This window comes from Neptunicoccus cionae, from assembly GCF_002860325.1.
GTDB classification, from domain to species: domain Bacteria; phylum Pseudomonadota; class Alphaproteobacteria; order Rhodobacterales; family Rhodobacteraceae; genus Amylibacter; species Amylibacter lutimaris.
Window position 1 is genome coordinate 172181 of record NZ_PKOJ01000004.1, and the last position, 56934, is coordinate 229114.

Below are 56934 nucleotides of genomic sequence, written 5' to 3' on the forward strand. Positions count from 1 at the left end.
CGATGTTTGTGTAATGCTTCAGGAATTCTGTGTGGCGGAATATCAGCGCGACAACCGGCGGATTGAAGTAGCCGTCCACGATACCCTGCTGCACCGCACCGGCAAATTCCGGCATGTCGACCACGACGCCCTGCACGCCCCATTCCTTGAACAGTTCGATCTGTGTGGAATCAATCGCCCGCAACCGCAGATCGGCCATATCCTCGACTTTGGTGATTGGTGTTTTGGCATTAAATACACCCATCGTACCGCCAAGCCCCGGCAAACCGGCTATCTTGATGCCCTGCGCTTCCATAGAGGCTTTGACCCCGTTCAGAAGTTCACTTTCGGTATCTTGGGTCGCTCTGAAAAAGTGCTCCATATCATCGAACATGTAAGGCGCAAGGAAGCCGAGGATGTTCTGATCCACCTCGTTAATCATAACGAAGTTCGTCAGACCGAATTGCAAAAGCCCCTGACTAAGTTGGTCCACCACTTCGGGATCTTTCCCAAGGGCGCCACCGGTAAAGACATTGGCTTCCAGCCCCTGTTCCTTCAGGCTTGCAGCCAGATCTTCTGCGTAAACATAATCGGAACAGGCCGCTACGGGCGGACATCCAACCGCAATTTTAATTTCCTGCGCAAAGGCGGGCGCGCTGGTCAGCAGCAGGGTTGCTGCAGCAATAAGGGTTCTTTTCATAGTACTCTCCTGTTGTTTGTTTTGTTTGAATTAACGGATAAGACCCAAGGCCCGCGGAAGTGCGAGCGTCAGGTCGGGGACAAGAATAAGCAGGACCAGCAGTGCGATCTGCACCAGCAGGAATGGCAGGATCGCAAGGCTGAGCCGCAGGTAATTCACACCACTGGCCGAAGAAATCACCATCAGGCACCCTCCGAACGGAGGCGAAATCAGCCCAAGCGTCAGGTTCAGGCAGCTTACCACCCCGACATGCACAGGATCGGCGCCACCTGCGATTGCTGCGGGGATCAGAACCGGCACAAGCAGAACCAGTGCCATGGACACATCCATCACCATTCCGGCAGCAAACATGATGCCGCTGGCCAGCAGGAAATAGGATGTGCTGGTCAGCCCCGCGCTTTGCACCAGAGAGGCGATCTGATCCGGCACCCGCAGGATGCCCATCAGATAACCAAAGACAGCGGCAGCGAAGAGGATCATGAAGATGGAGCCGGTCAGCATGGCTGTGCGTTCAACCGATTCCGACGTCAGCCGTGCAGTGTCGATCAGGGCACGGCGGGGGCCGTGACGGTTCAGCAATGCGTAGAAAAACACAAGAACGAGCGTGATAGCGACAGCAATGGCTGCGGCTTCAGTCGGGGTGACTACGCCGAACACAATCCCTGCGACTATGGTGACAGGGATAAGAAGTGCCGGCAGCGCGCGCAATAGTGTGGGCAAGACAGGAGGCAGTGATTCTCCTGTTCCACCGGGGTGGTTTTCCCGCCGTGCGATCCAGAAGTTGTAAGCGAACAGAAACAATGCCATCAGCAGACCGGGCACGATCCCGCCGGCAAACAGGGCTGCGACAGAGACATTCATCAACGCGCCGTAAAAGATGAATACAATGCTTGGCGGGATGATCGGCCCGATCACGCAGCTTGCCGCTGTCAGCGCCGCAGCGAAATCCGCCTTATAGCCTTTTTCCACCATCGCAGGCACCAGCGTGTTGGTTGTAGCCGCTGCATCCGCGACCGCCGAGCCGGAAATACCGGCAAGGAAAACACTGGAAGCGATGTTCACATAACCGAGCCCGCCTTTCAGCCGCCCGACCCCCAGCATTGCAAGATCGATCAGCACCCGCGTGACACCACCCTTGGTCATCGCTTCACCCGCAAGGATGAACAGAGGCATCGCCAGAAAGGTGAACACATCTATCTGGCTAAAAATTCTCTGGGGCAGAATCCCCAAATATGCGCTATGATCCGTCAGCACAAAGGCCAGCACAGCAGCGGCGCCAGCGATATAGCTTATCGCCACGCCCGAAAATACTGCGGCAAGCGCAAATATCAGTAAAATTATCCAGCCCATATCATCTCCTTGATTGCAGAATGATTTTACGATAGGAAAAAAGTCAAGGAATTTTCTTATCGGAAAAAACAATGGCGACTGGCAAACCTGAAATCCCTCTGGAAAACAAGCGCGCTGCTTTTGGTGCAATGGTACAGACCCTGCGGCGCAGTCAGAACCTGACGCTCCAGCAAGTGTCCGATGCCAGTGGACTGGCCGTTTCAACGATTTCCAAAATCGAAAACTCCCACCTCTCGCCCACCTACGATGTGATGCTCAAGCTGGCTCAGGGACTGGGGACCGATATCGTTTCCATTCTGGACGGGGCGTCGGCAATGGAACCGAAACCATCCCCGTTGGGACGGCTTGCCGTTTGTCGCAAGGACGACCTGCCCGATCTGGACGCAGGGCATTACCTGTTCAACCCGATTGCCACGCAGTTGAAGAACCGCCTGATAGACGCCACTTATGCGACAGTCCGCGCGCGGGAGTTCTCCGAATTCAAGGCGCCAATCCGCCATGCCGGTGAAGAACTGGTCATCGTTCTGAGCGGCGCTGTCGATCTTTACACCGATCTTTATGAGCCGATTCGACTGAATGCAGGGGACAGCGTCTATTACGATGCGGTCATGGCCCATTGCTATGTTTCGGTCAGCGAGGAAGACGCGGTGATCCTCAATATTGTTTCCGGTGCTTCAATGGATAAGGAATATTTGAATGCTAAATCGTGAAGAATGGGTCTCTCAGGATCTGGTTGGGTTAAGCGAACTTGCTGCGAAAGGCGATGTGTCCCGCCGCGAGATCCTGCAAACTGCAATCCGCGAAATTGAATCCCGAAATGAAGCTGTGAACGCGGTGGTTCTGACGCGGTTTGAAGAAGCGCTCGACCATTTGGATAAAACCGACAAGGCAGACCGCTTTACAGGGATGCCCTATCTGATCAAGGACTTACACGCACCGGTCAAAGGGATGCCCCTGTCGAATGGCAGCGAAAAATTTGTCGGAACTGACATGGGGTTTGATTCCACCACGGTTTCAAGGCTGCGAAACGCGGGTATCGCCCTTTTAGGCCGTACAGCCTCTCCCGAATTCGGACTGACCATTACGACCGAAAGCCGCGCATGGAGGGCGACCCGCAATCCGTGGAACCTTGACCGCAGCGCGGGCGGTTCGTCGGGCGGTGCAGGGGCTGCAGTCGCCAGCGGCATGGTCCCCGCTGCCCATGCCACAGACAGTGCCGGATCGATCCGCATTCCCGCTGCCTTTAACGGATTGGTCGGGTTGAAGCCGACACGGGGCGTCAACGCAATCGGCCCCCACCGCGGCGATCCGAACTTCGGGATGAGCCATGAACATGCGGTCAGCCGCACCGTCCGCGATACCGCTGTCCTTTTGGACATAACAGCCGGGCCGGATGCCGGATGCCCCTATTTCACACCAGCACCCGCAGGAGGCTTTGAAGCCCTTTGCAAGTCCGCCCCTGCCCCGTTGCGCATCGGTTTTCTGACCGACAGGTTCGACGGAAAATCTATTGATCCGGACAGTGCTGCTGCAGTTACACATACCGCGAAACTTCTGACCGACCTTGGACACTCGGTTGAAGAGGCAAGGCCAGATTTTGATTTTGAAACCCTGACCTCCAATGCCTTCCGATTGCTTGTCAGTTCGCTTGCCGGATTCTTCCCGCCGGAATTCTGTGAAGGTCCGATGGAAGGGTTTGAACCGATGACTCGCAAGTCCATGCGTTATGCTGCGCAAGTCGGGCTGCACGACTACCTGCAACGGGCGGCTGTCGTGAATACCGAAGTGCGCAAGATGTCAGCATTTTTCAACACATATGACATCCTGTTAACCGCATCGACCAACGGCGCTGCGCAACCCCTTGGTGTGGCGCATTTGGATCAGGATATTGAATTCGACGCCTTTGTTGATCTGGTTTTGGACAAAAGCCCGTTCTCGGTGCCGTTCAATGCCTCCGGCCAACCGGCCATATCGCTGCCCGTGCACCAAACCGCTGAAGGTATGCCTATCGGTGTACAACTGGTCAGCGGCTTCGGGCAGGATGGGAAACTACTACAACTTGCAGCACAAATTGAAGCCGCTTCCGACTGGAAGACTGTCGCCAATTGAACGACGGTCACGCCATTCTATGAAACTGCAACAACGAAATAAGAAAGGATTGGGTCATGCCAATTGAAACCATCGGCGGAACTGTAAAACTGCCGGACGGAACACCTGTTCCCCTGTCAAAAGCTGTAAAGGTTGGTGATTTGTTGATGCTGTCGGGCCAACTTGGTTTCGGTCCGGACGGACGGATCGTTGAGGGAGGGATCGAGGCCCAGACGAAACAGTGTATCGAGAACGCGAAAGCGGTGCTGGCAGAGGCCGGTTCGGATCTGTCACAGGTCGTTAAGGCCTCCATCTGGCTAACGGACACGGCAGACTTCGCAGCGTTTAATCGCGCCTATGCGGAATATTTCCCGTCCCATCCGCCCGCGCGCTCGGCGGTTTGTTCGGGCCTGATGGTTCCCGGTGCCGTGGTCGAAATCGAATTTATCGCCCATCAACCGGCCTGATCGGGCTCCGCTGGTTCGCCAGTCTGCAAGCGCTGGGGTTCTGTACAAATGCAGAAAACCTCGGCGTCCTGCGGACCCGCACTCAGATAGGCGTGCCCCATGGTGCTGTCGAGATAGATACTCTCACCCGCTTTCAGTGTAACCGGCGCATAAAACTCGGTATGGACCTCAACTTCGCCATTGATCACAACAAGGAACTCCTCGCCTCCATGCTTCTCCAGCGCGCCGAAATCCGCCAGAGAAGACGCTTTGATCTTTGCGTGGATCGGGACCATCCGCTTGTTGGTCAGATCGGAACAAAGATAGCGGTAGACGTAATTGGGCGTGTCTATCACAACGCCATCGCCCGCGCGTGACGGTGAAAAACGGCTGTTGGGCACCTGTACCGCACCAGCGCTGTCGTCCTCGCCGATCAACTGCCCGACGGTCAGCTCCAGCCCGTCGGCAAGGCGCAGCACTTTATCAAGCGTCGGGGACAAAGCCCCGTTTTCGATCTTGGAGATGGTCGAAACCGAAACGCCGGAAAGCTGTGCAAGACCGTTCAGTGTCAACTGGTGGGCCTTGCGCAAATGTCTGAGGCGGGCCCCCAAATCATTTGGTGTGGTCATCGGATTGGTCCCTCTGAACAGGCGGAGTGGATGGTCGTAGAACAATAACGGAGTTCCACTAAAAGGGAAACTATTTTCGTATACGATAATTTTTTGTTGCTTTTTGAAAATCCACCGATAGCCTGAAATCCAAGGGAATCGCCGCGAAGGGGCAAGTTTTTATGTCAGAACCTACCATGACAGCTGATGTGATTGTTATCGGCGCCGGTATCGCCGGAGCATCGGTTGCAGCCAATCTGTCGGAAAGCTGCACTGTCATTCTGGCCGAAATGGAATCCCAACCGGGTTATCACACCACCGGACGGTCTGCCGCAGTCTTCGCACCAAGCTACGGCCCCGCCGGGGTTCGCGCGCTGACACGGGCCTCCCGTGCATTTTTCGATACGCCACCAGAGGGATTTTGCGATGCCCCGCTGCTCACCCCTCGGGAAATCCTGATGATTGCCCGAGACGATCAGGGTGCAGCACTTGATGCGCTGATTGAAACCGCATCCCGTGATACGGCTGTGGAACGGCTTGATGCGTCGGGCCTTCAAGATCACCAACCCTTGCTGCGTTCGGGTTATGCCAGTGCGGGTATGCTGGATCGGGGCGGACAGGATATTGATGTGGCAGCCTTGCACCAAGGCTATCTCCGCCTGTTCAAAAAACGCGGAGGCACCCTGCTGCGCAATGCCGAGGTATTGTCGCTTCAGCCCGACAGCACAGGCTGGACGGCTGACACCAAGGCCGGCACGCTGAAAGCACCAGTTGTGGTAAATGCCGCCGGTGCTTGGGCAGACCGGATCGGTGAACTGGCGGGCGCAGAGACCATCGGGCTGAAACCCAAACGCCGCACCGCGATGATGGTGCCGGAACCGGCAGGATTTACCCGCCGCGACGCGCCAATCACAATCGACATCGAAGAACAGTTCTACCTGAAGCCCGATGCCGGACGGTTGCTGCTGTCCCCCGCCGATGAAACACCGAGCGATCCCTGCGATGCGCAACCCGATGAAATGGACGTGGCGATCTGTGCGGACCGCATCATGACGGCGTTTGAACTCGATATCCGCAGGATTGAAAACAAATGGGCAGGATTACGGAGTTTTGTGGCGGATAAGGAACCCGTCATTGGATTTTCCACACAGGCAGAAGGATTTTTCTGGATGGCCGGACAGGGCGGATATGGCATTCAAACTGCGCCCGCCGCCGGTAGGCTGGCAAGTGCGCTTGTTCAGGGAAAACCGGTGCCAGACGACCTGATAGATCACGGGTTTGATCAGACACTTGTCGCTTCCGGACGCAAGGGATTGGCCGCATGATCTGGATCGTCCCCTTCATCGCCGCCGCCTTGCTGGCCTCCGGTCTGGCACTGGCTTATGTGATCGGGGGGGCTGCTGCGCTGACGTTTATCCTGTCGGACAATTCCCGCTATCTGGCGGTGCTGCCCCAGAAGGTTTTCTCCCAGATCAGCATCTTCTCCCTGCTGGCCATGCCATTGTTTATACTCGCCGGCGAATTGATGAACCGTGGTGGTGTCACCAAATCCCTGATCGATTTGTCTATGGCTCTGATCGGGCGGCTGCGCGGAGGGCTGGGTCACGTGAACATCATGACATCGGTGTTTTTCGCAGGGATTTCAGGATCAGCCGTGGCGGATGCGGCTGCCCTGTCAAACACGCTTGTACCAGCCATGCGGGAACGGGGGTACAGTGCGGAATACGCCGGTGCAATTACCGCGGCATCTTCGATCATTGGCCCGATTGTACCACCTTCGATCATTCTCATCTTTTATGGCGCGTTGATGCAGACATCTGTGGCCGCGCTTTTCGTGGCAGGGATCCTGCCCGGCCTGCTGCTGGCCGCCGTACTTTTCGCAGTAAACGCTTGGTTCGCGTGGCGCGAGGATCACCCCCGCGTGGAAAAAGGCGACGCCCCTGCCCTGCTGCCCGCAATTTTCAAGGCGCTGCCGGCATTGTGCCTGCCAATCATCATCGTCGGGGGCATTGTGCTCGGGTGGATGACCCCGACAGAAGCTGCTGCCGTTGCCGTCTTTGCGGCCGTAATTGCCGCCTTCTTTTATTCCCCGCTCTCTTTGAAAGATATGTGGGAAAGCTTCACCCGCACCGCCATTCTGACCGGATCAATCTTCATGATCCTTTGCGCCGTCGCAGCGTTCGGCCATCTGGCCGCTCTGGAACGCATTCCACAGGCCATAGCCGGTCTGGTGGAACAAATGGGTCTGGGACCGGTCGGCTTTTTGCTGGTGATGAACCTGATTTTCATTATCGCAGGCATGGTGATGGATGTGCCCGTTGCACTGGCACTGCTGGTCCCGTTGCTGGCGCCTGTCGCGCTCGCCAACGGGGCGGACCCCGTCCATCTGGGGATAGTCATCTGTTTCAATCTGTGCATCGGGCTGGTGTCGCCACCTTTAGGGGGATGCTTGCTGATCGTCTCTACCGTCACGGGCGTGGATTACTGGAAGCTCGCCCGCGCTGTGCTGCCCTTCGTCGTCGCCGAAATCATCGCACTGGGAATACTCGTCTTTACGCCGGAAATCAGCCTCTGGCTGCCCCGGACGCTGGGACTGTGGAAATAAGACCAACCAACTTAACAGGGAAGGAAACTATCATGAAACTGACAAAGATCCTGACGGCCTCTGCCGTTGCACTGAGCTTTGCACTGCCCTCTGCGGCAGAAGTCAAAATCGCGCTGGACAGCCCGCCCGATCTGGAAAAATCCGGCACTTACGTCTGGGCCCATACTTTTGGCAACTACCTGAACGCCAACGGCATCGAGGCTGCGGAATACGAACGCAATTCACTGGGTGAGGAAGCCGAGCGGCTGGATCAGGTCAGCCAGGGGCTGCTGGAAGTATCCATGTCGGATGCAAAATCCGCTGGCACGCTGGACTCGACGATTTTTGGTTCCATGATGCCTTACTTCTTCGATGATATGGCGCAACTGGACACCGCCCTTGATGAAGGCGGAATGCTGGCAAAGATCAACGAAGGCACAACGCCAAAGGGCGTGCGAGTGCTTGATCTGGTGATGACTGGTACACCCACCGGCATTTTCACCACCGAAGTTCCGATCCGCAAGTTCGAGGATATGCAAGGCGTTCGGATGCGTGCGCTGGACGAAGTGCAAATCAACACGTTTGAACAATGGGGATCCAAGGGCACAATCGTCTCATGGTCCGAAGTGCCAAACGCGCTGCAAACCGGCGTGGCTGGCGGCTACATCAATCCGGCGTTTGTGCCACTGACTTACGGGCATACGGCTTTCATCAAGTATTTCACCAACGCCCAGATGAGCCCTTCCGTCCGCGTCGCGATTGCTTCTGAGGATTGGTACCAGTCCCTTTCCGACGCCGAACGCGAAATCGTGCAACAGGCTGTGGATGCGGCCCACAAAGCCAACCGTGAACTGGTATCCGACGATTCCGAAGTGCTCAAGCAACTGGAAGAAGCGGGTATAGAAGTGATCGAACTGACACCCGAAGAACGCGCCAAATTCCGCGAGGCAAGCCAACCGCTGTATGAGTCCACCAAAATGCCAGAAGGTGGTCTTGAGGCTTGGAACAAAGCGGTCGGGCGCTAAACCATGCGGGCGATCTCTGATATTCTGAACCGGCTGTCATGGGGGCTGAACCGTGTGGCCCTGATCGGCGCAGCGCTGGCGGTTGCCGTGATGCTGGCCGCAGCCGGTTGGCAGGTGATCGCCCGATACCTCTTGCATCAGCCGCCTGTGTGGACCGAAGAACTGGCAAGGTTCTCTATGGTCTGGGGCGGTTTGCTTGGCGCATCCTGCGCCTATCGGTACCGGCTGGACCCGACGTTGTTTCCCAATGCGCTCAAGGCGGCCGGGGCAAAGGGTCTGGCATTTACTCTGGCACGGTCCTTCGGGGTCATGTGCTTTGTACTGCCTATCTTGTGGTTCAGCTTTTTCGGCCCGAATACCAATCCCGCGCGGGGCTATATCGCGCGGCTGGCAGGGCGGCAGACCGAAACTATGGACCTGCCAATGGTGGTCTTTGGTATCGCGATACCGCTCGCCTTTACGCTTATTCTAATTCACGTGCTGGCCGATCTGGTCCGTGCCATCGCTGATCTGAGGACTGCGAAATGAAACTGTTTATGGCTTCTTTGGCTACTGAAACCAATTCCTTCTCCCCGATCCCGACAGGGTGGAGCGGTTTTAAGGAACATCTTTATACCAAAGAGGCTTCTCGCGGGGATGCAGGGCTTTATGCAGCGGCTGCAACGCTTTGGCGCAAGAGGGCTGAAGCTTTGGGATGGCAGGTGGCCGAGGGTCTGTCCACATACGCCCAGCCCGCAGGTCCGACCGTGCGTTCAGTCTATGAAACCATGCGGGACGACATACTGGACGACCTGCGCGCAGCCATGCCAGTGGACGTGGTCCTGATGTCCATGCACGGTGCGATGATCGCGCAAGGATACGACGATTGCGAAGGCGATATGATGCTGCGCGTCCGTGATATTGTGGGGCCAGATGCGGTAATCGGACTGGAACTTGACCCCCATTGCCACCTGACGGAACTGATGCTCGACAATGCCACAGCGATCATCTGCTACAAGGAATACCCCCATATCGACGTGGTGGAGCGGGCCGAAGAACTCTTCACCCTGTGCGCCGATGCGGCAACGGGTAAAACCCGTCCGGTGATGCGGGATTATGATTGCCGGATGATGGCGATGTACCATACCCCGTTCGAACCGGTCCGCAGCTACGTGGACCGGATGTCAGAAATGGAAGGACAGGACGGCATCCTGTCCGTTTCATTGGTCCACGGCTTCCCTTGGGGCGACAACCCACGCTGTGGAACCCGCACACTGGTGATTACAGACGGAGATGAATCGCTGGCAGGGAAACGGGCCAAAGCGCTCGGTCAGGAACTCTGGGAGATGCGCGATGAACTGCGCCGGTTCCCAAGCATGGCAGACGGGATAGACAAGGCGGTTGCCCTGAATGCAGCGCCTGTGGTTCTGGCAGATTTTGCCGATAACGCAGGGGGTGGCGCACCATCAGATTCAACCTTTGTGCTTGTCGAAGCCATAAAGCGTGGACTGAAAGATATTGCCTTTGCCACCTTCTGGGATCCGGTTCTGGTGGGCATGTGTATCGACGCCGGAGAAGGCGCGGAAATGGACGTTCGGATCGGCGGCAAGATCGGCCCCATGTCCGGCGATCCGGTAGACCTGAAAGTTGTGGTGCGCGGGATCAAGCGGGACTCGGTCCAGCATCTGGGCAGCGCCGAAATGAATATGGGCGATTGTGTCTGGCTGGAATCCGACGGCATCCATATCGTTGTGAACACAAGGCGCACACAGACTTTCCACCCCGAAGCATTTACCAACCTTGGAATTGATCTGGCGGCACTGAAATACATTGTCGTAAAATCCTCGCAGCATTTCTATGACGGCTTTGCCCCGATTGCAGCCGAGGTGATCCACCTCGGCACACCGGGGGCAATCACCCCTGATTTCACTATAGTGCCTTTCACCAAACGGGACGGGAACTACTGGCCCAAAGTGGAAAACCCCTTCACCTAGAAAGAGACTCTCATGGCGCACAGCTTTGATATCATCCTGCGAAATGGCCGTGTCATGGACCCTGAAACCGGCTTTGATCAGGTCTGCGACCTTGCCGTCAAAGGGGGCTCCATCGCGGCTGTGGGCCATCTCGATGGCAGCGCAGAACAGGAAATCGACGCCACCGGTCTTGTTGTTGCGCCCGGATTTCTCGACCTGCACGCCCACGGACAATCCGTTGCCGCCGACCGGATGCAGGCCTTTGACGGGGTGACAACAACACTAGAGCTGGAAGTGGGCGCCTTGCCTGTAGCCGACTGGTACGCACGGCAGGCCAAACAGCCCCGCGCCCTGAATTATGGCACGGCAGCGGCGTGGTTGTTCGGGCGCAAGGCCACATTCGGGGCAATCGAACTGGACGCATCCGTACACCCGATTGACCAGATGGGTGCAGGATCGGAAAATATGGACTGGTCCACCGAAGCAGCCTCCCCCGAACAAACCAAAGACATTGTAGCGCATGTCCGACAGGGGCTGGAAGACGGCGCAATCGGGATCGGTCTGCCCAACGGCTATGCGCCGGGGGCTGGAGTGAAGGAAATGGCCGATATTTGCGATCTGGCATATGAGTATAACGCTCCGACCTTCACCCATATTGCCTATCTCAGCAACATCGACCCGCAAAGTTCGGTTGACAGTTATGTGCGGCTGATCGGGCTGGCAGGGGCGACCGGTGCGCATATGCACATCTGCCATCTGAACTCGACTTCGCTGATGGATATCGAGCGGGTCGTGGAACTGGTGAAAAAAGCACAGGATCAGGGGCTTCCCGTCACCACCGAAGCCTATCCTTATGGTACGGGCGCAACAGTGGTCAGCGCAGGGTTCTTCATGGACCCGGATTTCACAAACCGCACCGGCAGCGACTATTCCAACATCGAACTGATCCGCAACCACCACCGCTTTTCAGGGCGCGAAGACATGCGCAACGCGCGGGAGGAAGACCCGACCGATCTGGTAATGTGGCATTTTCTTGATGTGGAAGCCAATGACGAACACCGCCGCCTGCTGGACCTTTCGGTAACCTACCCGGGCGGCTCTATCGCATCGGATGCAATGCCTTGGATCAACGAGGACGGCAGCATTTACGAAGGGCTGGACTGGCCCCTGCCTGAAAACCTGTCGGCGCACCCCCGCTCCTCCGGTACGTTCACGCGCTTTCTGCGCGAACATGTCCGCGAACGCAGCACCATGCCGCTGATGGAGGCACTGGCCAAATGCACGATCCTGCCGGCCAAGGTTATCGAAAGCTGTGCTCCTGCAATTCGCAAAAAGGTGCGCTTGCAAGAGGGCTGTGATGCAGACATTGTTGTGTTTGATCTGGAAACCCTGACCGACAAGGCGGATTTCACCGCCATGAACCGTCCCTCCGAAGGGGTGCGGTATTTGCTGGTGAACGGCGAAATGGTGATCCATGAAGGCAAGCTGGAAACCGGTGCCGCTCCGGGCAAACCGATAAAACGCGGCGCAGCGTGAGCGTTCCTGTCCTACTGGTCACAGGCTTTCTGGGGTCCGGTAAAACCACGTTTATCAACCGCCTCTTACAACAGGATCACGGGCGGCGGATTGCTGCGATTGTGAACGACTTCGGTTCGATTAACATCGACGCCGCCTTGCTGGACAGTGCGGCAGACGGGGTGATCGGGTTAAAAAACGGCTGCATCTGCTGTTCGCTTCAGGGCGATCTGATGCGCACGCTCAAGCTGGTTCTTTCCCGACGCCCTGCGCCTGAACTGATCGTGATCGAAGCCAGCGGCGTAGCTGATCCGGCAGGCATCACCCAATCCCTGATGGACCCCGTGATCTGGGCGCAGGCGCGGCTGGAAACCGTGATCGGCATTATTGATGCCACCGATCCTGCGCGGCAGAACGATCCCTTGTGGCTGGCGCAATTGCGCGGGTCCGATGTGTTGTGCCTGTCCAAAACCGCAATGGCAGATCCGTCGGACATAGACCGGCTGAAGGTGGCTTTGTCCGTTCATGGACGAAAACTGATGCTCGATATGGATGAACCGGTCCCTTTAGGCACTCTATTTATCGGCGATGCTCTGGCGCGCGCGCACTCCGATGTCCCCTTACACCCCGATGACCGTTTCTGCCATCTGGAGTGGCGCAGTGAACAAGCGCTAGACCTGCAACAGTTTCAAACGGTAGTCACCCGCCTGACGCCGAATTTGCTGCGGGCAAAAGGGTTTGTACAATTTATCGGGCAACCCGAAGCAACCCTGTTCCAACTGGCTGGGAATCGCGTAGCATTGTCCCGTGCACCGGAACGCACCGAGACCGGAAACGCCCTTGTCCTTATAGGCGAGAGCGGGATTTTCGTCCCTGAAGCCGCACGCTCCGCATTGGATCAACTGCTCCGCTCGGATCCATAGCCGATCACGCAACACGACGATTTCCTGCCCATCCGACTGTAACGGCATGAAGCTTCTGGCCTTATCCGGAAAAACGTTAGAGAATGGGACGGTAATTCGAGAACCGGTTTTTCCATGACGTCAAAAATTCCCTCTACTTCCCGCTCTCTGCCGATTGCCCTGATGCGCGCCCGTGAAGGTGTGATGATCCCGATCCGCGAGATGCTTTCGGATTCTGGGATCACCGAACAACAATGGCGGGTCCTTCGCGTGTTGTCGGAATATGGCGCGCTTGATTCCTCGACGCTGGCGGATCGTGCCAGTCTGCTGTTTCCAAGTCTGACACGGATCGCTGCTACCATGCGGGACAAGGGCCTGATCACCCAGACACGGGGCGAACACGACCGCCGCAAACAGATCATTGCCATCACACCGGAAGGGCAGAAAATCATTGACGACCGCTCTGGCGAGGCGGTGAAGATCGTGGCAGGTTTCAAGGCAAAACTCGGCCCCGATAAATATGAGCAGCTTCTTGATCTACTTGGCCAACTGGATCCCGGACAGCACACAGATTAAGGCGGAATTATCGTGCGCATTGTTGATATTGTAGAAGTCACAAAACCGATCGCCTCGCCGATCCGGAACGCCTATATAGACTTTTCAAAAATGACTGCCAGTCTGGTGGCTGTCGTCACGGATGTTGTACGGGACGGTCGGCGCGTTGTTGGATACGGCTTCAACTCCAACGGGCGATACGGACAGGGCGGGCTGATCCGCGAACGCTTCAGAGACCGTATTCTGGAAGCGGACCCTCAGACCTTGCTGGATCAAAGCGGCACCAATCTGGACGGCCACAAAATCTGGGCGGCCATGATGCAGAACGAAAAGCCGGGGGGGCACGGTGAACGATCTGTCGCGGTCGGAACGCTTGATATGGCGGTTTGGGATGCGATTGCCAAGATCGCGGAAAAACCGCTGTTTCACCTGTTGGCGGAACGCAAGGGGATCACAGCCGATCCCCGCGTCTTTGTCTATGCGGCGGGGGGATATTACTATCCGGGCAAGGACGACAGCGCCTTGCGACGCGAAATGCGCAGTTATCTGGATCGCGGCTATACTGTCGTAAAGATGAAAATCGGCGGTGCGACACTGGCAGAGGACCAGCGCAGGATCGAAGCTGTGCTGGACGAAATCGGTACAGAGGCACAGCTGGCGGTGGATGCCAACGGCCGCTTCGATCTGGAGACAGCCATCAGTTATGCCAAGATGCTGCGGACCTATCCGCTGTTCTGGTACGAGGAAATCGGCGATCCGCTGGACTATGCCCTACAAGCCGCCATGTCGGAATTCTATCCCGCCCCTATGGCCACAGGGGAGAACCTGTTTTCCCATCAGGACGCCCGCAACCTGCTGCGCTATGGCGGGATGCGGCCGGATCGGGACTGGCTGCAATTCGACTGCGCCCTGTCTTATGGCTTGGTTGAATACGAACGCACGCTGGATGTTCTGGAACAGTTCGGCTGGTCCCCGAAACGCTGCATTCCCCACGGCGGGCACCAGATGTCTCTGAACATTGCGGCAGGGCTGGGGCTTGGCGGAAACGAAAGCTATCCCGACCTGTTCCAACCTTATGGCGGTTTCCCTGACGGGGTGGAGGTGATCGACGGTCATATCACAATGCCGGAACTGGTTGGCATCGGGTTTGAGGGCAAGGCCGATCTGATCAAGGTGATGCGGGAACTGGCCGAATAGCCCGGCTTACTTGCGGTTTCCCGACACCACATGTTCACTGTCGATACCGCCAAGGGAATGGAACAACCCGCCGGTATTGCTGACTCCGAATTTCTTGAGCAGCTTGGCGCGGTAGACCTCTACAGTGCGGTAAGAAATATCCAGCTTCAGCGCGATCTCCTTACTGGTCAGACCGTCGGAAAGATGGCTCAGGATTTCCCGTTCCCGCCGTGTCAGCGGCAGATAGGGACGCACGGCGGACAGGTCGGCAAAGCTCCAGACCGCCCGTTCCAGCGGATTTTCCGGCGTGAAGGTATGGCCCCGCACGCGGCACCAGAACAGGGTCGCATCCTTACGCGCCATGATACGTTCGTCCCAATAGGTGTTGGTGGCCCGCAACTGCTGCACCCCGCGGTCACGGATGTTCACAAACTCCTCTTGTGACGGATAGAGGATCGAAAACAACTGGTCGCGAAGTTCATCGCGGGAATACCCAAACATCTGCGCAAAAGCTGCGTTACATTCGCGAATAACGCGGTTCTGCGTCACGACAAGACCCACAGGAGCATGGACAAAAGCCAACTCTGCCAATGAGTTATCGCCAAAATCAGAACACATACGTATTTCCACCATCTTGCCCAAACGGATCCAATGCTGGACCTTTGAAGTTCAAGTTAAACAACGGGTCTGCGATGGGCAACCACCGTAGCGCGCGTTATGGGAGGATATTATGAAGACATTCACACGTCTGGCCGCTGCACTGGCCGGCGCGGCCACTTTTGCGAGCGCCGCATGGGCTGAAGACCCGATTAAAATTGCCCTGATCCACGGTTTGTCCGGCAGCAGCTTTGAAGCTTTTTCCAAACAGGCCCAAACCGGATTTGAACTGGGTCTGGAATATGCCACCGACGGAACCAACACCGTCAAGGGCCACCCGATTGAAGTGATTATTAAGGATACGCAGTTCAAACCGGATGTAGCCCGCGCCGTTCTGGCGGAAGCCTACGGTGATGACGAAGTGCTGTTGGCTGTGGGTGCCACGTCTTCCGGCGTGACCAAAGGTATGTTGCCGATTGCCGAGGAATACGAGAAAATCCTGATCGTTGAACCGGCCGTTGCGGACAGCCTGACAGGACCGGACAGCAACCGCTATATTTTTAAAACCTCGCGCAACTCCAGCATGGATATGCAGGCACAGGCGCTGGCGCTGAAGCCTGATGAGAACCTCTATGTGGCCACGATTGCCGAGGATTATGCCTTTGGTCAGGACGGTATCGCCGCCTTCAAAACAGCCCTTGAAGGCACGGGCGCAACTGTGGTGACAGAAGAATACGTCCCCCAAGGCACCGCCGATTTCACCGCCGCAGCAGAACGGATGTTCAACGCGCTGAAAGACAAGGAAGGCCGTAAGGTGATCCTCGTTTACATCGCGGGTGGTGGCGATGCGCCGGGTAAAATTCAGGCACTGGACCCGAGCCGTTACGGAATCGAGATTTCCATGGGCGGGCATATCCTGCCGGTTCTGCCAACCTACAAACGTTTTCCGGGCATGGAAGGCGCGGTTTATTACTATTATGAAGCCTACGACAATCCGGTGAACAACTGGCTGGTCAAGGAACATCAGGCCCGTTTCGACGGCCCGCCGGATTTCTTTACCGCAGGTGGTATGGCAGCAGCGCTGGCTGTAGTAAAAGCGATCGAGACAGCCGACAGCCTTGAAACCGAGGATCTGATCAAGGCGATGGAAGGCATGTCATGGGACACCCCGAAAGGCGAAATGACCTTCCGCCCCGAAGACCATCAGGCGCTGCAATCTATGGTGCATTTCAAAATCCGCGTGGATGAAAACGTAGACTGGGCGATCCCCGATCTGGTGCGCATCATCGAACCTTCAGAGATGAACATCCCTATCGGCCGTACCAACGACTGATTGCCAAAGGACCGGCGCGCAAGCCGCTGCGCCGGTCCAGACAACAGGAATTCCTTTCATGTCCGAACCATCCCTCGTCACGCGGGATCTGACCATTCGTTTTGGTGGTCATGTCGCCGTCAATCAGGTGTCCTGCGCCTTTCATCCGGGAGAACTGACCGTCATTGTCGGCCCGAACGGAGCGGGCAAAACCACCTATTTCAACCTGATCTCGGGCCAGTTAACCGCAACTTCCGGTCAGGTTCTTAAAGGCGGGCAGAATTTGGTCGGCCTTTCCCCGTCTGCCCGTGCACGTCTCGGGGTCGGGCGGGCGTTTCAACTGACCAACCTGTTTCCGCAACTCAGCGTGCTGGAAAACATCCGCCTTGCCGTGCAGGCCCGTTCCGGCCACGGCTGGCGCGTGTTGCGCCGCGCCGACAGTTTTACCGAACTGACCCGCAAGGCGGAACATTATCTGGAAGCGACCCGTCTGTCAGGCGTGGCTCATACCACAGCCGCCGCCCTGCCCCACGGGGACCAACGGAAACTGGAGGTCGCTCTTTTGATGGCGATGGAGCCGGATATTTACATGTTTGACGAACCCACTGCCGGCATGTCTTTGGATCATGCGCCGGATGTGCTGGACCTGATTTTCCAGATCAAGGCCGACCCGACCAAAACAGTGCTGCTGGTGGAACACAAGATGGACGTGGTGCGCAAACTGGCGGACCGGATCATCGTGCTTCACAACGGAGAACTGCTGGCGGACGGCCCCCCCGAAGAGGTGATGTCGAGCCAGATCGTGCGGGATGTTTATCTTGGCACCGCTACGGAGGAAACCGCGTGACCCTTCTGAGCCTGAACAATATGAAAACCGACATCGGCCAATACGCCGTACTGCACGGTGTGACGCTGGATATTCCCGAAGGCGGCGTTTTTGTCCTACTGGGGCGCAATGGCGCGGGCAAGACGACAACATTGCGGTCGATCATGGGGCTGTGGAGCCCGACCCCCGGTTCCGTCACCTTCCGAGGTGCAGATATCACCGGATTGCACACGGCCGAAATAGCCCGCAAGGGCATCGCTTATGTGCCGGAAAACATGGGTATCTTTGGAAGTCTTACGGTTGAGGAAAACCTGATCCTCGCCACCGAAAAGGGACGGTTTGACCAGCCCCGCCTTAAACGGATTTACGCGCTGTTTCCCGCACTGGAGCAGTTCTGGACCAAACAGGCGTGGAGCCTGTCGGGCGGGCAGAAACAGATGCTCGCCGTAGCCCGTGCCATAATCGAACCCCGTGCGCTGATCCTGATTGACGAACCGACCAAGGGACTCGCCCCGTCAATTGTTGCGGCGATGGCCGAAGCCTTTCGCGAGATTTCCCAAAGCGCCACGATCCTGCTGGTGGAGCAGAACTTTCATTTTGCCAAAAGCATCGGGCGCGACATGGCGGTGATTGACGACGGGCTGGTGGCCCATGCGGGAACAATGGCGGATTTCGCCGCTGACACGGAATTGCAAGAGCGGCTGCTAAGCCTGTCTGCCTGAGGAGTATCATGGAAAATCTTTCACAGTTTTTTGGGCGTTTTGGCGGGGTTTACCTGCTACCGGTCGGACTCGCGCTCGGGGCGTTTGTGCTGATCGGCGCTCCGTCGTCTTGGGCCACACTGACCATCGCTGGGCTTTCAATGGGGATGATGGTGTTCCTGATGGCTTCCGGTCTGAGCCTGATTTTCGGGCTGATGGACGTGCTGAACTTCGGCCATTCCGCCTTTATCAGCTTTGGTGCCTTCGTTGCCGCCACAGTGCTTTCCGCCCTCAGCGGCTGGGTCGGGGCTGACAGCGTGTTTCTCAATTCAATGGCGCTGGTGTTTGCCCTGCTTGCGGCAATCTCTTTCGGGCTGGCGGCGGGGTGGTTTTTTGAATCCGTGATTATCCGCCCTGTCTACCATGACCACCTGCGCCAGATCCTGATCACCATGGGCGCCCTGATCGTATCCGAACAGATCATTCTGGCCCTTTGGGGTGGAACGCCAATCACCGTTTTGCGGCCGCATTTTCTGGAAGGCGCGATCATTCTTGGCAATGTCAGCGTAGAAATTTACCGCCTGTTTGCCTTCGGCTTGGGCCTTGTCGCCTTTATCGGGCTTTATCTGGTGCTGAACCGCTCCCGGATCGGGCTGCTGGTGCGTGCGGGCGTAGAGAACCGCGAGATGGTTGAGGCACTCGGCTTTCGCATCGACCGCCTTTTTATTGGCGTCTTTATGGTCGGATCGGCACTGGCCGCAGTGGGCGGAGCAATGTGGGCAGGATATGAAACCCTGATCACCCCCGCCCTTGGCGGCGAGATGATGATCGTTGTCTTTATCGTTGTGATCATTGGCGGGTTGGGGTCAATCGAAGGCACGTTATTGGGCGCTATCATGGTGGGACTGACTGCAAATTATGTTGGCTTTCTTGCACCGAAACTGGCGCTTGCGTCCAACATGATCCTGATGACCATTATCCTTTTGTGGCGGCCAAACGGCCTGCGTCCGGCGGTGAAATAGATGTCTGCTTCTCTCTCCAAACCAAGCTTCGGTGATATTGCTGTCAAATCCACGGTATTGCTGATCGCAGCCCTGCTGTGTTTCGCCCCCTTCCTGTTTCAGGACGTGCGGGCATTGGAAGTTGCCGCGCGCATCTGTGTCTTTATCGTGCTGGTAGCGAGTTATGACCTTTTGATCGGCTACACCGGTATCGTCAGTTTTGCCCACACCATGTTCTTTGGCTTCGGGGCTTATGGTGCGGCGATCCTGCTGCGCCAGATGGGGCCGGGATGGGATGCGGTGATCCTTGGCGGGCTGGCGGGCGTGCTGGTGTCCCTTGTGGTGGCCACCGCAATCGGCCTGTTAAGCCTGCGTGTGAAGGCAATCTTCTTTGCCATGATCACACTGGCGGCAGCCTCTGTCGCATTGGTTCTGGCCTCGCAACTGTCCCATTTCACTGGCGGCGAGGACGGGATCACATACCGCACGCCGGACCTGTTCAAACCGGCCTTTAAACTGATGGTCGATGAGGACGGCAAGGTGTTACGCCTCTTCGGTGTGAAAATGAATGGCAAGCTCGCAGCCTATTACTTTGTCTTTGTGACCTGCCTGTTGTTGTTCTTCGTCATGTTACGACTGGTGGGATCGCCGCTTGGCACTGTGCTGAAAGCCATCCGCGAGAACGAGGCCCGCGCCGAGGCAATCGGCTACCGCGTTGTTGCCTACCGCACCTTTGTCTTTTGCCTGTCTGCCGCCATCGCGAGCCTTGCCGGCACGGTCTACGCAGTCTGGTTGAAATACACCGGACCTGACACCGCGCTGTCCTTTGCCATTATGATCGACATCCTGTTGATGGTGGTAATCGGGGGCATGGGCACCATGTGGGGTGCTGTCATCGGGGCAGTGTTGATGGTCATCGCACAATATTACCTGCGGGACCTGATGGGTGTTGCCGCCGAAGCCACAGCCAAACTTCCGCTTCTGCCGGAACTTCTGAATCCCGATCGTTGGCTGTTCTGGCTCGGCATAATATTCATCCTGCTGGTGTATTTCTTTCCCAAGGGCATCGTTGGAACCATCACGCAAAAAGGGGCGCGCGGATGACCGGCCCGCGTTCTGTAATGGTTCCGGTGATGGATCACGAAATCCACGTCACTGAATGGGGAAACTCCACCAATCCGCCGCTGGTCCTTTCCCACGCAATGGCACGGACCGGACGGGATTTTGACGAATTGGCCCGCGCCCTGTCTGACGGTTATTTTGTGCTTTGCCCCGACATGATCGGGCGGGGTCTGTCCAGTTGGTCTGCCAATCCCGAAGCGGAATATTCGATCGAATACTACGCAGGCATCAGCGCAGATCTTATGGATGTCTACGGCCTGGACGCTGTGTCGTGGCTTGGAACGTCGATGGGCGGTTTGATCGGAATGCGGCTGGCCTCGGGGCGGGATGCGGACCGGATTAAACAACTGGTCGTTAATGATATTGGTCCTGAAGTGCCAAAAACCTCGATAGATCGCATTCTGTCCTACGTCGGCGACCTACCGCGATTTGCCGGATTTAATGCGGGCGAAAAATGGCTGCGTGGCGCCTATCACCCTTTCGGTCCGGCAGACGATGAATTCTGGCAGCGCATGGCGCGCACTTCCCTGCGCCGGACCTCCAGCGGCGCGCTGACGCTACATTATGATCCCGCGATCACCATCCAGTTCTCTGCCTCGGCAGACGAGCTGCAAAGCTGGTCCAGATGGGAACAGATCACATCACCAACCCATGTACTGCGCGGTGTTTCATCCGATATGCTGACCGCAGAGATTGCGGCGCGTATGTGTGTCAGCGGACCTGAACCGAAACTGACAGAGTTTGCCGGTTGCGGCCACGCGCCCAGCCTGTCGCGACCCGAAGACATCCGCATAATCCGCGAAATACTGTCGGGCCGCCAATCCTAAATCACGGCTTATAGCGCACAGCCTGAAACAGGGCTGCCTTCTTCGGCTGTGCCTGATGCTGCGTGATCAGCTGTCACTCGCGAACTCCTCAACGTCGATCACGGTTAGGGTCCGACGTTCGTCATCTCTGGTATCCCAGAAGAAACTGGCCCCTTTGGCAAGCCCCAGAAGCGCCACGCCGATCGGCGTCATCACAGAAATGCGTTGCCGGTCAATATCCGCTTCCTCGGGATAGACCAGCGTGACCGATTTTACCTGCCCTGTCGTCTCGTCCCTGTATGTGACCTTGCGCCCGATCGATACGACATCAGCTGGCAGCTTGGCCGGTTTCACGATCCGCGCCCGGCCCAGTTCCCCCAACAGGCGATCGGCAAGATCGGGATTTCGCTCCAGCGCACCCTCTGCCAGCGCTTCAATATGGCCGAGTTCGTCTTCGTTAATTACAATCTTTGGCGCGCGGGGGGTCCGTGTTTTGCGGCTCGCCGCAGGGGATAGGGTCATCGTGTGATCTCCTTGAATTCGCATTTGGATGCAGTCGACAAAATCCGGCGCAGCCAAGCCGCGCCGGATGGGTGTTTTTCAAATTAGGGGAGTCGCGTCAGGCGGTGGCGCTGAGGTGTTCCACCCGCAAGGTGGCGGTTGTTCCATCCTCGCAAAGTAAGGGGGCTTCTTCGCCCGCGCGCATTCCGATCAGCGTCGCCCCGAGAACGGAAGACACAGGAATAACGCCGCCCCCGACACCGGGCCTAGCGCGATGCACAAGGAGGCCGGACCGTTCCGGACCGCCGTCTATGCTGTAGCTTACCACACTACCACCCGTGACCGCGTCACAGGGCTGCACGGTATCAAGCACCCGCGCACCAAAAATCTTGCGCTTCAACAGGGCCGTGATCAGTGGCGTAGACGGACGCCGGCCTGTTTCACACTGGCGCAAATGACGCTGGAGCTGTTGATGCTCCTGATCGCTGATCGCACCGGAAAAAGGCGGCACTTTGGCGGGCAGACGGTTTGTGTGACCGCGCGTATCAACGCTGGTTTCTAATGGACGGCGGATATTGCTCATGTTTACTCCTCGGACGCGATGGCATCCTGTTTCACAGCTGACTGTTTGAAAACGCCCCAGGAAGCTTTGCAAGCGCACGTGCGCTCATGCCGCCCGGGGTTAAGAGCGGTTGAGTAAAGGAAATCGCGAAAGTTCAGCTTTGTTCAACATATCAAAAAGCTAGGCACTCACCTGCTGATAGTCAATCACCCGTCCTACTTCCCAAGGAAAACAGGCAGGAATCTACCGAGACAATTCAGGCCCCTTAAACTGCGCCCACGACAGCGTCAAAAATTGCTTTGGGGCGATCCACGCTTATATAACAAATGAATAAAGGATAAATCGTCTCGCACCACCGGCAGCGGGGCCAAGCCGAAAAGGTCGAAATAACCACCCATGCAGAAACGAACACAATTACGTGTGGCCAGCTACAATATCCGCAAGGCGGTCGGTCTGGACTGGCGGCGGGATGCCGAACGGATTGTACAAGTTCTGCATGAAATTGACGCTGATGTGGTGGTGTTACAGGAATCCGATAAAAGGGTCGGCCAGCGGTCCGGCGTTTTGCCCGCCACGCGGCTTCAAAGCGATCTCGGGTATGTCTTGGTCGATCTCTCAATCCGGCCTCGGAGTCACGGCTGGCACGGCAATGCCATTCTTTACCGGCAAGGCGGGCTCAATCTGGAGCGAAGCAACCGCATACACCTGCCCGCACTCGAACCGCGCGGCGCAGTGGCGGCACGGTTTGCAGAGCCCGGACTGGAAATCATAGGCGTGCATCTTGGACTGACGCGCCGGATCCGCGCGCGCCAGCTCTCTGCCTTACGCGCCTATATGGAGCGGGCCGATCATCCGGTTCTAATGGCGGGTGACTTTAACATTTGGGCGCGGGGAGGACAAACCGGCGATCTGCTGGGGCGAGAGGCCGAAATGGTTCTTCCCGGCAACAGCTTTCATGCAGCCCGTCCGACAGCCCCGCTTGACCGCTTTGTATTGCGGGGCGGCATCCGTCAGGTGTCAAGCCACGTCCATTACTCTGCTCTGGCAGCAAAAGCTTCCGATCATTTGCCTGTGGTAATCGACGCCGAGGTTTCACACCCGTGCATGTAAACATTCTCCTCGGTCTTCACGGCGTTATCGTATTAACCTTTACGCTTCGCATTCTTCTGCGGGACGACCTGTCTCCCCCTGCCCGACTGGCGTGGTTTGTGGTGTTGAATGTGGTCCCCTTCGGGGGCAGTGCAATTTATTTCCTGTTCGGGGAAATCGATCTAGGCAAGAAGGCGAAACAGGCGCGAAGGCTGGTCTCGCGCAATATCTATGACCATGCCGGTGATCTGAAAGGCAGGGAAGAGGACGTCAGCACCGACATTTCGCGGCAGTACCGATCAGTTTTCCGCTACGGTGCTTCGATAAACGGTTTTTATCCGGTAAACGGCAACCGCGCCGCCCTTATGGCGGACGGGGAGGAAACGCTGGAACGCATGGTTGCGGACATCGATGCTGCGAAACATCACGTGCATATGCTCTGCTATATCTGGCTGGAAGATCACACCGGCACCGATCTTGCCGAGGCATTGATCCGTGCCACGAAGAGAGGCGTGATCTGCCGCGCGGTGGCGGACGGTCTGGGGTCCCGGCGCTTGATCAAATCCGCGCTCTGGCAGCGGATGAAGGATGCCGGTGTGAAACTGGCGGTGGCGCTTCCGCTTGACCGGCCCTTGCACACGATCCTCACCAGCCGTCTTGATCTTCGCAATCACCGCAAGATTACAGTTATTGACGGCAAAATCACCTATTGCGGCAGTCGGAACTACGCTGATCCGGAATTTCTGGTCAAAGCCAGATACGCCCCGTGGGTAGATATAATGGTACGGTTTGAAGGCCCGATAGTGGCACAAAACCAGCTGTTGTTCGTAAGTGACTGGGCGCAGGCCACAGGCGAAACGCTGGAGGATCTGGTGGAGCCGGTTGAACCGTTCAAGGATGGTTTTCCGGCGCAGGCACTCGGCTTTGGACCTGTAGAGCGGCGCGGCGCCACCCCGCAACTGTTTTCAACCGCGATTGCCTGCGCACAAGAACAGATAATTCTCTCAACGCCGTATTTCGTGCCGGATGGCACCGTACTCGACGCATTGTGCACCGCGGCCTTGCGCGGCGTGCGCGTGACACTGGTCTTTCCCAAACGCAACGACAGCAAGATCGTCGCGGCTGCCAGTAAGAGTTACTATCTTAAACTGCTGGAGGCAGGCTGCGAGATATACGAGTATAAGGGCGGGCTGCTTCACGCCAAAACCCTGACAGTGGATGGCCGGTTGGGGCTGGTCGGCTCCTCCAACCTTGATATTCGCAGTTTCGATTTGAACTTTGAAAACAACATCCTGTTTCAGGATGAATCTCTGGCGGGCGAGATTTACGAGCGCCAGCAGGTTTATATTTCCGGCGCTGATCCGGTGACACTGATCCATGTGTCAAACTGGCCCTATCACCGGCGGATCTGGAACAATATCATCGCCACCATCGGTCCGATCCTGTGAATCAGCCGCTGACTAACTGCCACCGGCGTCCCGCATTTTTCCGCGCCGCCCGTAAGGGGTTTCGTTGAAACGGGCCTTATAGTGGCGCGTGAACAAACCGTTAGAGCTGAACCCCGCCGCCATTGCGATTTCTGTCACGTTGAGATTGGTTTCAGTCAACAAGGTGCGGGCGCGATCCAGCCGCATGTTGCGATAGACGGTAGCGGGCGTTTCATCGAACAGCTTTTTGAACTGGCGTTCCATTTGACGGCGGGAAAACTCCCCCTCCTCTGCCAGTTCCTCCAGTGTCAGCGGGTCTTCGATATTGGCCTGCATCGCCTGCAACACCGCCAGCACCTTGGGGTCACGGGAATTGATTGCCTTGGCAATCGAACTGCGTTGTTCCCGCGCCGGTGACAGATCACCGCCGCTCAGACACATATCCGATACCGCAGTGGCAAAAGCCTCGCCGTAGTCTTCCAGAATAATCGACAGCATCATTTCAGTGGCAGCCGCGCCACCGCCGCAAGTGTAAATCCCGCGATCTGCTTCGAAACGGCGGCTGGTGGGCTGCAGATCCGGAAAGGTCTCGACAAAGCCGGGCTGGTTTTCCCAATGCAGCGTAAATCGGCGGTCCTGCAAAAGACCGGCCCGAGCCAGCGTGGCCGCGCCGGTACAGATCCCCCCCATGTTGCCACCGAACCGCGCATGTTTGCGCAATGCCTGCAACACGGCGTCTGACGCAACTTCCGTACCCCGGTTTCCCGAACACACCCAAAGGTGCATATCCGGCGTCAATCCGTGAAGATCCCCGTGGGCGCCCACGTCCACGCCGGAGGAAGAGCACACCGCATCACCGGTTTCCGACAGCACGACCCAACCATAGAGCGGCTTTTGCGCCAGCTGGTTCGCAATGCGCAGCGGATCGAGCGCGGAACTGAAGGCCAGAAGTGTGAATTCCGGCAAAAGAAGAAAGCCGAAACGGCGGGTTTCCCTGACCTGCGCAACCGGAAAACTGAACGCCCCCGCAGGAACAACGTCCACGGGCGCTTTAATAGGCGGGGTATCAGAAGCAGGGCACATGACGTGGCGAAAACCTTGCAAGAAACATCAGACCGGAACTGGCCTGACGTTAACTACACCACTTCTCCCCTGCAACAAAAGCACTGTTCTCCTGTCCTTGGCTTCCGGTCGCTCAGACCGCGGCTTTAACGGGTTCTGCCGCTGCCGTATCCTGCGTTACAAAACACGCTGCCTTGCCATGCCGGGACGTGGAACAAAGTTCAGGCGCGCTCTGGCTGCATTTGGGCAGAGCCACCGGACAGCGGGGATGAAAGGCGCAGCCGCTTGGCGGGTTGAGCGGGCTTGGCGGCTCTCCGGCCTGCGCCTCGACACGGCGTTTGGGATTTTCGATGTCCGGAATCGTTGCCAGCAGCAATTTGGAATAAGGATGCTTTGGATTGGTAAACAACTCTTCTACGGGGGCCTGTTCAACGATCCGTCCCAGATACATCACTGCGATGTGGTTGGACATATGCCGTACCACGCTCAGGTCGTGGCTGATGAACAGATAGGTCAGCCCCAGTTCGTCCTGCAAGCGGCGCATCAGGTTCAGGATTTGCGCTTGCACCGAAACATCCAGCGCCGAAGTCGGCTCGTCACAGACGAGCAGTTCCGGTTCGGAAGCCAGCGCACGGGCGATGGAGATCCGCTGGCGCTGGCCGCCGGAAAATTCGTGCGGGTATTTCAGTGCGTCATCCGCGCCAAGCCCCACGGTTTCAAGCAATTCACGCACCCGATCCAGTGTTTCCTTTTCCGTGTCGCGCAGCTTCATTTCGCGGATCGGTTCCGCGATGATATCCCCGACGCGCCAGCGGGGGTTCAGACTGGAATGGGGGTCTTGAAAAATCATCTGAACCTTGATCGGGCGACCCTTGGCCCCAGTCCCGAAACGGATGTCACCGTTGGTGGTGGCGTAAAGCCCTGTCACCAGCCGCGCCACAGTGGATTTACCGCAACCGGATTCGCCGACGATGCTGAAACAGGTGCCTTTTTCCACGGTGAACGAGATATCCGAAACCGCTTCTACATAGAGTTTCGGGCGACGTTCAAGCACACGGTTCAGCCACGGGGCCGATACATCAAACACTTTGCTGACATGATTTACCGTTAAAGCGGGTGCGGTATCCTCTAGAACTACGCTCATTCTGTTCCTCCTTGTTGCAACCAGCAGGCTGCGCTGGTTGTGCCAACCTGTTGCAGCGACGGTTTCTGCGCACTGCATTTTGGCCCCGCATAGGGGCAGCGGGGATGAAAGGCACAGCCCGAAGGCCGTGCATTCAGTCGGGGCATGGACCCGTCAATCTGAGAGAGAACCTCTACACGGTCATGCAGGCTCGGGATCGCGGACATAAGGCCCTTGGTATAAGGATGCTGCGGGTTGTGGATCACATCGCTGACCGGACCACTTTCCACCACGCGCCCGGAATACATCACGCAGACCCGATCCGCCGTTTCCGCAATCACGCCCATATCGTGGGTCACAAGCATGATACCCACGCCGGTTTCATCGCAAAGCTTGCGCAGCAGCGCGGTGATCTGCGCCTGAATGGACACATCCAGCGCGGTGGTCGGTTCATCAGCGATAATCAGGCGCGGCCCCGCCGCCAGTGCAAGTGCGATCACAACCCGCTGCCGCATCCCGCCGGAAAACTGGTGGGGATACTGGCGCAGTCGTTCTTCGGGGGCGGGAATACCAACACTACGCAACAGTTCCAGCGCGCGGGCTTCGGCCTCCGTTTTGGAAAGCGGGGTGTGCAGGCGGATGGTTTCCACCAGCTGCTTGCCTACCGTGAACAGCGGGTTCAGCGCGGTCAGCGGGTCCTGAAAGATCGCGCCCATCTCGCGGCCGCGCACCTTGGTCAGTTCGGCTTCGGTCAAAGTATCAACGCGGCGCCCCCCAACGTGGATGGCGCCCTGTGCGATGCGGCCGGGATGTTCGAGCAGGCCAAGCACCGCCAGCCCTGTAATGGATTTACCCGCACCGCTTTCGCCCACCACCCCGAGGATCTCTCCCGGTGCGATCTGCATGGATACGTCGTCTATTGCTGTCAGAACCCCGCGTCTGGTGGGAAACTCGACGCTTAGCCCCTGCACATCCAGCGCAGGGGTCGCGTTGATCGAGTCTTCGGGCACGGGAATGGGCTGAACCATCATGCTAGTCTCCATTCATCAGGGGAAAGGTGGGTGGGAAAATCTGCTCTACAGGCGGATGCCCGAGGGTGCGTTCGGGATATTTTTCAACCAGTCCGTCGAACTGGTCCTGCATTGCGGCACGGGCCGCCTTCATGTCGATACCGGCCACGTCGCCGTTGCGCATGGACAAACGTCCGTCCACGATTGTCGCCCGGGTCACACGGCCCGTTGCGCCAAGGATCAGGGTTTGCACCGGATCAATGCGCGGCGCCATATGGGGATCAGCCATGTCGAACACGGCAATATCTGCTTTGGCTCCTGCCCGCAGCACGCCGATGTCGTCACGGCGCAGGGCCTTGGCCCCGTTCAGGGTTGCCGCATCGAACATCTCTGCCGAGGTGATCGAGGTATGTCCGTCCTGCATCCGGCAGGCCATCATCCCCACCGCCATATTCAGCACCATGTCGGGCGGTGCCGTATCGGTGCCCATAGCAAGGTTAATGCCCATGTCCCGCAGCTTTGCAAAAGAGCGCAGCGCACCGCCATGACGGGCTGCAACCAGCGGGCAATGGATCACGGACACGCCGTGATCACGGTAGAGCGCAAGATCGGTATCATCCGCTACAGTCGCATGAGGGGCGAGCAGTCTGGGTGACAGCGCTTCAAAGCTGTTCAACCACTGCGGCGCGGTTTTACCATGCAGCGACTGTACGGTTTGTAGTTCCATCATGCCCTGCGCCATGTGCAGACGCACCGGACAATCCAGATCCTCCGCTGCGGACATAGTGCGTTCCAGCAGGGTTTGCGTGCAGGTTTCCACACGGTCCGGTGCAAGCATCGGAGACACAAGATCACGCCCCTGCACGGATTGCGCAAAACCGACCGCATCGTCCAGCCCTTGCAATCCGCGGTCTTCGTCAAATCGGGCGTGCATGGCGCCGGTTTCATCAACCACCATCCCGCCCGCACGATACGCCGGACCAAGCCAGACCCGCAGGCCCATGTCCTGCGCTGCATCGGCGGCGGCAGAAAACTCTGCGACGGTCTCGCCCCATTCGCGGTAAAACAGGGACGCAATCGGCGCGGCTGATGTAATGCCGTTCAACAGCAACTGCCCGAAGGCAAACCGTTTCTGCGCCACCAGTTCTTCGGGCGAATACATCTCATAAGGGCCGCGATCCACATAGGCTTGCGGCCAGACGCGGCCCTTTTTCTCGCTCGGCCAGTTGTCATGGGCCAGCAGCGTGGTGTCGAGATCGGACAGGGCGTCCAGATCGACGAAACCGGGGGCGACCAGTGCCGCGCCCATGTCAAAACGGGCGCTGACCTCTCCGTCAAAACGTTTTCCGGCAAAGAGGATCCGGTCGTTTTCAATCACAACCTCACCCCCGCGCAGCAGACGGCGGCCCTGTTCCGTGTCCACCACGATCCAGTCGGCTGTCAGGCTCCAGCGGCCTGCGGGACGTTGCCCGAGGGGAAGATCGTCAAAGCGCATTACGGGGCCTCGATCAGCGTGGCACCGTCACGGGCCGTTACTTTGCCCGCCTTCACCACCAGTTTGCGCGGTGCGTGGGACACGATGGCATGGGCCACGGCAACGCCTTCGACCAGAACCAGATCCCCCGGCGCGCCTACTTCCAGCGCACGGCGTTCCATGCCCATGGCAACCGCGCCGCCACCTGCGCAAATATCCAGCGCCTGATACATTTCCTTGTCAGAGCGCAGGTTATTGCGCAGACCGACGAATTTCGCCCGCTCCAGCATGTCGCCGTTGCCATAAGGCCCCCAAGTGTCCTGAATACCGTCATTCCCTGCCCCGATGCGGATGCCGTGGGCCTGCAACTGTTTGACCAGAGGCGCAGGGCTGCTGGCGGGGGCAGTGGTCATAATTGCGACATCCAGCGCGGCGAGCCGTTCCAGCAAGCCTTCGACCCGCGCCTGATCCGGCATCCCGAGACAGAAGGCATGGGAAATACTGATCTTGCCTTTCATGCCCAAAGCTTCGGCCCGATCAAGGGTCTGTTCCATGGAAAACGCGCCCAATTCGCCCCGTTCGTGCAGATGGATGTCGATGCCTTTGCCATGTTTGTCGGCCAGTGCAAAGATCGTATCCAGATGCCCCTTCGGATCGCGATCAACGCCACAAGGGTCCAGCCCGCCCATCAGATCCGCACCCATTTTCAGCGCCTCGTCCAGCAGTTCGGCGGTGCCGGGGCTGATCATCAGACCGGATTGGGGAAAGGCGACAGTCTGTATTTCCACCACATCGGCCAGTTTTTCTGCGGTTTCCATCACACCTTCCAGCGCGCGCAGCCCGCCTGTGGTATCAATATCAACATGGCTGCGGATCAGGGTCGCACCATATCCGGCGGTCTTCAAAGCATGCCGCATGGATTGCACGTGGGGGTCCATACCAAGACGGGTTTTCATCTGGCGTTCGTTATCGATCATCGCCATCAGATTGCCGCCGCCCACATCGTTGTGATACCACGGATAGCCCAGCAGGGATTTATCCAGATGTGTATGCGCCTCGGTCAATGCAGGGATCGCGATCCGCCCGCCGGCATCCTCTACCGGTGTGGTGCCTGCCTCCTGATCCGGAGCAATTTTCGCAATCCGCCCGTTTTCGATCAACAGGTCGGTCGGCTCTCCGTCAAGGATACGCAGGTTTTTTATCAACAGATTATTCATGGTCTTTTTCCTTAGAACGCTTGCGCTTAGCGCAGTTTGGGGTTCAGCGCGTCGCGCAGCCAGTCACCCAGCATGTTTACAGCCACCACAAGAATGCAAAGCTGGATGGAGGGGAACAACACGATCCACCAAGACCCCGAGAACAGATACTGGTTGCCCACGCGGATCAATGTGCCAAGCGAAGGTTGGTTCGGTGGCATCCCGACACCCAAGAATGAAAGGGTCGCTTCGATCAGAATGGCCAGACCGAAGTTCAGCGTCGCCGCCACAAAGATTGGCGTCAGCGTGTTGGGCAGGATATGTTTTAGCATCAGACGGCGCGCAGGGGTGCCCACCAGCCGCGAAGCCATGACATATTCCTTGCGCCGCTCCACCATAGTCTGGGCACGGACCACACGGGCGTATTGCACCCATGAATACATCGCAATTGCCAGCACCAATACCGCGGCCACACCGACTTCTCGGAAGGCGGGCGGCAGGAACTGCTGCGCGACCGAACTGACAAGGATTGCCACCAGAACAATCGGGATCGACAGCAGCACATCGCCAATCCGCATCAGCACATTGTCAATCCAGCCGCCATAATAGCCGGCCATCAGGCCAAGCCCGATACCCACCACCAAAGACACGGCAACCGAGGCAATGCCGATGATGATCGAGATCCGCGTACCATAGAGAATACCCGACAGAATATCGCGGCCCTGCACGTCTGTTCCCAGAAGGAACGGCATCTGACCACCCTCCATCCAGATCGGCGGCAGCTCGGCGTTCCACAGCTCAAGCGCCGCCAGATCATAGGGGTTCTGGGGCGACAGAACAGGCGCAAGAAAGGCCGTGATGATCACCAGCAACAGGACAATCGCGGCCCCGACTGCGGATTTGTGGGATTTGAAGGACCACCACAGATCACTGTCCCAGAAACGTTCCATACGGGACGGCACAGCTTTGACAGAGGTTTGATCGCTCATTTTTCGGCTCCTCTCAGGCGGGGATCAATCACCGCATAGGTCATGTCTACGATGGCATTCAGCACCACAAAGATCAGCGCGACGATACACAGGTATGCGGCCATAATCGGCACATCCACAAAGGTTACGGCCTGAATGAACAGCAACCCCATGCCCGGCCACTGAAAGACGGTTTCCGTAACCAGAGCGAAGGCGATCAGCCCGCCGATCTGCATGGCCGTCATGGTCACAACCGGCATCAGACAGTTGCGCAGCGCGTGGCGAAAGTGGATGGAACGCGCCGGAATACCCCGTGCCCGTGCGAATTTGATAAAGTCTGATCGCAGCACCTCCAGCATTTCGGCGCGCACCAGACGCATCACCAAAGTGATCTGGAACAACGACAGGGATAGTGCAGGTAAGACAATGGACATCCTCCCCGAGGAAGACAGCAGCCCAGTTGTCCACCAGCCGAGATCCACCGTGTCGCCACGCCCGAAGGCAGGGAACCAGCCGAGCCAGACGGAAAACACAAGGATCAAACCGATCCCGACAACGAAACTGGGTAAGGATATGCCTATAATAGACGTAAACTGCATGGTTTCGGCGTACCAGCTTTGCCGTTTGATGGCGGTAATTACCCCCATCGGCACACCGACAATCAGCGATATGAATGTCGCCACCAGCACCAGTTCAAAGGTTGCTGGAAAACGTTCGGCGATCATGTCCAGCACGTCACGCTGGTTGCGGAAGGAAATTCCGAAGTCTCCTGTCGCGGCGCGTCCGACGAAAGAGGTGAATTGCACAAGAAAGGGTTTGTCGAGCCCGAGCCGTTCGCGCAGATCGTCGCGTTGCTCTTGGGTGGCTTGCTCGTTCAGCATCTGATCCACAGGATCACCGACGAAGCGGAAGATTACAAAGGCCAGAAACGTCACGGAGAGCATGACAAAAACGGCATTGGCGAGGCGCTTTATGATGAAAGCCAGCATTGCAAGGGTCTCCGTTGCGAGAGAAAAAGAGGGGCGACGGCAGAACGACGCCGCCCCAGTCCGGGAGAATTACTTGGTTACATACCACATACGCGGCTTGTTATCCGGGAACTGCGGGAAATCGCTGAACGCGTTGGACACGGCCCATGCCATCGGCTGCTGGTGCAGCGGCATCATGATGACTTCGTCTTTGGCGATTTTAAGCGCGTCGGTTTCCATCTGCAAACGTGTGTCGCGATCCAGTTCCACAGCGGCGGATTGGGTCAGCTTGTCCAGTTCGGGATAGGACCAGTCGCCCCAGTTAAACACGCCGGAATTGCCGGTTTTGGAATGCAGCACCTGAACCAGAATGGAATAGGTGTCGAGCATTGGTAGAGTTGCCCAGCCGAGCGTGTAAACATCCGCCTTGCCGTTGGCGCGTTTGGGTGTTTGCTTGGCAGTTGGCCCGATGTCGAGTTTCGGGCTCAGGCCCACACGGGACCACATGGATGCGATCGCCTGACAGAACTGCTCTTCGTTGACATAGCTTTCATTGGTGCAAACGAAATCAAACTCGAAACCGTCCTCGTATCCGGCCTCGGCCAGCAGGGCCTTGGCTTTTTCGGGATCATATCCGGCTGGTGTGTCCAGTTCTTCGGAATGACCTGGAATGGATGGCGCAACCAGCAGGCCTGCATTGCGGGACTTTCCGCGCATCACTTTTTGCTGGATCAGATCCATATCAACGGCCAGCTGCATGGCCTGACGGACACGCAAATCATTCAGGGGGTTTTCACCACCGGCCACCAGTTCGTCGCGACGGTTGAATCCGAGCATCACAGTCCGCAGGTCGGTCCGTTCCAGCACTTTGAGATTGCTTGCCGCTTCAAGACGGGGAAGATCCTGCACGGGTGCAGAGTCTACGAAATCCACCTCGCCTGACAACAAGGCAGCAACGCGCGTAGCCGCAGAAGAAATCGGCTGGAATTCAATGCGTGTCAGGTTGTGCTGCGGCTCGTCCCACCAGCTTTCGTTTACATTCAGGATGGTTTGCGCTTCGGGCGTGCGAGATTCCAGAACGAAAGGTCCGGTGCCGTTGGTATTGAACGTTGCGTACCCCTCTATACCTGCGCTTACGTCTGTCGGCTTTTCGGCATTGTTGGCAACCAGCCAGCCCTTGTCGAAAATATGGATGTTGGTCAGATCGTTCAACAACAGCGGATAGGCACCGTTCAATTCGATATCGATAGTGTAGTCATCAACCACTGTCGCGCTTTTATAGGCAGGGAGGTTGCCCTTCAGCGGCGAGGTTTCGTCGGTCACACGGTGCAGGCTGGCCAGAACATCTTCGGCTGTGAAATCCGCACCATCATGGAACTTTACACCCTCACGCAGGGTAAAGCGCCATGTGGTCGGAGACACCACTTCCCAGCTTGTCGCCAGCGCCGGTTCGATCTGTAGATCACGGTTATAACGCACCAGCCCTTCGTAAATGTTGTTCAGGAAGTTGATCGTGTAGCTGTCACCATAGGAGTAGGGGTCGAGCGAGACGATATCGCGGGGCGCGCCCCAGCGAACTGTCTCTGCATAGCTGGTGGTTGCAAGAAGAACAGCGGCGAGACCCCCGAGGGTGACGCTCTGCAGTTTTCTGGAAAATTTCATTTTTTTCTTTCCCTGTTATTGCACACAAACCGAAATCGGATCGTATACATGGTTATCACAATAAAACCGCTTCCAAAATTATCAGCCCCTTATTCTTAGGGCTTTGAAACCATGAAATGGCCTTATGTCGAGCGACGTTAGTGTCAAAAAATCAATTTGGCTACAAAAAAATAAAATATTGTATTCAATCATTGTATCCAATAGTGTTGAGAGAATAGCTGACAATCTGCAGCACATATATGGTATAGGCTTCTTATGTATAAATCTTCGACACGCAGTTTTCCGGTCTATGATTCGCTTCGAAAGGCAATCATCGAACAGGCGCTGAAGCCCGGCGTGAAGCTTCCCGAGGATTCGATCGGGGAGACATTCAGCGTCAGCCGCACAACCGTGCGCAATGCTCTGGTGCGTCTGGATGCCGAAGGTCTTGTGGATCTCCAACCGAATCGGGGGGCTTCGGTTGCTGACCCGACAATCGAAGAGGCCCATGACATCTTCGAAATGCGCCAGTGTCTCGAACGGGAAGTTATGCAGCGGCTGTGCAAGATGGACTCCAAGCCCATCGTCAAGGCACTCAAGGCGCACCTGGCGGAAGAACAGAAATATCTCGATGTGGACACCACCCGCTCCATTCGGCTGGCGGGCGAATTCCATATTCTGCTGGCAGAACTGACAGGTTCGAAAATCCTCGCCAACTATGTCAACGAGATTGTGTCCCGGTGTTCCCTCGTACTGGCCCGTTTTGCACAGGCTCATTCAGCCCAATGCGGCCTGGAAGAACACACGGAAATTATTGCAGCTATTGAAGCAGGTGATGCGGATCGCGCAACCAGTCGAATGCACACCCATCTTCACGGTGTGCAGGACCGCGCGCTTCTCAATCCTGATGACGACGACAAAGACAACGTAAGCGATATCCTCGCCCGTTATGTCACGCACAACAGCTAATTCCCGCCAGTCCTCTTTTCACATCTTATCCAGGGAGAATTCCATGGAGTCCGTTTCCAACACTCAAGATAGTTTCGACTTTTCAAAGCTGTCCGCCCGCGACCGTTATAAACTTCTGATCGGCTCTGTCGTTCCACGTCCGATTGCCTGGGTGACGACAGTAGACGAACAGGGCCGTCCGAATGCTGCACCATTCAGCTTTTTCAACTGCCTGTCCTCGGACCCTGCGATTCTGGCCCTCGGGGTGGAAAACCACGAAGATCTGCGGTTCAAGGATACCGGTCATAACATCCGTGTGACGGAAGAATTTACCGTCAACATCGTGGATTTTGCCAATCTGCATCCGATGAACACGACCGCTGTGAACTTCCCATCCGACGTAGATGAAATCACAGCTGCGGGGCTGACAATGATACCGGGCGAGTTCGTGAACTGCCCCCAAATCGCCGAAGCACCGATCCGGTTGGAATGCAAACGCCACGTAACCCTGAATATTGGCAAATCCCGCGAGATTGTGCTGGGTGAGGTTCTGGCCATGCATGCCCGCCCCGGTCTGGTGAATGATCGCTTCCATGTTGACGCGGCTGCACTGGATGCTTTGGGGCGCATGGGCGGGCATGGCTATTGCCGTAGCTTTGAAACCTTTGATCTGGCGACCCCGTCAGAAGCAGAGTGGCGTGCCAGCCAGCAACCTAAAGCGATGGCTTTGTAATGTCGCCGCACCTGCTGGTGGTGAACCCGAACAGCACCGCCGAGATGACAGACCGGATCGGCGCCGAGGCCAGACAGTACCTGCCTGCGGACATCGACATGAGCACGCGCACCAATCCCAGTGGCCCGCCTTCTATTCAGGGGGCCGCGGACGGAAAAGAAGCACTGCCCGGAACGCTGGAGATATTGCAGAAAACAGATTTCGATCTGGCCCTTATCGCCTGTTTTGACGATACCGGCCTGACCGAGACAGAAAAAAAGAACGTCTTCGGGATCGGCCAGGCCGCCATGCAAACCGCCCATGAACTGGGACAGCCCTACGCCGTGCTGACCACTTCGGAACTGTCGGTGCCGGTTCTTGAAGCCAACGCAAAATCCTACGGTTTGACGGATAGCCTGATCTGTGTCCGTGCCAGCACAATCGCGGTTCTTGATTTTGAACAACAACGGGACTCGGCCAACAAACGGCTGATCGCCGCTGCACGCAAGCTGATGGAAGACCACCCCGAACTGCGAACGATTGTCCTTGGCTGTGCCGGAATGGGCGGCTTGGCAGAGGAAATGGAGCAGCATCTGAACCTGCAGGTCATCGACCCGATTAAAGCCGCCGTAACCAAGGCTGTGAAGACCCTCACCGTCCCGGCCGTTTCCCTTCATTAAAGAGGGTCCGGGTATGCCGGACCCTTAATCGAAAATAATTTATAAATACTTCTTGACCCTCCAGTGACTGGAAGCCCCATATCAGGGGAAACAGACCTTAGAGGATCGGTCATGAACACTCAAAACGCTTATACTTTTGGCATCGACGGCATGTCTTGTGCGTCTTGCGTCGGACGGGTTGAAAAAGCCCTTAACGCCATTCCCGGCGTCACCCGTGCCGAGGTGAACCTCGCCGCAGAGACAGGTCGGGTCGAAACGGATCAGAATTTTGATCCTGCTGGAATTATCACCGCGCTGGAGGCAACCGGCTATCCGGCCCGCAAGACAACTTACAGACTTGCCATAGAAAACATGTCCTGCGCGTCCTGCGTTGGTCGGGTCGAAAAAGCCCTTCTTGCTGTGGAGGGTGTTGTTTCGGCTTCCGTCAATCTTGCTAGTGAACAGGCAACTGTGGAGGTGCTCGGCAGTGAAACAACCGCCGGTGAAGTTGCGCGGGCCGCATCTGCTGCGGGCTATCCCGCAACTGTTCTGGCAGACGACGGCGCGGATCGTCATACCGAGGATCGCAAGGCCGAAGAGAGCAGGCACCTGCGAAAGATGACGCTGATTGCTTCCATTCTCACGGCGCCGGTTTTCCTTATGGAAATGGGGGGCCACGCGATTCCTGCAATACATCACTGGATCATGGCGAACCTGGGTCAGACCACAAGCTGGAGCATCCAGTTTGCGCTGACCACGCTTGTTATGATCTGGCCGGGGCGGGTGTTTTACCTGAAAGGTTTTCCGGCTTTGTTTAAAGGCGCGCCGGATATGAACGCGCTGGTGGCTGTCGGCTCCGGTGCGGCTTGGGCGTTTTCAACTGTTGCGCTGTTTGCACCGGCCCTGCTGCCGGAAGGCACCCGCGTGGTATATTTCGAAGCTGCCGCAGTGATTGTCACGCTGATCCTGCTTGGCCGCAGTCTGGAAGCACGCGCGAAGGGGCGTACCGGCGAAGCGATCCGCAAGCTGATGACCCTTCAGGCGAAAACCGCCCGCGTTGAACGGAACGGAAGCTTTGTAGAACTGCCCGTGGAAGAGATCATCGCCGGTGATGTACTTCAGGTGCGCCCCGGCGAGAAAATACCCGTCGATGGTGTGGTCACGGAAGGCAATTCTTTTGTGGATGAAAGCATGATCACCGGCGAGCCTGTGCCGGTTGAAAAAACCGCAGATGCGAAGATTGTCGGAGGCACCGTAAACGGTACTGGTGCGCTGACCTTTAAGGCCACCCACGTGGGACGGGACACGATGCTGTCCCAGATCATTCGTATGGTCGAAGATGCACAGGGTGCAAAACTGCCAATTCAGGGTTTGGTAAACCGCATTACCCTGTGGTTCGTGCCCGCTGTTATGGGTGTGGCGGTGCTCGCCTTTATAAGCTGGCTTGTATTCGGGCCTACGCCGACACTTGGGTATGCGCTGGTGGCCGCTGTTGCAGTTCTGATTATCGCCTGCCCCTGCGCGATGGGTCTGGCAACGCCTACATCAATCATGGTGGGGACCGGACGCGCGGCAGAGCTTGGGGTGTTGTTCCGGCAGGGCGACGCCTTGCAAACCCTGCATGACGTGAAAACTGTCGCGCTCGACAAAACCGGCACCTTGACAGAAGGGCGCCCGGAACTGACGGATCTGATTGTATCGGACGGTTTTGTAAAAGCCGAGGTGCTGCAAAGCGTAGCAGCGCTTGAAGCCAGCTCCGAACACCCGATCGCGCAAGCCATTGTGCGCAAGGCACGGCTGGAAGCGTTGGAGCTACCGGAAGTGGCAGAGTTCCAGTCCATCACCGGTTACGGGATCAGTGGACAGGTAAACGGCAGAACCGTCCTTGTCGGGGCTGATCGCCTTATGACACGGGAGTCTGTGGCACTGGACAATGCCAAATCCACCGGCGATGCTTTGGGGCATGAGGGGAAGACCCCACTGTACGTTGCAATCGACGGGCAACTGGCTGCAGTAATTGCAGTCTCCGACCCGATCAAGCAAGGTACACCCGAGGCTATTGCAGCCCTCCATGAACTGGGCCTGAGCGTGGCGATGATCACCGGCGACAACCAGGGTACAGCCGATGCTATCGCACGGCGTCTGGGAATTGATACAGTCGTGGCCGAAGTGCTGCCTGATGGAAAAGTCACAGCAATTGAAAAACTGTCACAGAACGGGACGTCCGTTGCCTTTGTCGGAGACGGCATCAATGATGCCCCCGCGCTCGCCCGCGCTGATGTGGGAATCGCCATCGGGACCGGTACGGATGTCGCAATTGAAGCCGCGGATGTGGTCCTGATGTCCGGTGATCTGGCAGGTGTTGTTAATGCGATTAATGTAAGCCAGCGGACCATGACCAACATTCGCCAGAACCTGTTCTGGGCCTTCAGCTACAACGCACTGCTGATCCCGGTGGCGGCCGGCGTGTTCTATCCAATGTTCGGGTGGCTCCTGTCCCCTGCACTCGCCGCCGGCGCAATGGCTTTGTCGAGCGTTTTTGTTCTCTCGAACGCCCTGCGGCTGCGCTGGATTACTCCGGCGCTGGCTGAACACACCTCAACCGAAACCGGCAAGCAGGCTCTTGTGCCTGCCGCCGCGCAATAGGAGCCGAAGAATGAATATCGGAGATGTTGCCAAACAGGCTGGCCTGCCCGCCAAAACCATTCGCTATTACGAAGATATCGGGCTGGTCAAACCCCTCAGAGACACCAATGGATACCGCGCGTTCCGTCAGAGTGACGTGCACAAGCTGGTGTTTCTCGGACGCTCGCGGGCTTTGGGCTTTACGATTGAAGATTGCCGCGCGCTCCTTGCTCTCTGGGAAGATCAGGACAGGGCGAGTGCGGATGTGCGGGCAATCGCCAAAGACCATCTTGCGCAGATAGAGGCCAAGATCGCAGACCTTGAAGCCATGCGGAACACCCTGTCTGATCTGGTACGCGATTGTGCGGGGGATTCCCGCCCCGACTGTCCGATCCTGCAAAAGCTGGAGGACTTCCCTACCGGCTGATGGACACAAAATTTCAGAATCGTTGCTTTGGGCGCAAGAATATTCTAAACGACCGCAGCCAAAGCAACCATAGGACAGACATGAGCAAGTCAGCCCCGCAGAAAACTTTGACCGCAACCGATATTGCAGGCCGGAAGGGCAAGACCCCTCTGGTCTGTCTCACTGCCTACACTACTCCGGTTGCGCAACTGGCTGATGCCGAATGCGATCTGGTTCTTGTAGGGGACAGTGTAGGCATGGTGCTTCATGGATTGCCTTCTACCCTGTCAGTAACAATGGACATGATGATCCTGCACGGACAGGCTGTCGCGCGCGGCTTGAAGCGTGCTCTGATGGTCGTGGACATGCCTTTTGCCAGCTATGAGGAAAGCCCCGCACAAGCGCTGCGCAACGCTGCACGACTGATGGCGGAAACCGGCTGCGGCGCGGTGAAACTGGAAGGCGGGCAGCATATGGCCGAAACGATCCGCTTTCTGGTGGATCGCGGCATCCCGGTCATGGCCCATATCGGCCTGACACCCCAATCCGTCAACGCGCTTGGCGGTTATCGCGTGCAGGGTAAGGGTGCGGATGCAGAACGGATTTTACAGGACGCGAAAGCTGTTTCCGAAGCAGGTGCCTTTTCGGTGGTGCTGGAAAAAGTACCCGCCGCTCTGGCGGACCGGATCACTGCAGAAATCCCCATCCCAACGGTGGGCATCGGGGCTTCGGCGGGATGTGACGGGCAGATACTGGTGATTGATGACATGCTTGGCCTGTTCGACGCCTTCAAGCCCGCCTTCGTTAAACGCTACGCCCATCTGGCAAAAGATGCTGCCGGTGCGATCAGCGCCTATGCAGAAGAAGTCCGAACCCGCGCATTCCCCGCGCCCGAGCATGTATTTACCGACACCACCGCAGGAAAAGACACCGAAGAATGAAGATTATCCGCACCAAAGCCGCGCTGCGCACGCTAACCGATGAATGGAGCCGCGCAGGGCAAACGATTGGCGTCGTTCCCACGATGGGCGCGCTCCACGCAGGGCATCTGTCCCTTGTGGGCGAAGCGAAAGCCAAGACCGACAGGGTGATTGTCACGCTTTTTGTTAATCCCCGCCAGTTCAACAACCCCGAAGATCTGGCGAATTATCCCCGCACCGAGGACAGCGATTCAGTCAAGCTCGCCCCGTTTGCAGTAGATGTGCTTTATGTGCCCGATCCGGACCAAATCTATCCGGACGGGTTTTCGACCAGTGTATCTGTGTCCGGCGTCAGCGAAGGCCTGTGCGGCGCGGCCCGTCCGGGACATTTTGACGGCGTCGCAACAGTCGTGTCAAAACTGCTGCTCCAAACTGCAGCGGACGAGGCATACTTCGGAGAGAAAGACTACCAACAGCTTCAGGTCGTTACACGACTTGCACAGGATCTTGACCTGAAAACCAGAATTACCGGCTGTCCAACAGTACGCGAACCGGATGGTCTGGCCATGTCATCGCGCAATCTGCGGCTCGGGGAGGAAGCCCGAAAAATTGCCCCTGTAGTGTATCACGTTCTGACCGACATCGCAGAAGGGCTGGCACGGGGTGCATCCCTCTCAGAGCTTCTGCCCGACGCGCGGCAGACACTGGACAAGGCAGGTTTTGGGACACTGGATTATCTGGAACTGCGCAGTGCGCAGGATTTGGAACCGATGGACTCTGCAGTTCGCCCCGCCCGTCTCTTTATTGCAGTCTGGCTCGACGGGGTCCGGTTGATCGACAACATCCCAATCCCTTCTGCCTGAATTACCAACCGGCGAAAGGCGCTACCTCGGCATCACTGACCAGACCCGCGCGGGCGTCCTTGACGGCTTGCAACAACAGGTCCGCCCCGTCTTTGGCCTGTTGTTCGGTCAAAGTCAGGGGCGGTGTCAGTTCCAGCACGTTCGATTGCATCCCGACGTAATAAAACACCGCGCCAAGCTGCCATGCGCGATAGACTGTCTTGCGGGCAAGATCCGCATCAGGGGCATTGGTGTTCGGGTTTACCAACTCCACCCCGATGGCCAGCCCGCGCCCGCGAATATCGCCCACTTCCGGCAGGGACTGTGCCCCTTTCCGGATCTGTTCCTGTAACAAATCACCAGTGGTTCGTGCGGCATCTGCCAAATGTTCGGCCCCAATGGTATCCAGAACGGCAAGCGCGGCAGCAGCGCAAACCGGATTGCCGTGCAGGGTCTGCATGGAAAAGGCTGTCGCGTGATCCATCACCCAAGCCGGACCGATCACCGCAGAAATGGGCAAGCCGCCACCCAGCCCCTTGCCAAGCACCAGTATGTCCGGCGTAAATCCTTCGTGCATGTAGCAATGCAGGGAACCGGTCCGCGCCAGCCCGACTTTGACCTCGTCGCAAACCGTTAGAATGCCGTATCGGGCGCAAAGCTGGGCCAGTCCGGCAAGAAATCCCGCCGGTGGTACGATCAACCCGCCATCCGCCTGTATCGGTTCCAGAAAGAAACCCGCGACTTCCTCTCCCGGACAGGTGGTGTCCAGCAAATGTTCGATGTGATCCAGCAATGCCTGCCCGCTGGCATCCCCGTCAAACGGACGGAAAGGATCGGGATAGGGCACCAGCGTCAACCCGCCGTCCTTGGCAACACCTTCCTGTGCGCTATGGCCCGACACCGCCATAGAGCCTTGCGTGCCGCCATGATAGGCTCCTGAAAACGCCATGATACGGGGCCGTTTAGTCACGACCGGCAAGACCCGCGCCACGGTTTCGTTGGCATCACTCCCCGAATGGCCAATCCAGACACGGCGCTCCGCCGCCCCCGGAGTCAGGCGCAGCAAGGTTTCGGCCAGTTCCACGGCAATCGCATTGGTACCCGACAGGATAGAGGCCCCCGCCTGCCCCGCCAGCGCGCCATCGACCGCTTGGCGCAAGGCCGGATGCCCGTGCCCGAGGCTCGCCGCACCCCAAGAGGCCGACAGGTCCAGCAGGCGACGGCCGTCTTCTTCAATCAGGTAACAGCCCTCGCCCCGCTCAACCGCCAGCGGAAAGAACCGCAGTTTCTGCAAGGCGGATAGCGCCGCTTCATCGCGGGAATAAAGCGGCGCGTTGGTCATGACTTTACCTGCGCCAGTTCGTCGATCAGCTCCTGCGTGGTCATCTGGCGGCAATAGCCTTTGATCGTGCGGATGGAATGATCGTGGCGTTCCTGTGAATAGGTCATACAGGCGTCCGTAACTTGGGTGACCAGATAACCCAGATCACAGGCATCACGGATCGCCCCTTCAACACATTGATCGGTAACGATGCCGCTGATCACCAGCTGCTTCACCCCGAGATTGCGCAGCACATAGTCAATATGGGTCGATACAAAAACGGAAGAAGAGGATTTCGGAAAGACGATTTCATCGTCACCGGGGGCGATTTCGTCGATCACCTTTCCGTCCCACGATCCTTTGGGAACGTTGAAACCTGTGATCTTGTAATCAAGGCTGCGGTCGCGCCCGTCTTTTGTCAGGCTTTCGATTGTAGTGTACAGCACCTCTCCCTTAGCTGCGCGAAACGCAGATTGCAGGCGCTGCATGTTGGGGATGACGCGGGTTTTCATCTGGTCAAAGAACCAGCCGTATTCCGCATCAAACTCCGCATCCGGCATGTCCTTGAACTCTCCGCCATCGCGACGGGCGGCAAAATTCTGCACGTCAATGAACAGCAGGGCGGATTGGTCCATCACCAGAGGGACTTCGCGGGTCAGTGTCATTTCAGGTCCTTTTCTACAAATACGCGGGTTGCCTGCTTCAGCCATTCCGCCCAGCGGGACTGGCCTTCGTCATCGGCAATCTGATCGTTACAGATTTCAATAAGACTGTGGGGCAGACCCTTGGCCTCTCCGTGGCGGGGCACAAACCAGTCGCTTTCATCGTCGATCTGGTAGGGCTCGTTCAGGCCGATACGCTCTGCAGGCACAAAAGCTTCGAATGCACGGGCCAGAGTACGGGATGTGGTTTGATCATGGCGAAACAGAAACCCGATGTCCCAGGGGCGGAACTGTCCGGCCATCGAACGCGTGAAACTGTGAACCGAAAGCACGCTTTTACAGGCAGGCTTTCCCAGATGTTCATCTACGACAGTCTGATAAGGCGTGAAAATCTCGTCTATGCGCTGCTGCCTTTGCGCCGCAGTCAGGTTCAGGTTTGCAGGCACTGTAACACCGTCACTGACCACAGGCATTGCGGTCTCGCTTTCGGGCGGGCGGTTGCAGTCAATCACCAGACGGCTGTAGCGTTGCAACACCAGCGTCGCGCCAAGTTGAACTGCAACCATACGCGCCACGGGCTCTGCGCCGATGTCCCATGCGATATGGGCGCGCAATTCCGCTGGCGTAAGTCCCATATCCCCGAGTTCTTCCGGCACCAACCGTCCGGCATGTTCGCACACCAGCACTACCGGATAGGTGCTGTCGGGGTTGATCACCTCGAAAGGGGCAGGGTCTTCCGGCCCAAGCAGCCGGTACTGCGATGTCGCGGCAAGACTCATCTTTATACTTTCTCCGCTTTCAGGGTCGCTGACGGGATCAACCCGTTCGGACGGAACAACAGGACAAGCACCACAATGCCAAGGCCGATAGGTTCACGGAATTCCTGCATTTCCGGGGGCAGGAAGGCCGAGAGGTAAATCTCTATGAAACCAAGCAGAAAACCACCGGCCACAGCGCCACGCAATGACCCGAGACCGCCGAGAATGGCCGCGATAAAGGCTTTCAGCACCGGCATGAACCCCATCAACGGATCGACCGAGGCCCGCTGACTGACCCAAAGCACCGCCGCCACACCGGCCAGCAGACCGGACAAGGCAAAGGCGCCTGCAATCACCGTATTGGCGCGGATACCCATCAGGCGCGCCACGGCAAAATCTTCGGCAGCAGCGCGCATGGCAATGCCGGTTTTCTGGTGTTTCATAAACCAGTCAAGAAACACCAGCATCACCACCGTCGCAATAATCGCAGCAAGTTTGTTCACCCCGATCACCATCCCCGCAATATGCACACTGTCCGACAACATCGCCGGTAACAAAACCGGCTGGGAGCGGGTGGAAATCAGGTTCTGGAACAGCACCTGCAAAATCATCGCCACGGCAAAACTGGTGACAAGCATGGTCGCCCCCGACCCGTTGCGCACAGGGCGAAAGGCGATCCGCTCCATCAGGACAGCCGCAATCACCGAGGCCATCAGCGCCAGAGGCACGGCCACCACAAACGAGACCCCTGCAATGCCGCAATACATCAACACATATCCCGCAATGGTCATCAGTTCGCCATGGGCAAAATTGATTAGCCCCATGATGGAAAACACCACCGCCAGCCCCAGTGCGAGCAGCGCATAAGTGCCCCCGAGCGCCAGCGCATTCACGGTTTGCTGTAGGAAAATATCCATAGGTCAGTTCGCTCCTAGATAGGCATCTTGCATGGTGCCGCTGGCTGTCAGTTCTGCGGGCTTGCCCTGCTCTACCACTGCACCGTTTACCAGCACGTAGGCGCGGTCCGCCACTTGCAGTGTCTTGGCCACATTCTGTTCCACGACCAGCAAGGTAACGCCCTGATCCCGCAATTTCAGGATCAAATCGAATATCTGGTCTACAATCAGCGGCGCCAGCCCAAGCGAGGGTTCGTCAAGCAACAGCACACGTGGGTTCGACATCAAAGCGCGACCGACGGCCAGCATCTGTTGCTGCCCCCCTGAAAGGGTGCCTGCGTATTGGTCTTTCCGTTCCAGCAGGATTGGAAACAGATCATAGACCCGTTTATATGCGGTCTCCAAAGCGGCTTTATCATTGAGGGCAAACGCGCCCATCCGCAGATTATCCGCCACGCTGAGGGTGCCAAAAACCCGCCGTCCTTCGGGCGACAGTGTCAGTCCGCTCGGGGCGAGCGTTTCAGGCGCTGCACCCGTAATATCCCGCCCCTCGAATTTCACCTGTCCGGAGGAGGTTGGAACAAGGCCGGTAATTGCATTCATGATAGAGGACTTACCGGCCCCGTTCGCACCCAGAAAGGCGACGATCTCGCCTTGCCGGATTTCAAAATTCACCCCGCGCACCGCTTTCACAGCGCCGTAGCTGACGTGAAGGTCGTGGGCAGAAAGAAGCGGTTGCATGGGGCGGCGTCCTTATTGCATGCGCGGCGCTGGGATCAGCGCTGCATCGGGGCTGGGGGAGCCAAGGAATTCACGGCCCGCATCCTTCACGCGGATCAGGGACACCTGACGCACGGGCATACCATCCGTGCCCTTATAAGTAATCGCGCTGGTTGCACCCTGAACATTTTCCAGATTTGCAATCGCATCGCGCAGCGCTTTCGGATCGGTCGATCCGTCTGCTGCAAGAACTGCAGCCTCGATCACTTTGATCAGGTCATAGCCCACCGCGTTGAACACAGTTTCGGAATCTTTGCCGGTGGTTTCCTTGTACTTCGCATTGAATGCCTCCAGCGGAGAGCCTTCTTCGGCATAACCGGCTGTTGTAAAGACTACGCCTTCGCCAGCTTCGCCAAGCGAGAATGTTGTCGGGCTGTCAATTCCGTCAGAGCCGATCATCTGGCTGGTCACACCAGCAGAGCGCAGGGCTTTCAGCATGGACGGGAAATCAGGTTCGTAGGATGAGGTCATGATGACATCAGGCTGTTCCGGCAGCGCGGCAATCCGTGTGGCGATGGCCGAGAAATCCTGCTGGCCGATGGAATGGGTGTCCTGCCCCAGCACGGTGCCGCCCATCTTTTCAAACACTTCCGCAAAATAAAGCGGCATGGTGGTGTACTGGCTGTCAGGCGAATAGATGATGTAGGCGGTGTCGTGCCCCTGCTCTTGCGCCCAAGCCGCAGAAACCGTTGCCTGTACGTTATCACCGGGGAAGTTGGCGAACATATAATCGCCACCGATCATCGGCAATGTCGGAGAAGAGGCACAGGTCGAAATCGCAGGAATTTCTGCCGAGGACACAATCCCGATTGCGGCGAGTGACGGATCAGCGTCACAAGGCAGGATCAAGGCCGACACGCCAGTGTCCACCAGTTCCTGCACCGCGATAGAGGTCTGTGCCGCATCGGAACGCACGTCCTTTTCGATCAGCTCGATCTTGGTGGTTCCGCCGATCCCGCCGGCTGCGTTGATTTCGTCGATGGCGATGTGGATGCCTTCCATTACCGGCGCATCATAGGGTGCAAGCCCGCCGGTTTGCGCCGTTGCAGCGCCAATGCGCAGGGTGTCGGCAAAGGAGGGCGCCGCGAGCAGTGCCCCTATAGCTGTGAGAGTAAGTAACTTTTTCATTGTCTTCTCCATGTTGGTGTGGGCGGGTCAGGAATGACCCAGATAGGCTTCTATAACGGCCGGATTTTTTCTTATGTCTTCAGGAACGCCCTGCGCGATCTCGGCGCCCTCGTTCAGTACGATGATCCTGTCGCAAAGCTGGTTGATCAGCTTTAGGTCATGATCGACGATCAGCACACCCAGCCCCAGTTCCCCTGTCAGCTTTTGCAATGTCGCCATCAGATCATCGGTTTCCTCGCGGTTCATACCTGCCGCCGGTTCATCCAGAAACAGAAGCGATGGTTCACAGGCCAGCGCGCGGGCGATCTCCACTCGGCGCTGGTCGCCGTACGACAGGGTGTTGGCGTCGCTGCCGGCAAACTGGCTGATCCCCATGGCCTGAATAGCTGTTTCGCAGCGCTCGGCCGCCCGTTCGCCCTTGTTGGTGGACAGCGCCGCAATCAGAACATTCTGATAGACAGTCAGCGTGTCGAACAAGCGGATGTTCTGGAAGGTACGGGCAATCCCGTGGTTCGCCACCTCATAGGGTTTCGCCTGCGTCAGATCCGTATCACCCCGTTGGACCGTGCCTTCGCTCGGGGCGAGTACTCCGGAAAGCATATTCAACAGGGTCGTCTTGCCCGAACCGTTCGGACCGATCAGCCCGAGGATCTCTCCGCTGTTGACTGTGATGGACACATCCCTGACCGCGACAAGACCACCAAAACGCATGGTCAGATTCTGCCCTTTCAACGGGGTCGGATCGACAGGTTTCACTTCCCCGACAGTCACTGTTTGCGCCGGATCAACGCGGTGTCCGGGGAAGAGTCGTTCTTCCAGTTCTTTCAGTCCGGCCAGCCCGTCGGGTTTGCGGAACATGGCAAAGAGAATGATCAGGCCGATGCCTATTTGCGTGGTGCCAAAGACGGCGGGCATTTCCAGTCCGGCCAGATCGAACCCGCCTTCAAAGCGGCGCAGGATCTCTGTCACCAAGGTGATGGTAACAGCCCCTGTGATGGCGCCGGTCACTGTGGACATACCGCCCACGATCAGCATCGCCAGCAAAAGAAACGTATCGGCGAAATAGAATTTTTTCGGGCTGAAAGCGCCGAGGAAATGGGCGATCAGTGCACCGGACAAGGCCATAATCGCCGCGCTCAGCACCCATGCGATCAGCCGTTCCCTACGGATGTTCACGCCGACCGCTCCGGCAGCAATCGCGTTTTCGCGCCCCGCCCGCAACCGCAGCCCCGAAACGGAATCGCGGTAGAGCCTTGCGGCGATCAGTGCCAGAATACAAAAAACCGCCGCCGCCCAAAGGGTCGTCTCTCGCGGGACACCGAAGAAGGATTGCGAACCGCGGGTTACATCGCGCCAGCCGATGATGACACCATGGGTAATGATCAGCAGGCCAAGCGTCGCAATCGTCGCTGCTGATCCTTCCAACCGGTTGAGCGCCAGCCCCACAATCAAAGCCAGCACAGAGGTCACAACCACCGCGATCAGGATCGCACTGAAAAATCCGGTCTCAGCCCCTGCCAGCCAGTCCGGCAGCTTGGGGAGAGTGGCCATTTTCATCTGCGCTGGCAGGGTCAACAGCCCCGAAACATAAGCGCCGATGCCCATGAACGACAGATGCCCGAAGCTCAGGATTCCGCTGTTGCCCGAATATACTCCCATTCCGACCACTGCGATCAACGATATGAAAAACACTGTCAAAATGCGTTCACTCGCAGGGCCAAGCGCCGTTGCCACAAGGGTGGCAGCAAGGGCCAGCACGACAATGCCGGAGAGGGATGCAAGAAGATGTCTGGCAGGTGAAGTGGTCATCAGAAGTCCTGTTTCTTGTAAGGACAGCATTGACAGAAAACTTTCACAGTCAAGATTTTTGTTCCGTTTGACACAAAACTTTTAGTTTGCTTTATTGTCCGGGACGCCACAGGCTCTGCCGGTAGCGTTGTTAAAAAGGACACCGTCATGGATGTAAAAAGCCGCATAGAAGATATGTCTGCGGAACTGACCGCGACCGAAAGGCGGCTGAGCGCAAGCCTGCTGGTGGACTATCCTTTTGCGGGGCTACAGCCGATTCAGGAACTGGCGCAAAAGACGCAAACCTCGTCCCCGTCGATTTCCCGTTTTGTGTCCAAATTGGGTTTTTCGGGCTATCAGGAATTCCAGCGCCAGTTGATAAGCGAACTGAAAGATGGCCAGCGGTCCCCTGTTGATCTGCAAAAGACCAGCGTGCCGGTGGAAGGGGCTTATCTGACGGGCTTTATGGAACGGGCGCAACGGATCGTTGATGAAACGGCGCAGGCGGTGACGGATGCCCAGTTTGAACGGGTCTGCACCCTGCTGAGCGATCCAAAACGCAGCGTCTATGTGATCGGCGGAAGGATGAGCGACACTCTCGCGTCCTATCTTTCCCGTCACCTGCGCCAAATCAGGGGCAAAGTGTTTCACCTGCCCCCCGATCCCGAAGTTTGGCCGGAATACCTGTTGCGGATGCGCCCGCGCGATATTCTTTTGGTGGCGGATTTCCGGCGCTACCAGAAAAGCCTGACGCCGCTGGCTGCCAATGCACAGCGCAACCGCAATGCCCAGATTATCCTGCTGACCGACAAATGGATGTCCCCTGTTGCAACCCATGCAACCGAGGTGCTGGCCGTTCCAATCGACAACGGCACGCTGTGGGATTGTTACACCGGCGCAATGGCGCTGCTGGAAGGGATTGTGACCCGCGTGGCGGAATCAAACTGGGACAAAACGAAAGACCGTATCGAGGCATGGGATGCCAACCGTATCGAATTTGGAGCGAATGATGAAAACAACTGAACCGCTGGTCTTTGCAGCCACATCGGATCTTGCCGGCATTACACGGGGCAAGGCCTTTCCCCTGTCAAAGCTGGACAGTCGGATGAAAAAGGGTGTGGGTTGGACCCCGACCAATGTGATGATCACCTGTTTCGAACATATCGCAGACGGTCCGTTCGGGGCACTTGGCGATCTGTTGCTGAAACCTGACGCTGATAGTTTGGTGGAACTGAACCTGGGCGAAAAAGCCCCTGTAGAACGCTTTGCCCTTGGCGACATTACCGACCTGAAAGGCGATCCCTGGGAATGTTGCACGCGGTCTATCCTGAAATCAGCCCTTGCACGGCTGGAGCAGGTTGGCGGTGTCGGACTGGTGGGCGCTTTTGAGCACGAATTCCAGTTTCGCGGTGAAGTCCCCGCCGGGCCGCAAGGATATACGCTGAACGGGTTCTCACAGCGTCGTGCCTTCGGGGAATCCCTGATGGAAGGTTTGGAACAGGGCGGTCTAGAGACCGATACGTTCATGAAAGAGTACGGCGAGAACCAGTATGAGGTCACAAACGGCCCCGCCAAAGGCGTGCGTGTCGCGGATGAGGCGGTTATCCTGCGGGAAATCACCCGTATGGCCGCCCGCTATCACGATGAAACCGTGACCTTCACCCCGATCCGCGACACCGCGGGCGTTGGCAACGGGGTTCACATTCACATGAGCTTTACCGACGCGAAAGGTGCACCGGCAACCTGGGATGCGGACGGGCCATTTGGAATGTCCAAAGTATCGGCCTCATTCGTGGCAGGGATCTTGAAATACCTCGACAGTATTATCGCGCTGACCGCCCCTTCCGCCGTATCCTACCTGCGACTGACCCCGCACCGCTGGAGCGCGGCTTTCAACAATCTGGGGTTCCGCGACCGTGAAGCCTCCGTCCGGATCTGCCCTGTCACATCGGATGATCCCGAAAAGATCGCCCGTCAGTACAACTTTGAATATCGCGCGGCAGATGCTGCGGCTTCGCCCCATCTGGCACTGGCTGCAATAATCCACGCAGGGTGTCAGGGGATCGAAGAAAACCTGCCAGCCCCTCCTGTGACACAGGAAGATCTGTCCGAACTGCCGCCCGAGGCACTGGCTGAACGGGGGTATGTCCGCCTGCCTCAAACTCTCGAAGAAGCGCTGGAGCGGTTTGAAACCAACGAAACCGTCTGTGGCTGGTTCCCTGAACGGTTTGCATCGGTCTATACCGCTCATAAACGGGGGGAGTTGAGCGTCGTTCAGGATATGGATGAAGCCCAACGCTGCGCAGCCTACGAGGCGGTTTACTAAACATCAGGGGGCCGCGATCCGGCCCCGCATTTTCCGCATCATGCGGTATTGCGCCCAAGCCCCAGAATCGTGCGGGCCTGTTGCCATGTGGCGACAGGACGTTCGTATTTTTCACAAAACTCTGCCGCACGGCGTACCAATGCAGCGTTGGACGGGGCAAGCGTGTCGCGGTCAAGACGCACGTTATCTTCCAGCCCTGTGCGGGCATGGCCACCGCTGGAAATCGACCACTCGTTTAACACGATCTGCTGCGCACCAATCCCTGCCGCACACCACGCCGCGCCATCACCAAACAGGCGCTTAACGGTTTTGATATAGAAATCGAAAACGTCACGATCCACCGGCATGGCATTTTTCACACCCATCACGAATTGGACATAAGGGGTATCCCTGATCTGGCCGTTCTTGTGCATCTCTGCCGCTTTCAGAATATGGCTAAGGTCAAAAGCTTCCACTTCAGGCTTCACGCCGTATTCCAGCATCTCGGACGCCAGCCAGTCCACCAGTTCCGGCGGATTTTCATAGACACGTGTCGGGAAATTGTTTGATCCGACGGAAAGCGATGCCATATCCGGCGCAAGCGAAAGCATACCGCCCCGCGTTTTGCCCGCCCCCGACCGGCCTCCGGTGGAAAACTGGATAATCATGCCGGGACAGTGTTTTTCCAACCCCTCTTTCAACCGCGCGAATTTCTCGGGATCGGCAGAGGGCGTCTCGTCGTCGTTGCGCACATGGGCGTGGCAGATGGTTGCCCCTGCTTCAAACGCTTCCTGCGTGGATTCCACCTGTTCGGCCACTGTTATCGGGACTGCCGGGTTGTTCGCCTTGGTCGGCAGGGAGCCGGTGATCGCGACGCAGATGATGCAGGGGTTTTCCATGATGCCTCTTAAATGTCGAAAAAGATGGTTTCTTTCGGTCCTTGAAGATGAATGTCAAAACGATAGCTGCCGTCGGCAGATTTTTCGGCCAGCAGCGTCGGGATGCGGTTCTGGTGCTCGATCCGCGTCAGGATCGGATCGGCGGCATTGGCGTCGGCTTCATCCGCAAAATAGATACGGGTGTGAAGACCGAGGTTTATGCCCCGCGCCACGATCCAAACGGTGATATGGGGCGCCTGCATGCGACCGTCGGGAAACGGCACAGCGCCGGGCTTTACGGTTTCAAAAGTGAACTCGCCCGTGTTCATATCACCGGGCGAGCGTCCCCATCCGGTGAAGTTCGGATCGGCCTGCCCGCGGGTTTCATTGGCAGAGGCGAACAGCCCCGCCGCATCCGGTTGCCAGATTTCGACCATCGCATCCCGCAGCGGTGTGCCGGTGCCGTCATAGACGACGCCTTTGATGGTGATCTCCTCTCCCTTCACAGGACCGGTTTTCATCGAAGTACCAAGATCACCCCCGTAAATTTCAATGCCGGTAAAATTCGGCGTACAACCGATGTGCACATAAGGGCCGGCGGTCTGGCTGGGGCTTTCTTTCAGGTAGTCGAGCCGTTGGGTCATGGTTACAGCCCCTCCTTGCGGTTCTCAAAATAGGTCTGCCGCCGTCCGCGCAGCACCATGTCAAACTTATAGGCGCGGCTGTCCATCGGCACGGTGCGGTTCATGTCCAGCAGCGCCGTCAGCGCATCCACCGCTTCCTGACTTTTCAGAACCCCGACAATCGGGCAGAGTTTGATATGCGGGTCGCCTTCAAAATACATCTGGGTGATCAGACGCTGGGCAAACCCGTGACCGAACACGGAAAAATGGATGTGGGCGGGGCGCCAGTCGTTCATACCGTTGGGCCAGGGATAAGGGCCGGGCTGGATTGTGCGAAACTCGTAAGAGCCGTCTTCTGCCGTGATCGTGCGCCCGCAGCCGCCAAAGTTCGGGTCAAGTGCGGCCTGATAGGCCTCTTTCTTGTGGCGATACCGACCGCCTGCATTGGCCTGCCAGAACTCCACCAGCGCATTTGGTACGCCGCGCCCGTTTTCATCGAGCACGCGACCGTGCACAATGATCCGCGGACCAATGGCAGATTCACCCGGTTTGGCGTAGTTCAGGATCAGATCGTTATCAAGCTCGCCCAGAATGTTATGCCCGAACACCGGAGAGGTTTCTTCGGACAGGGTTGTGGGAAAGGACAGCAACGCCGCCTGCGGACTGCGTTTGATGCTGGTTTTATAAGGGGGCGTCAGCGCATCGGGCTGCCAGTTCCGGTCCCGCGGGATAAAACCGCCAGTGGGTTTGATCGGGCTCATAGGTCTATCCCCAATTCCTTATAGGTCTCTTTAGCCAGCTTAATCGCATGGTTTGCTTTTGGCACCCCTGCATAAACCGCGACGTGCATGAAGGCCTGCATCACCTCTTCCGGTTTTGCGCCGGTGTTCTGGGTGGCACGGATGTGCATCGGGATTTCTTCGAAATTCCCCATCGCTGCCAGCAGCGAAAGCGTCAGCAGGGAACGATCCCGCCGCGAGATCGTCTCATCCGCCCAAAGCGTGCCCCAAGCCCCTTCAGTAATCAGGCTCTGGAACGGTTCGTCAAAAGCACTCTTACCCGCTTCGGCGCGATCCACATGAGCCGCACCCAAAACTTCACGGCGCACGGCCATACCTGTGTCAAAACGCGTGGTCATAAAAGTCTCCTTAATAGGGCAGGCCAACATAATTTTCGGCCATCGCTTGTTGCGCCGCGTTATTGGAGCGCAAGAACTCCAGATCGGCGATCTGCATCTTCAAATCGAAACCGGACTGGTCCGGATAGCGGTGCATCAGCGAAGAGAACCACCAAGAGAACCGTTCCGCCTTCCACACCCGTTTCAGGGCTTTTTCAGAGTAGGCGTCGATGCCTTCTTCCGAGCCGTTTTCGTAATAGTCCCGCAATCCGTTGAACAGATAGTTCACATCGGACGCTGCCGTATTCAGCCCCTTCGCCCCCGTAGGCGGCACGATATGGGCGGCATCGCCACACAGGAACAACCGCCCCCAGCGCATCGGTTCGGTCACGAAAGATCGTAGCGGCGCGATGGATTTTTCGATGGATGGCCCTGTCACCAACGCATCGGCGGTCTCTTTGGGAAGGCGGCGTTTGAGCTCCATCCAGAACGCCTCGTCCGTCCAGTCCTTTGGACTGTCGCTAAGTGAACACTGGATGTAATACCGGCTGAGGTTTTCATTGCGCATGGAACACAGCGCGAAACCCCGTTCGGAATTGGAATAGATCAGTTCATGGTTAACAGGGGGTGTCTCGCTCAGGATGCCGAGCCAGCCGAAAGGATAGACCTTTTCATATTCCCTGCGCACATCAAGCGGGATGGACTGGCGGCTGACACCGTGGAACCCGTCACAGCCTGCAACGAAATCGCAATCAATCCGGCGGCTCTCTCCCGCGACGGTGTAGGTGACATAAGGCGCATCGGAGTTGGCGTCGTTGATCACCACATCCTCTACCTCGAATTCAATCTTGCCACCGGCCTTTTCCCGCGCGGCGTAAAGATCGCGGGTCACTTCGGTCTGGCCATAGACCATAACGGGTTTTCCGGTCAGTTCGGCAAAATCGATGCGGAAAATCTCATCCCCGTAGGATACCAGCGTGCCGTCATGGGGATAGCCTTCGGCGTGCATCCGTTCGGCGCAACCGGCCTGTTCCATCAGCCCGACCAGCCCCTGTTCCAGAACACCGGCACGGATACGGCCCAGAACATAGTCTTTGGTTTTGCGCTCCAGCACGATGCTGTCGATGCCGTGTTTGTCCAGCAGTTGAGACAACAAAAGACCCGAAGGACCACCACCAATGATTGCAACTTGTGTCTTCACACCCGCCTCCCAGAAAATTCAATCCTTGTTACTACACTTTTCTAGCTATAAAAAATGATAAAACAGGTGATTTAGTTGCGATAATGGAAAGTAACCGTCTACGACAAATCAAGATGCGGCATCTCTCTGCCTTTGTAGAGACCGTGCGGCGGGGCAGTTTGAAGGCTGCTTCCGAACAGATCATGCTGACCCAACCGGCAATTTCCAAAACCCTGCGGGATCTTGAAGAGATACTGGGGGTGACGTTGCTGCATCGGGATCGCGGCGGCATCCGCCTGACCCGTGAGGGCGCGGTGTTCCGGCAGTTTGCGGAACAGGGGTTGGCTGCGCTAAACCACGGATTGGCAAGCCTTGATGCATTGTCCGCAGGACGCGCCACTCCGCTGCGGATAGGCACACTGCCCAGTGTCGCTGCAGATCTGCTGCCCGATGTGATCCTGCAATTTGGCGAACTGTCGCCCGCCACCCCTGTCACGGTTGAGGACGGCGGCATTCGCACCCTGCTGGAACGGTTGCGTTCCGGAGCGCTCGATCTTGTGCTGGGACGAATGGGGCAGCCCGAAACCATGACCGGGCTTTCCTTTACCCAATTATATGCAGAACAGGTGGTTTTTGCCGCTGCAGCCGGACATCCCCTTGCACAGGAAACGCGGCTGGAGGCTTTGAATGAATGTCTCATCCTTTATCCGCCAAATGACGCCGCAATCCGCCCGTTGGTAGACCGCTACCTGATTTCGCAGGGCATCACGGACTGGCCGAACCGGCTGGAAACCGTGTCGAGCTCTTTTGGCCGGTCCATGACGCTCGGCCCGGCGCAGGCCATCTGGATTATCAGTCAGGGCGTTGTGGCGAGGGACATTGCAGCAGGCCAAATGATCACGCTTCCACTTGATACGCAGGCTATGGCAGGACCAGTCGGGATCATGGCGCGCAGCGAAGAAGATCCAACCCCTGCGATACGACTGTTCCGACAGGCATTGGTTTCTGCGTTGCAGGACAGTTGAACCACGTGCTTCTCAGGTACTGCCAGTGCGATCGTGTTCATAGGTTTTTGTAGCCGCGAATTCTGGCAGCCAGTTTTCCCGCCGCACGCACCATAGCTCGTAGGTGGGTTTAAACCGGTTCGGGGCGTCAAGTGCGCCAAGATGCACTTCGATTTCATTGGCGCTTCGCGAAAATACAGAGGATCCACAAGTCGGACAGAAAGCCCGACCCTCGAACGCTTTATAGTCGCCCTGCACTTCTATTGCGGTATCCGCAAAAATTGCGGATGCGTGAAAAACTGCCCCGTGGTGTTTGCGGCAGGATAGACAATGGCATACCCCCACGCGCAGCGGTGCACCTTTAGCGATGAACCGGATTTCGCCGCAAAGGCATCCACCTTCGGCTTGGTCTGATAGCATATCGCGTCCTTTCCGGTTTAGCTGTAGATCTGCGGCAGCAGCATCCACAACCCCATGCCAACCATTATCAAGTTTTCTGAAAGCGAAATCAGCCCGAGCGGCACATTGGAGCCGCCCCCAACGCAGGCACAGGTCAATTCACGCCGGTCGATGTACACTGCTTTAATGACACTCACCGCGCCAATAAAACCGATAAACAGCGCCACAGGTGCCACAAGCCAGATCAGAAAGCTGTCCCGTCCGATGAGGGCCATCATCCCGATCCCTGCATAAAGTTCCAGAAACGGATAGGCATACCCGTAGGGCACGTAGCGGCGGGCGAGCAGGTCGTAACCGAGGAAGCCGTTAACAAATCCCTCAATATCCTGAAGCTTCTGGATCGCCAGCGCCACCATTGAAGTGGCGAAAAACCACTTAAACAGGGTAAGGACCGGAAAGCCTTCGTAGAGGTTTAGCACAATTGCAAGAGCCATCAGTGCGGTAGAGGCAAAAATCGCGATAACCGGCTGATAGGTCGTGTCATCTTCGCCCAGAACCTTGTAGCCGAAAAACTCCTTCAAATCAGAGTACCCGCCCACCTGCTCTCCGTCGATGTAAGTGATCGGCGTTGTCTCGACCCCGTGGGCCTCTTTAAATGCGTCTACCTCTTCTCGCGTGGTCAGCTTCGTATCCTCAACCTTATACCCTTTGCGCTTC

Annotated in this window: 58 protein-coding genes (2 of these 58 only partly in view); 30 read left to right on the plus strand and 28 right to left on the minus strand. The window is 57.3% G+C overall.

Features of this window, described 5'->3' with window-relative positions; genetic code table 11:
- Both C0U40_RS11545 and C0U40_RS11550 read right to left on the minus strand, forming a co-directional pair.
- On the minus strand, positions 1-679 hold the 5' portion of the coding sequence (locus C0U40_RS11545; RefSeq protein WP_101655942.1) for a TRAP transporter substrate-binding protein. 302 nt of this gene lie to the left of the window's left edge; 679 of the gene's 981 nt are visible here — the first part of the coding sequence; the start codon lies at positions 677-679; its stop codon lies beyond the left edge, outside the window.
- Between the two features lie 30 nt (positions 680-709).
- Entirely contained in the window at positions 710-2029 is a 1320-nt protein-coding gene (locus tag C0U40_RS11550; protein WP_101655943.1) for a TRAP transporter large permease, read from the minus strand.
- 71 nt (positions 2030-2100) lie between these two features.
- Between C0U40_RS11550 and C0U40_RS11555 the strand changes: the two genes are divergently transcribed.
- From C0U40_RS11555 to C0U40_RS11565, 3 genes are read left to right on the plus strand one after another with little or no spacing between them, the layout of a single operon-like run.
- On the plus strand, positions 2101-2739 hold the full coding sequence (locus C0U40_RS11555) for a helix-turn-helix domain-containing protein (protein ID WP_101655944.1): 639 nt from the start codon (positions 2101-2103) through the stop codon (positions 2737-2739).
- Positions 2726-4138, plus strand: coding sequence for an amidase (locus C0U40_RS11560; protein ID WP_101655945.1), 1413 nt, complete (start codon positions 2726-2728; stop codon positions 4136-4138). The genes C0U40_RS11555 and C0U40_RS11560 overlap by 14 nt, the downstream gene beginning before the upstream one ends.
- Positions 4139-4194: 56 nt before the next feature.
- The gene (locus C0U40_RS11565; protein WP_101655946.1) at positions 4195-4584 is read left to right on the plus strand and encodes a RidA family protein; all 390 of its coding nucleotides are present in this window, start codon (positions 4195-4197) and stop codon (positions 4582-4584) included.
- On the opposite strand, the gene C0U40_RS11570 is transcribed toward C0U40_RS11565, so the two are convergent.
- A complete protein-coding gene (locus tag C0U40_RS11570) occupies positions 4572-5192 on the minus strand; it encodes a helix-turn-helix domain-containing protein (RefSeq protein WP_101655947.1) in 621 nt (206 codons plus the stop codon). The genes C0U40_RS11565 and C0U40_RS11570 overlap by 13 nt on opposite strands.
- 161 nt (positions 5193-5353) lie before the next feature.
- Between C0U40_RS11570 and C0U40_RS11575 the strand changes: the two genes are divergently transcribed.
- The 9 genes from C0U40_RS11575 (at position 5354) to C0U40_RS11615 (ending at position 14901) form a co-directional block, all read left to right on the plus strand.
- Positions 5354-6496 carry an NAD(P)/FAD-dependent oxidoreductase gene (locus tag C0U40_RS11575; protein WP_101655948.1) on the plus strand — a complete coding sequence of 381 codons (1143 nt, stop codon included), beginning with the start codon at positions 5354-5356 and terminating at the stop codon, positions 6494-6496.
- Complete coding sequence (locus C0U40_RS11580; RefSeq protein ID WP_101655949.1) at positions 6493-7776, plus strand: TRAP transporter large permease; 1284 nt, start codon at positions 6493-6495, stop codon at positions 7774-7776. Before C0U40_RS11575 ends, C0U40_RS11580 begins: the two co-directional genes overlap by 4 nt.
- 32 nt (positions 7777-7808) lie before the next feature.
- Entirely contained in the window at positions 7809-8780 is a 972-nt protein-coding gene (locus C0U40_RS11585; protein ID WP_101655950.1) for a TRAP transporter substrate-binding protein, read from the plus strand.
- Between the two features lie 3 nt (positions 8781-8783).
- Entirely contained in the window at positions 8784-9308 is a 525-nt protein-coding gene (locus C0U40_RS11590; RefSeq protein ID WP_101655951.1) for a TRAP transporter small permease, read from the plus strand.
- A complete protein-coding gene (locus tag C0U40_RS11595) occupies positions 9305-10753 on the plus strand; it encodes a M81 family metallopeptidase (protein WP_101655952.1) in 1449 nt (482 codons plus the stop codon). Before C0U40_RS11590 ends, C0U40_RS11595 begins: the two co-directional genes overlap by 4 nt.
- Positions 10754-10765: 12 nt before the next feature.
- Positions 10766-12268 carry an amidohydrolase family protein gene (locus C0U40_RS11600; protein WP_101655953.1) on the plus strand — a complete coding sequence of 501 codons (1503 nt, stop codon included), beginning with the start codon at positions 10766-10768 and terminating at the stop codon, positions 12266-12268.
- Positions 12265-13170, plus strand: a complete 906-nt coding sequence (locus C0U40_RS11605) for a CobW family GTP-binding protein (RefSeq protein WP_101655954.1) — start codon at positions 12265-12267, stop codon at positions 13168-13170. Before C0U40_RS11600 ends, C0U40_RS11605 begins: the two co-directional genes overlap by 4 nt.
- 114 nt (positions 13171-13284) lie before the next feature.
- Positions 13285-13725 (plus strand): homoprotocatechuate degradation operon regulator HpaR, encoded by a 441-nt coding sequence (gene hpaR / locus C0U40_RS11610; protein ID WP_101655955.1) that lies wholly within the window; start codon positions 13285-13287, stop codon positions 13723-13725.
- Between the two features lie 12 nt (positions 13726-13737).
- A complete protein-coding gene (locus tag C0U40_RS11615; RefSeq protein WP_101655956.1) occupies positions 13738-14901 on the plus strand; it encodes a mandelate racemase/muconate lactonizing enzyme family protein in 1164 nt (387 codons plus the stop codon).
- 6 nt (positions 14902-14907) lie between these two features.
- Here C0U40_RS11615 and C0U40_RS11620 read toward each other — a convergent pair whose 3' ends face one another.
- Complete coding sequence (locus C0U40_RS11620) at positions 14908-15498, minus strand: LuxR C-terminal-related transcriptional regulator (RefSeq protein WP_286134929.1); 591 nt, start codon at positions 15496-15498, stop codon at positions 14908-14910.
- A gap of 112 nt (positions 15499-15610) precedes the next feature.
- On the opposite strand from C0U40_RS11620, the gene C0U40_RS11625 reads away from it, so the two are divergent.
- The 6 genes from C0U40_RS11625 to C0U40_RS11650 are packed head-to-tail and all read left to right on the plus strand — an operon-like array spanning position 15611 to position 21266.
- Positions 15611-16810 carry a substrate-binding domain-containing protein gene (locus C0U40_RS11625; RefSeq protein WP_101655958.1) on the plus strand — a complete coding sequence of 400 codons (1200 nt, stop codon included), beginning with the start codon at positions 15611-15613 and terminating at the stop codon, positions 16808-16810.
- 58 nt (positions 16811-16868) lie between these two features.
- Positions 16869-17636, plus strand: a complete 768-nt coding sequence (locus tag C0U40_RS11630) for an ABC transporter ATP-binding protein (RefSeq protein WP_101655959.1) — start codon at positions 16869-16871, stop codon at positions 17634-17636.
- Positions 17633-18337, plus strand: a complete 705-nt coding sequence (locus C0U40_RS11635; protein ID WP_101655960.1) for an ABC transporter ATP-binding protein — start codon at positions 17633-17635, stop codon at positions 18335-18337. Before C0U40_RS11630 ends, C0U40_RS11635 begins: the two co-directional genes overlap by 4 nt.
- 8 nt (positions 18338-18345) lie before the next feature.
- Entirely contained in the window at positions 18346-19338 is a 993-nt protein-coding gene (locus C0U40_RS11640) for a branched-chain amino acid ABC transporter permease (protein ID WP_101655961.1), read from the plus strand.
- Positions 19339-20421 carry a branched-chain amino acid ABC transporter permease gene (locus C0U40_RS11645; RefSeq protein WP_101655962.1) on the plus strand — a complete coding sequence of 361 codons (1083 nt, stop codon included), beginning with the start codon at positions 19339-19341 and terminating at the stop codon, positions 20419-20421. It abuts the gene before it with no gap.
- Complete coding sequence (locus C0U40_RS11650) at positions 20418-21266, plus strand: alpha/beta fold hydrolase (protein ID WP_101655963.1); 849 nt, start codon at positions 20418-20420, stop codon at positions 21264-21266. Before C0U40_RS11645 ends, C0U40_RS11650 begins: the two co-directional genes overlap by 4 nt.
- 66 nt (positions 21267-21332) lie before the next feature.
- Here C0U40_RS11650 and rnk read toward each other — a convergent pair whose 3' ends face one another.
- Positions 21333-21767 (minus strand): nucleoside diphosphate kinase regulator, encoded by a 435-nt coding sequence (gene rnk, locus C0U40_RS11655; RefSeq protein ID WP_101655964.1) that lies wholly within the window; start codon positions 21765-21767, stop codon positions 21333-21335.
- A 97-nt stretch (positions 21768-21864) separates the two neighbouring features.
- Entirely contained in the window at positions 21865-22329 is a 465-nt protein-coding gene (locus C0U40_RS11660) for a hypothetical protein (protein WP_101655965.1), read from the minus strand.
- A gap of 375 nt (positions 22330-22704) precedes the next feature.
- Between C0U40_RS11660 and C0U40_RS11665 the strand changes: the two genes are divergently transcribed.
- Positions 22705-23418 (plus strand): endonuclease/exonuclease/phosphatase family protein, encoded by a 714-nt coding sequence (locus C0U40_RS11665; protein ID WP_101655966.1) that lies wholly within the window; start codon positions 22705-22707, stop codon positions 23416-23418.
- Positions 23409-24845 carry a cardiolipin synthase gene (gene cls / locus C0U40_RS11670; protein WP_101655967.1) on the plus strand — a complete coding sequence of 479 codons (1437 nt, stop codon included), beginning with the start codon at positions 23409-23411 and terminating at the stop codon, positions 24843-24845. The genes C0U40_RS11665 and cls overlap by 10 nt, the downstream gene beginning before the upstream one ends.
- A gap of 12 nt (positions 24846-24857) precedes the next feature.
- Here cls and C0U40_RS11675 read toward each other — a convergent pair whose 3' ends face one another.
- From C0U40_RS11675 to C0U40_RS11710, 8 genes are all read right to left on the minus strand, one after another.
- A complete protein-coding gene (locus C0U40_RS11675; RefSeq protein ID WP_286134931.1) occupies positions 24858-25868 on the minus strand; it encodes a GlxA family transcriptional regulator in 1011 nt (336 codons plus the stop codon).
- Positions 25869-26019: 151 nt separating this feature from the next.
- Positions 26020-27030, minus strand: coding sequence for an ABC transporter ATP-binding protein (locus C0U40_RS11680; protein ID WP_101655969.1), 1011 nt, complete (start codon positions 27028-27030; stop codon positions 26020-26022).
- Entirely contained in the window at positions 27027-28040 is a 1014-nt protein-coding gene (locus C0U40_RS11685) for an ABC transporter ATP-binding protein (RefSeq protein WP_286134932.1), read from the minus strand. Before C0U40_RS11685 ends, C0U40_RS11680 begins: the two co-directional genes overlap by 4 nt.
- A gap of 1 nt (position 28041) precedes the next feature.
- Positions 28042-29514: a chlorohydrolase family protein gene (locus C0U40_RS11690; protein WP_101655970.1), complete on the minus strand. Its 1473-nt coding sequence runs from the start codon at positions 29512-29514 to the stop codon at positions 28042-28044.
- Positions 29514-30710 carry an amidohydrolase family protein gene (locus C0U40_RS11695; RefSeq protein ID WP_101655971.1) on the minus strand — a complete coding sequence of 399 codons (1197 nt, stop codon included), beginning with the start codon at positions 30708-30710 and terminating at the stop codon, positions 29514-29516. Before C0U40_RS11695 ends, C0U40_RS11690 begins: the two co-directional genes overlap by 1 nt.
- Before the next feature lie 26 nt (positions 30711-30736).
- On the minus strand, positions 30737-31678 hold the full coding sequence (locus C0U40_RS11700) for an ABC transporter permease (protein WP_101655972.1): 942 nt from the start codon (positions 31676-31678) through the stop codon (positions 30737-30739).
- Complete coding sequence (locus C0U40_RS11705) at positions 31675-32646, minus strand: ABC transporter permease (RefSeq protein WP_101655973.1); 972 nt, start codon at positions 32644-32646, stop codon at positions 31675-31677. Before C0U40_RS11705 ends, C0U40_RS11700 begins: the two co-directional genes overlap by 4 nt.
- 69 nt (positions 32647-32715) lie before the next feature.
- Entirely contained in the window at positions 32716-34287 is a 1572-nt protein-coding gene (locus C0U40_RS11710) for an ABC transporter substrate-binding protein (protein WP_101655974.1), read from the minus strand.
- A 255-nt stretch (positions 34288-34542) separates the two neighbouring features.
- Here C0U40_RS11710 and C0U40_RS11715 point away from each other — a divergent pair, with 255 nt between their 5' ends.
- From C0U40_RS11715 to panC, 7 genes are all read left to right on the plus strand, one after another.
- Positions 34543-35235, plus strand: a complete 693-nt coding sequence (locus C0U40_RS11715) for a GntR family transcriptional regulator (RefSeq protein WP_101655975.1) — start codon at positions 34543-34545, stop codon at positions 35233-35235.
- Between the two features lie 43 nt (positions 35236-35278).
- A complete protein-coding gene (locus tag C0U40_RS11720) occupies positions 35279-35947 on the plus strand; it encodes a flavin reductase family protein (protein WP_101655976.1) in 669 nt (222 codons plus the stop codon).
- Entirely contained in the window at positions 35947-36606 is a 660-nt protein-coding gene (locus C0U40_RS11725; protein ID WP_101655977.1) for an aspartate/glutamate racemase family protein, read from the plus strand. Before C0U40_RS11720 ends, C0U40_RS11725 begins: the two co-directional genes overlap by 1 nt.
- A gap of 111 nt (positions 36607-36717) precedes the next feature.
- Positions 36718-39231 (plus strand): heavy metal translocating P-type ATPase, encoded by a 2514-nt coding sequence (locus C0U40_RS11730; protein WP_101655978.1) that lies wholly within the window; start codon positions 36718-36720, stop codon positions 39229-39231.
- A 10-nt stretch (positions 39232-39241) separates the two neighbouring features.
- Positions 39242-39637 carry a Cu(I)-responsive transcriptional regulator gene (gene cueR / locus C0U40_RS11735; RefSeq protein WP_101655979.1) on the plus strand — a complete coding sequence of 132 codons (396 nt, stop codon included), beginning with the start codon at positions 39242-39244 and terminating at the stop codon, positions 39635-39637.
- A gap of 80 nt (positions 39638-39717) precedes the next feature.
- Entirely contained in the window at positions 39718-40557 is an 840-nt protein-coding gene (gene panB, locus C0U40_RS11740; protein ID WP_101656126.1) for a 3-methyl-2-oxobutanoate hydroxymethyltransferase, read from the plus strand.
- Positions 40554-41399, plus strand: coding sequence for a pantoate--beta-alanine ligase (gene panC / locus C0U40_RS11745; RefSeq protein WP_101655980.1), 846 nt, complete (start codon positions 40554-40556; stop codon positions 41397-41399). The genes panB and panC overlap by 4 nt, the downstream gene beginning before the upstream one ends.
- Before the next feature lies 1 nt (position 41400).
- Here panC and C0U40_RS11750 read toward each other — a convergent pair whose 3' ends face one another.
- The 7 genes from C0U40_RS11750 to C0U40_RS11780 are packed head-to-tail and all read right to left on the minus strand — an operon-like array spanning position 41401 to position 48732.
- Positions 41401-42720, minus strand: a complete 1320-nt coding sequence (locus C0U40_RS11750) for an aspartate aminotransferase family protein (RefSeq protein WP_101655981.1) — start codon at positions 42718-42720, stop codon at positions 41401-41403.
- Positions 42717-43364: an isochorismatase family cysteine hydrolase gene (locus C0U40_RS11755; RefSeq protein WP_101655982.1), complete on the minus strand. Its 648-nt coding sequence runs from the start codon at positions 43362-43364 to the stop codon at positions 42717-42719. The genes C0U40_RS11750 and C0U40_RS11755 overlap by 4 nt, the downstream gene beginning before the upstream one ends.
- Positions 43361-44140 carry an N-formylglutamate amidohydrolase gene (locus C0U40_RS11760; RefSeq protein ID WP_101655983.1) on the minus strand — a complete coding sequence of 260 codons (780 nt, stop codon included), beginning with the start codon at positions 44138-44140 and terminating at the stop codon, positions 43361-43363. The genes C0U40_RS11755 and C0U40_RS11760 overlap by 4 nt, the downstream gene beginning before the upstream one ends.
- 2 nt (positions 44141-44142) lie before the next feature.
- A complete protein-coding gene (locus C0U40_RS11765; protein ID WP_101655984.1) occupies positions 44143-45036 on the minus strand; it encodes a branched-chain amino acid ABC transporter permease in 894 nt (297 codons plus the stop codon).
- Between the two features lie 3 nt (positions 45037-45039).
- Positions 45040-45756, minus strand: a complete 717-nt coding sequence (locus C0U40_RS11770; RefSeq protein WP_101655985.1) for an ABC transporter ATP-binding protein — start codon at positions 45754-45756, stop codon at positions 45040-45042.
- A 12-nt stretch (positions 45757-45768) separates the two neighbouring features.
- Complete coding sequence (locus tag C0U40_RS11775) at positions 45769-46923, minus strand: ABC transporter substrate-binding protein (RefSeq protein WP_101655986.1); 1155 nt, start codon at positions 46921-46923, stop codon at positions 45769-45771.
- A 27-nt stretch (positions 46924-46950) separates the two neighbouring features.
- Positions 46951-48732, minus strand: coding sequence for a branched-chain amino acid ABC transporter ATP-binding protein/permease (locus C0U40_RS11780; RefSeq protein ID WP_101656127.1), 1782 nt, complete (start codon positions 48730-48732; stop codon positions 46951-46953).
- Positions 48733-48879: 147 nt separating this feature from the next.
- On the opposite strand from C0U40_RS11780, the gene C0U40_RS11785 reads away from it, so the two are divergent.
- Positions 48880-49734: a MurR/RpiR family transcriptional regulator gene (locus C0U40_RS11785; protein ID WP_101655987.1), complete on the plus strand. Its 855-nt coding sequence runs from the start codon at positions 48880-48882 to the stop codon at positions 49732-49734.
- A complete protein-coding gene (locus C0U40_RS11790) occupies positions 49721-51037 on the plus strand; it encodes a glutamine synthetase family protein (RefSeq protein WP_101655988.1) in 1317 nt (438 codons plus the stop codon). Before C0U40_RS11785 ends, C0U40_RS11790 begins: the two co-directional genes overlap by 14 nt.
- Before the next feature lie 38 nt (positions 51038-51075).
- Here the strand turns inward: C0U40_RS11790 and C0U40_RS11795 are convergent, their stop codons facing one another.
- Genes C0U40_RS11795 through pobA form a run of 5 tightly spaced genes read right to left on the minus strand, consistent with a single transcriptional unit; the run spans position 51076 to position 54835 of the window.
- Entirely contained in the window at positions 51076-51915 is an 840-nt protein-coding gene (locus C0U40_RS11795; protein ID WP_101655989.1) for a 3-keto-5-aminohexanoate cleavage protein, read from the minus strand.
- 8 nt (positions 51916-51923) lie between these two features.
- Positions 51924-52538 (minus strand): protocatechuate 3,4-dioxygenase subunit alpha, encoded by a 615-nt coding sequence (gene pcaG, locus C0U40_RS11800; RefSeq protein WP_101655990.1) that lies wholly within the window; start codon positions 52536-52538, stop codon positions 51924-51926.
- 2 nt (positions 52539-52540) lie between these two features.
- Positions 52541-53278, minus strand: coding sequence for a protocatechuate 3,4-dioxygenase subunit beta (gene pcaH, locus C0U40_RS11805; protein WP_101655991.1), 738 nt, complete (start codon positions 53276-53278; stop codon positions 52541-52543).
- A complete protein-coding gene (gene pcaC, locus C0U40_RS11810) occupies positions 53275-53655 on the minus strand; it encodes a 4-carboxymuconolactone decarboxylase (protein WP_101655992.1) in 381 nt (126 codons plus the stop codon). The genes pcaH and pcaC overlap by 4 nt, the downstream gene beginning before the upstream one ends.
- 10 nt (positions 53656-53665) lie before the next feature.
- Positions 53666-54835 (minus strand): 4-hydroxybenzoate 3-monooxygenase, encoded by a 1170-nt coding sequence (pobA, locus tag C0U40_RS11815; RefSeq protein ID WP_101655993.1) that lies wholly within the window; start codon positions 54833-54835, stop codon positions 53666-53668.
- A 113-nt stretch (positions 54836-54948) separates the two neighbouring features.
- On the opposite strand from pobA, the gene pcaQ reads away from it, so the two are divergent.
- Positions 54949-55839, plus strand: a complete 891-nt coding sequence (pcaQ, locus tag C0U40_RS11820) for a pca operon transcription factor PcaQ (protein ID WP_286134933.1) — start codon at positions 54949-54951, stop codon at positions 55837-55839.
- A 12-nt stretch (positions 55840-55851) separates the two neighbouring features.
- Here pcaQ and C0U40_RS11825 read toward each other — a convergent pair whose 3' ends face one another.
- Both C0U40_RS11825 and C0U40_RS11830 read right to left on the minus strand, forming a co-directional pair.
- Complete coding sequence (locus C0U40_RS11825; RefSeq protein WP_101655995.1) at positions 55852-56238, minus strand: GFA family protein; 387 nt, start codon at positions 56236-56238, stop codon at positions 55852-55854.
- 17 nt (positions 56239-56255) lie between these two features.
- A protein-coding gene (locus C0U40_RS11830) for a MauE/DoxX family redox-associated membrane protein (protein WP_101655996.1) crosses the window boundary here: on the minus strand, positions 56256-56934 show its 3' portion. 137 nt of this gene lie beyond the right edge of the window; only the last 679 of its 816 coding nucleotides appear in the window; its start codon lies off the right edge, out of view; the stop codon is at positions 56256-56258.

Excerpts from the sequence above, each read along its gene's own strand:
- C0U40_RS11550 (WP_101655943.1), bottom strand. The coding sequence starts at position 2,029 with ATGGGCTGGATAATTTTACTGATATTTGCGCTTGCCGCAGTATTTTCG.
- C0U40_RS11555 (WP_101655944.1), top strand. The coding sequence starts at position 2,101 with ATGGCGACTGGCAAACCTGAAATCCCTCTGGAAAACAAGCGCGCTGCT.
- C0U40_RS11560 (WP_101655945.1), top strand. The coding sequence starts at position 2,726 with ATGCTAAATCGTGAAGAATGGGTCTCTCAGGATCTGGTTGGGTTAAGC.
- C0U40_RS11565 (WP_101655946.1), top strand. The coding sequence starts at position 4,195 with ATGCCAATTGAAACCATCGGCGGAACTGTAAAACTGCCGGACGGAACA.
- C0U40_RS11570 (WP_101655947.1), bottom strand. The coding sequence starts at position 5,192 with ATGACCACACCAAATGATTTGGGGGCCCGCCTCAGACATTTGCGCAAG.
- C0U40_RS11575 (WP_101655948.1), top strand. The coding sequence starts at position 5,354 with ATGTCAGAACCTACCATGACAGCTGATGTGATTGTTATCGGCGCCGGT.
- C0U40_RS11580 (WP_101655949.1), top strand. The coding sequence starts at position 6,493 with ATGATCTGGATCGTCCCCTTCATCGCCGCCGCCTTGCTGGCCTCCGGT.
- C0U40_RS11585 (WP_101655950.1), top strand. The coding sequence starts at position 7,809 with ATGAAACTGACAAAGATCCTGACGGCCTCTGCCGTTGCACTGAGCTTT.
- C0U40_RS11590 (WP_101655951.1), top strand. The coding sequence starts at position 8,784 with ATGCGGGCGATCTCTGATATTCTGAACCGGCTGTCATGGGGGCTGAAC.
- C0U40_RS11595 (WP_101655952.1), top strand. The coding sequence starts at position 9,305 with ATGAAACTGTTTATGGCTTCTTTGGCTACTGAAACCAATTCCTTCTCC.
- C0U40_RS11600 (WP_101655953.1), top strand. The coding sequence starts at position 10,766 with ATGGCGCACAGCTTTGATATCATCCTGCGAAATGGCCGTGTCATGGAC.
- hpaR (WP_101655955.1), top strand. The coding sequence starts at position 13,285 with ATGACGTCAAAAATTCCCTCTACTTCCCGCTCTCTGCCGATTGCCCTG.
- C0U40_RS11620 (WP_286134929.1), bottom strand. The coding sequence starts at position 15,498 with ATGTGTTCTGATTTTGGCGATAACTCATTGGCAGAGTTGGCTTTTGTC.
- C0U40_RS11625 (WP_101655958.1), top strand. The coding sequence starts at position 15,611 with ATGAAGACATTCACACGTCTGGCCGCTGCACTGGCCGGCGCGGCCACT.
- C0U40_RS11630 (WP_101655959.1), top strand. The coding sequence starts at position 16,869 with ATGTCCGAACCATCCCTCGTCACGCGGGATCTGACCATTCGTTTTGGT.
- C0U40_RS11640 (WP_101655961.1), top strand. The coding sequence starts at position 18,346 with ATGGAAAATCTTTCACAGTTTTTTGGGCGTTTTGGCGGGGTTTACCTG.
- C0U40_RS11645 (WP_101655962.1), top strand. The coding sequence starts at position 19,339 with ATGTCTGCTTCTCTCTCCAAACCAAGCTTCGGTGATATTGCTGTCAAA.
- C0U40_RS11650 (WP_101655963.1), top strand. The coding sequence starts at position 20,418 with ATGACCGGCCCGCGTTCTGTAATGGTTCCGGTGATGGATCACGAAATC.
- rnk (WP_101655964.1), bottom strand. The coding sequence starts at position 21,767 with ATGACCCTATCCCCTGCGGCGAGCCGCAAAACACGGACCCCCCGCGCG.
- C0U40_RS11660 (WP_101655965.1), bottom strand. The coding sequence starts at position 22,329 with ATGAGCAATATCCGCCGTCCATTAGAAACCAGCGTTGATACGCGCGGT.
- C0U40_RS11665 (WP_101655966.1), top strand. The coding sequence starts at position 22,705 with ATGCAGAAACGAACACAATTACGTGTGGCCAGCTACAATATCCGCAAG.
- C0U40_RS11680 (WP_101655969.1), bottom strand. The coding sequence starts at position 27,030 with ATGAGCGTAGTTCTAGAGGATACCGCACCCGCTTTAACGGTAAATCAT.
- C0U40_RS11685 (WP_286134932.1), bottom strand. The coding sequence starts at position 28,040 with ATGATGGTTCAGCCCATTCCCGTGCCCGAAGACTCGATCAACGCGACC.
- C0U40_RS11690 (WP_101655970.1), bottom strand. The coding sequence starts at position 29,514 with ATGCGCTTTGACGATCTTCCCCTCGGGCAACGTCCCGCAGGCCGCTGG.
- C0U40_RS11695 (WP_101655971.1), bottom strand. The coding sequence starts at position 30,710 with ATGAATAATCTGTTGATAAAAAACCTGCGTATCCTTGACGGAGAGCCG.
- C0U40_RS11700 (WP_101655972.1), bottom strand. The coding sequence starts at position 31,678 with ATGAGCGATCAAACCTCTGTCAAAGCTGTGCCGTCCCGTATGGAACGT.
- C0U40_RS11705 (WP_101655973.1), bottom strand. The coding sequence starts at position 32,646 with ATGCTGGCTTTCATCATAAAGCGCCTCGCCAATGCCGTTTTTGTCATG.
- C0U40_RS11710 (WP_101655974.1), bottom strand. The coding sequence starts at position 34,287 with ATGAAATTTTCCAGAAAACTGCAGAGCGTCACCCTCGGGGGTCTCGCC.
- C0U40_RS11715 (WP_101655975.1), top strand. The coding sequence starts at position 34,543 with ATGTATAAATCTTCGACACGCAGTTTTCCGGTCTATGATTCGCTTCGA.
- C0U40_RS11720 (WP_101655976.1), top strand. The coding sequence starts at position 35,279 with ATGGAGTCCGTTTCCAACACTCAAGATAGTTTCGACTTTTCAAAGCTG.
- C0U40_RS11725 (WP_101655977.1), top strand. The coding sequence starts at position 35,947 with ATGTCGCCGCACCTGCTGGTGGTGAACCCGAACAGCACCGCCGAGATG.
- C0U40_RS11730 (WP_101655978.1), top strand. The coding sequence starts at position 36,718 with ATGAACACTCAAAACGCTTATACTTTTGGCATCGACGGCATGTCTTGT.
- cueR (WP_101655979.1), top strand. The coding sequence starts at position 39,242 with ATGAATATCGGAGATGTTGCCAAACAGGCTGGCCTGCCCGCCAAAACC.
- panB (WP_101656126.1), top strand. The coding sequence starts at position 39,718 with ATGAGCAAGTCAGCCCCGCAGAAAACTTTGACCGCAACCGATATTGCA.
- panC (WP_101655980.1), top strand. The coding sequence starts at position 40,554 with ATGAAGATTATCCGCACCAAAGCCGCGCTGCGCACGCTAACCGATGAA.
- C0U40_RS11750 (WP_101655981.1), bottom strand. The coding sequence starts at position 42,720 with ATGACCAACGCGCCGCTTTATTCCCGCGATGAAGCGGCGCTATCCGCC.
- C0U40_RS11755 (WP_101655982.1), bottom strand. The coding sequence starts at position 43,364 with ATGACACTGACCCGCGAAGTCCCTCTGGTGATGGACCAATCCGCCCTG.
- C0U40_RS11760 (WP_101655983.1), bottom strand. The coding sequence starts at position 44,140 with ATGAGTCTTGCCGCGACATCGCAGTACCGGCTGCTTGGGCCGGAAGAC.
- C0U40_RS11765 (WP_101655984.1), bottom strand. The coding sequence starts at position 45,036 with ATGGATATTTTCCTACAGCAAACCGTGAATGCGCTGGCGCTCGGGGGC.
- C0U40_RS11770 (WP_101655985.1), bottom strand. The coding sequence starts at position 45,756 with ATGCAACCGCTTCTTTCTGCCCACGACCTTCACGTCAGCTACGGCGCT.
- C0U40_RS11775 (WP_101655986.1), bottom strand. The coding sequence starts at position 46,923 with ATGAAAAAGTTACTTACTCTCACAGCTATAGGGGCACTGCTCGCGGCG.
- C0U40_RS11780 (WP_101656127.1), bottom strand. The coding sequence starts at position 48,732 with ATGACCACTTCACCTGCCAGACATCTTCTTGCATCCCTCTCCGGCATT.
- C0U40_RS11785 (WP_101655987.1), top strand. The coding sequence starts at position 48,880 with ATGGATGTAAAAAGCCGCATAGAAGATATGTCTGCGGAACTGACCGCG.
- C0U40_RS11790 (WP_101655988.1), top strand. The coding sequence starts at position 49,721 with ATGAAAACAACTGAACCGCTGGTCTTTGCAGCCACATCGGATCTTGCC.
- C0U40_RS11795 (WP_101655989.1), bottom strand. The coding sequence starts at position 51,915 with ATGGAAAACCCCTGCATCATCTGCGTCGCGATCACCGGCTCCCTGCCG.
- pcaG (WP_101655990.1), bottom strand. The coding sequence starts at position 52,538 with ATGACCCAACGGCTCGACTACCTGAAAGAAAGCCCCAGCCAGACCGCC.
- pcaH (WP_101655991.1), bottom strand. The coding sequence starts at position 53,278 with ATGAGCCCGATCAAACCCACTGGCGGTTTTATCCCGCGGGACCGGAAC.
- pcaC (WP_101655992.1), bottom strand. The coding sequence starts at position 53,655 with ATGACCACGCGTTTTGACACAGGTATGGCCGTGCGCCGTGAAGTTTTG.
- pcaQ (WP_286134933.1), top strand. The coding sequence starts at position 54,949 with ATGCGGCATCTCTCTGCCTTTGTAGAGACCGTGCGGCGGGGCAGTTTG.
- C0U40_RS11825 (WP_101655995.1), bottom strand. The coding sequence starts at position 56,238 with ATGCTATCAGACCAAGCCGAAGGTGGATGCCTTTGCGGCGAAATCCGG.